Source organism: Novipirellula aureliae (assembly GCF_007860185.1).
Lineage (GTDB): Bacteria > Planctomycetota > Planctomycetia > Pirellulales > Pirellulaceae > Novipirellula_A > Novipirellula_A aureliae.
The window spans coordinates 302159-359829 of sequence record NZ_SJPY01000006.1; the positions used below are offsets into that span (position 1 = coordinate 302159).

The following is a 57671-nucleotide window of genomic DNA, read 5'->3' on the forward strand; positions in this document are numbered from 1 at the left end:
TCCATGGCAATTTACCTAAAATGTGTTCTCTAAAACTCCCAGCCTTCCGGGCTGCACGTCTCCTATTGTAAATCCCATGTCAATTTGAGCCCAGGCCAATCTTCCCCACAAACCCGGTCATGCACCCTCTCGGATAGAGAAAACACTTTGACTCTTGACATCCTGCACCCAAGTGGAGAGAATGGCCACTGCTGAGACTCATTCTCAATAAAGGGGATTTTGTTTGTGACCACACTTGACCAGCTAATGCCGGGACAATTCGGCCAAATTGTGCGTGTTGACGGGTTTGATTCCATCGCTTCGCGACTTCGAGAGATGGGTTTTATCCCTGGGCAAGCAGTGCAATTCGTACAAACCGCTCCGCTTGGAGACCCGATGAGATGTTCGGTTCAGGGTAGTCGGATCGCGGTTCGCTCGGGTGAAGCGCGTCGTGTTTACATCGAGCCAATTGTTAAGCCGTGTGTTGCGTCTCAATCTTAGAAAGCACATTTAGGCGACATTTTTAGCAGGCCTTAAATACATGGCGAATTCCGCCGAACTGACTCGCTCCGACGCGACCGCAAAGCGTACCTTGCGTGTCGCTCTGGTAGGAAACCCTAATACGGGTAAGAGCACTCTGTTCAACGCCCTTGCTGGCATGAACGTCCGTACCGGCAATTATCCTGGCGTCACGATCGAAAAGAAGATTGGTCGCTGCAACGTTGGTTCCTATGATGTTGACTTAGTTGATTTGCCGGGCACCTATTCGATGGCACCGCGTTCGCCGGATGAATTGGTTGCCATCGAAGTTCTAACGGGTGACGCCAAACACGAGCCCGATGTTGATGTGATTGTTTGCGTGGTCAATGCGACGCTTCTTCAGCGAAATTTGTTCCTGTTCAGTCAAATTGTCGAGCTCGGAAAGCCGACTATCTTAGCACTGAACATGAGTGATGCGGCGGAAGCGCGTGGGATCGCGATCGATGCCGATCAGCTATCGAAAAATTTAGGCGTCCGCGTTGTCGCAACGAGTGCATCGAAACGAAACGGAATCTCCGAGCTCAAAGAAGCGATTCAATGCGAATTAGATCACCGAGACGACAATCAATCGGTAGTGGCTGGACGCAAACGTCCTTTGCCTGCGGAGTTCTATGTTGTTTGCGATGAGCTTCGCAAAGAGCTGATGGAGCGGGCATGTACGACTGGCCAAAATCCGATTGGCAATTCGAAGAACGATCAAAATTTGGTACCCGATCAATACTTGATCGAGCGGATGCTGCTCGACCGTGGTGGAGAAGCGGAACGCCGTTCGGTGCGCCGACTTGGCGCTGCGGTTTTGCCAGCGATCTCAGCGGCGCGAGAAAAATTGGCGACGCTACTTGGGGATTCAACGGAACTGGAGTGCAGTGCTCGTTATGCTTGGGCAGCGAATCACTTGGATGGCGTCGTCACACAGACCCGCGCGAAACCTCACAGTGCGACCGATTGGCTCGATGCAATTTTGACGCACCGTCTCGTTGGCATGGTTTGCTTCTTCGCAATCATGTTCATTATCTTTCAATGCATCTATTCGTTCTCATCGTTGCCGATGGATTTGATTGATGCGTCGACGGGGGCGGTATCGGATCTTGTCACGTCCTCTGTCGGGCCTGGGATGCTACGTAGTTTGTTGGTCGATGGCGTGATTGCTGGTGTCGGTGGTGTGTTGATCTTTTTGCCCCAAATCGTGTTGCTCTTCTTCTTCTTAGCGATTCTAGAAGATTGCGGTTACATGTCGCGTGCGGCATTCTTGGTTGACCGAGTGATGGTCACGTTTGGGCTCAGCGGCAAATCATTTTTACCATTGATGAGTTCGTTTGCCTGTGCGGTCCCTGGGATCATGGCCACGCGAGTGATTGAGAACCGCCGCGACCGCTTTGCGACGATTATGGTCGCACCCTTGATGAGTTGTAGTGCTCGTCTACCTGTCTACCTGTTGCTGATCGGTGCCTTTGTCCCCGCGACAAGCATGGCAGGAGGCTGGGTATCGACACAGCCACTGGTATTGATGGCCATGTATTTCGTTGGAGTCGTTGTTGCGATTCCCATTGCATGGTTACTGAAGAAAACGCTTTTAAGAGGCGAGGTGGCTCCCTTTGTATTGGAGCTTCCCGATTACAAAGTGCCATCGGTGCGGGTTGTTTTTTCACGTGTCTGGGAAGCGGGCCGCGAATTTGTTGTCCGTGCAGGCACTTTGATTTTCGCAGCATCGATCTTGATCTGGTTCGCAGGCTATTGGCCGGGCGATCATTCCCGGCAATTCGAAGTTCAACGAGAAATCGAATCGATCGCAGCATTGGACGGTTCCAATTCAGAAGGTTCTGATGCCGAACGGCAAGCTACGACACTTGAAGAGCTTGAAGAGGAGCATCGTCGGCTGAGTTCTTCCCTTTTAGAGAACAGCGCACTCGGCATGATTGGACGCGGGATCGAGCCGGTCGTTGAACCGCTTGGTTGGGACTGGCGAATCGGGGTCGGTGCGGTCGCAAGCTTTCCCGCCCGCGAAGTGATCATCGCAACGCTTGGGACGATCTACTCACTTGGGGGCGAGGTCGATGAACAGGACGACGGATTGATCGCTGCGATGCGAGCGTCGAAGTGGCCCGATGGACGCCCCGTTTTCACGGTCCCCGTCGCGTTGTCAATCATGGTGTTCTTTGCGCTTTGCGCACAATGTGTCAGCACCCTTTTCGTGATCAAGCGAGAAACGAATTCCTGGTTTTGGCCCGTCCTAAGTTTTTCCTACATGACAGTACTCGCATACGTGGGCGCATTCGTAACGTATCAAGTCGGAACGCGATTCTTTTAGGGGAGTATTTCAGACATGGATCATTGGCAACCCATTATCGCGATCCTGATCGTATCACTTGCTGCATTTTGGATTTCCCGGCATCTCGTTCGAACGGTTCGCCGTGGGCTGAAGGGACAACCGACCGGCTGCGGAACGTGTTCCATGAACCAAGCGAATAAGAAAGAAAACAAATTGGTTCAGTTGGGCTCGAAGGCGAAGTCTGACACGTAGCCCTACCGGCGAGCCTGCTGGATGAAGAGTGTCGTGGTTAAAGCGATGGCAGCAACTGCGCTTTGAGGTGTCCAGCATAAAAAGATTCCCATCATGACTTTGTCGAATTCCATCCCCAAACGAATTCCAACCGCAATCGCAACCGCGATCAGCATCAATGCCGACGGCGTGATGATGGCAACTCGCCGCTGCCACGATAGACGGCGTGGCAACATCGCGATGGCGACTAAACAAATCGGACCAAGTGAGTAGATCGCCAGCAGTGTCTCGGGACGGGCGGCCACCTTCACTGCAATCGCTACGAAGACGGCACATAGCGTCGTGACAATCAATAACCCCAATAAACTGAACTGGATCGGCCGTTTCGATTCCTCTGCGGCTTCAATTTCAAAGTCTTCAACCAACCGGTTGAGCCTATCGCGATGACGAGCGACAACGACTCCTAAAATCGAGCCAAGCGAAACGGCTACCAGAACGTTTAAAAATAGCATCGGATAGTCGGCGTAGAATCCATTGTATGTGTTGCCTGCTTCCCAGACAACAAATGGAAATCCGATTGCTTCGTCATTCGATTCCGCTTCCCCAATCAAGTTGCCCCAATCACTTGAACGAACAAAATAGGATAGCGCATTGACGACGGCGACGAGCAACATGCCCACGGCGGTGCCACGAGCGAACCAGCGAAATCGTGTGCCGCCAAACGTTCTCTGGGAAGCTTGATCGGTTGCCATGTTTGTTATCGGTGGATGATGGTTGGCTTTGGGGGTAATCGGTAAGAGTGCTTCGTTATCGACACTGAGGCTGCGAGCACGGCAAAAATTTGATCCGGAGAGCATCTCAAAAGGTAGCCTTGTTGTACCTCCCCCGACGCAGCCGGGGGAGGTCGAGCGATGCCATTTAGACATTCGCGAGGGAGGGGGGCCTGCAGGATTCACATCGTGTAGGCCCCCTCCCGAACGGCGGCTCGGACGCCGCGTTCGAACTCCCCCAAGCTCCGCTCGGGAGAGGTTGGAAAGTTAGTGCGAACGTGGCGAGCCCGTCGGGGCATTATGCCTCGTTGAGGCGTCCTGCCACAAGAGATAGCAGGCTGCGACGTCGGAAACACCGGAAAAACCGAGTGAATCAGCGTTTTTTCCTGTTTGGCATTCTGTGTGCTTAAGGCTTGGTGTCATTGCGATTCTGCAATGACCTTTAGGAACAATCACTCAAAATGGGAAATCGAATCCATGGAAACCAAGAATGCTAATACGAACGGCTCTTCGAAGCAGCCAAAACCTCGATGGTATCGGGCCACGTTGGGAATCGCTGCGTCGGCAGCATTGATTGCCGGTGTTGCGATTTCCGGTGCCACGTTTGTCAGCGCCGACCAAGCGGTGAAGAATCCTTTGGCGGATCTGTCGCCACAGCAAGCGGCGGCGATTGAATCGGCTCAATCGCTGTCGAGTGCTTTTCGCACCGTTTCCAGCCGAGTGTTGCCAGCGGTGGTCGCTATCGAAAACCGACCGGCAGTCGCTGCTATGACAAAGCAAAAAGTACAACCTTCGAGCGAACCGTTTGGCGGGCAGAATCCGTTCAAAGGGACACCATTTGAAGATATGTTTAACGACGGAACGTTCAATGGTCGACGCTTCCAAATGCCGCCAAACATGGAGCCACCGAGCGGCTCTCGGCCAAGTGCCGGTATCGGTTCTGGCGTCATCATCGATCCGTCTGGGATTATCTTGACGAACAATCATGTCGTTGCGGGTGGCGGCGAAGTGATCGTGCGGACTCAAGATGGACGCGAGTTCGTGGCGACGGATGTATGGACGGATCCAAAGACGGATGTGGCCGTTGTCAAAATCGAAAATGCAACGGACTTGGTGGCTGCCGTGATGGGCGATAGTGATCAAGTCGAAATCGGTGATTGGGTACTCGCCCTGGGGCAACCGTTTGGTTTGGAAAGCACCGTTACAGCCGGAATCATCAGTGCCAAGCATCGTGGCATTGGCATTGCTGACCGCGAAAACTTTCTGCAAACCGATGCTGCAATCAATCCGGGCAACAGTGGTGGACCGCTTGTCAATCTTCGTGGCGAGATTGTCGGGATCAACACCGCGATTCACTCGCGAAGCGGTGGCAATGAAGGGATTGGCTTTGCCGTTCCAAGTAACTTGGCCAATTGGGTGAGCGATCAACTGCTCAATAGTGGCACCGTGAAGCGTGCTTATTTGGGCGTTGGCATCCAACCGGTTACACAAGATATTGCCAAGCAGCTTAGCGTGAAGCCTCGCGGTGGCGTCGTCGTTACCGATGTCTTCGAGGGTACGCCAGCCGAAAAGGCAGGTCTCAAGTCGGGTGATGTGATCGTGCGTTTTAATGACCAAGCGGTTTCGAGTCCACAGGCTCTACAACTGATTGTCGAACGTGGTGCGATTGGACGTGAACAGACGATCGAAGTCATGCGAGACGGTAAATCGGTGATGTTGAAATTTGTGGCTGAAGAACAAACCTCCGATTTCGCATCCGCTGATGCGAAGGATTCACAACGCGAAGGGAAGCGTCTCGAAAATCTCGGTTTGGAGATCGCACCGGTTGACGCGGAGGTTGCCAAGCAACTCGGCGTGGAAGGGAACAGCGGAGTCGTTATCACGATGGTTGCCGATGGCAGCCCAGCGGATGATGCAGGGTTGAAACCCGGGATGTTGATCACCCAAGTGGATCGTCAGTCAGTCGAATCGGTGGCCGATTTTGAGGCTGCGATCAAGCAGAACCGTGAGCAGAAAAAGGGAGGCGTTTTGCTGCTTGTCCGCACGGAAGCCGGTTCTAAATTTGTGGTCATTAAGTCATAATTGACAGGTGTGACGTTGTTTCGAAATGCCACAGCCTCCTTTGAGGCTGTGGTTTTTTCCGCTCAGAAGCCACTTAAAACAAAACAGTAGACATAGAAACCATGCGATTGGCTGCGAAACTGATCCTACTTTTCCTTGGCGGATTGCTACTCATTGTTGGCTTGTTTGCATATTTGACGATCCAACAAGACCGGCGCCTCGCCTTGGCCGAACACGAACGTTACGCTGCCGATATCGCAGCAACACTCCGTCCATCATTGCATGATGCATCGCAGTCGGGAAATCCGAATGATCTGCAACAAATGATGATTCAATCTACAGCCCGAGTGCGGCATACGCGAATCCGCTTGGTCGAAATTGATGGAAACGGCCAAATGGATCAATCGAGCTATCGGCAGCCATCGGTTCCTCGCAGCATGATTGTGACGACTTCCGAAGTGACGACCATTCGCATGCCCAATCCGAGCGGCGACAATATGCTTTACACCTACGTGCCTCTCGACCCAAGCGATGCCAACGTTGGCAAAAAGGAGAGCCTTGAAATCGCTGCTCCCGATACGCAAGAGAGCGAACGAATTCGGCGATCGATGTATTCATCGATACTCGCTTTGCTCGGCGTTGCATCATTGGCGGGTGGCGTTGTTTGGATTGGAGGAGTTGCGATGGTCGGGCGTCCACTAAGCCGGCTGGTCGCAAAGGTCGACCGGGCGGGCCAAGGCGACTTTGGTGATCCGATCGAAGTGAAGTCAAAGGATGAACTTGGCGGTTTGGCCATTGCCGTCAATCGGATGTGCGAGCAGCTCGAGTCTCAGAGAACTCGCATCGCTACCGAAATGGAATCACGGCTTGAGACGGTTGAACAGCTTCGCCATTCCGATCGACTCAGCAGTGTAGGCCGTTTGGCGGCAGGCATCGCTCATGAAATCGGGACCCCCCTTAACGTGATCGGCGGTCGTGCTGAACTAATCGGATCGGGGCAATTGTCCGAGCAAGCGATTGCGGAGAGCGCGAAAGCGATTCAATCGGAGACAAAGCGGATCACAAAAACAATTCGAGAACTACTCGATTTCGCCAGACAAAGCGTTCCCAATCGAAAAATTCAATCAATTGTAGATCTCGCGAAACAAACCGTCGACCTAGCTCGTCCATTGGCAGCGAAGGAGAGAATCGAGCTTTCGCTTCATTCGCCGCAACAAGAGCTAACGGTAGAAATTGATGAGAGTCAAATTCAACAAGTCGTTATGAATTTAATCGTCAACGCGATCCACAGTATCAAAGATAACCCGGCGGCCAACGAGGGCGCCATTGACGTCTATGTTGGCAACGCCCCAAGCTCCGGGAAAATCCCCGAATGTCGGACCATTGCCGTTTCCGACAATGGGATCGGAATGAATGAGGAGACGAAAACCCATATCTTTGAGCCGTTCTTTACGACGAAAGAGCAAGGCCGTGGGACAGGACTTGGATTGTCGATCTCACACGGGATTGTAAAAGAGCATGGTGGTTGGATCGATGTGGAAAGCACCCCGAATCGCGGCAGTCGCTTTACTGTATACTTACCAGTTGGAAACGAGGTTTCCTAGTGGATCGTGTTGAGGATCCCCATGCAAAGTATTCCGACGAGGATCTTGTTAAAGATTCTCTTGCACCCGGATCTTTAACAGGATCCACTACAAAAGCAGATGCGAACAAGTGATGAACGAAGGGCGAATTCTAGTCGTTGACGACGAAAAGAGTATGTGCGAACTAATCGAAGCGGCGCTGCAAATGCGAGGTTTCGAAACGGTATCGTCTCAATCGGCCAGCGACGCGATGGGGAGATTTCGCGAATCCGAGTTCGACGTGGTCTTAACCGATGTGCGAATGCCAGGCGAATCGGGATTACAGCTCTGTCAACAGTTGTGTTCGCTTCGTCCCGATGTCCCGGTTGTCGTGATGACAGCGTTTGGAAGTATGGAAACGGCGGTGGCTGCCATTCGTAGCGGCGCCTACGACTTTATCACCAAACCTGTCGAGATGGAGGTGCTTGCCATTGCGCTCGCCCGGGCGGTAGAAAAACGGCGGTTGTCAAACCAAATTCGTCTGTTGAAGCAAGCTGCCGAGGGACGCAATACGGCAGACGAATTGCTTGGTGAAAGCGAGCCGATGAAGCGATTGACCGATCAGTTGATCCGTGTTTCACCAACCGGCACGTCGATTTTGATCACGGGTGAAAGTGGGACCGGCAAAGAATTGGTCGCTCGATCAATCCATCAACGCAGCCCTCGAGCAAAGCGTCCGTTCGTGGCTGTCAATTGTGCGGCATTGTCGGAATCACTGCTGGAAAGCGAGTTGTTCGGTCACGCCAAAGGGGCATTCACCGATGCTCGAAGTGAGCGGCGTGGTTTATTTCTCGAAGCAGAAGGAGGGACGCTATTGCTCGATGAGATTGGTGACATGCCGATGGCGATGCAGGTAAAACTGCTAAGAACGCTAGAGGAAAATCGATTGCGTCCGGTTGGCGGTGATCGCGAGATCGAGTTCGATGTGCGCGTACTCGCCGCAACCCATCGTGATTTAGAATTGGCCGTCGAAGAGGGGCGTTTTCGTCAAGACTTGTTCTACCGAATCAACGTCATTCAATTGCATTTGCCAGCCCTGCGTGCTCGCGGAGTCGATATTTTGAAGTTGGCGATTCACTTCGTTGATCGGTTTGCCAAACATGCGAACAAGCCGATCTCGGGAATCGCCGAACCAGCCGCCGAAAAACTGCTCAGCTATGCTTGGCCAGGCAACGTGCGCGAGCTGCGAAATGTTATCGAACGAGCGGTCGCATTGACTCGCTACAATACAATCACGCTCGAAGATTTGCCTGAGAAAATACGCGACTACAAGAGTAAGACCGTTTTTATCGGCGGTGATGATCCGACGGAACTCGTTTCCTTAGAACAGGTGGAATCGCGTTACGTCGAACACGTTCTTGATGCGGTGAATCAAAACCGAACTCTGGCAGCTCAGGTGCTAGGGATTGATCGCAAAACGCTATACCGAAAACTGAAAGATTAGTGCAGCCAATTTTGCCAAGGAAAAAACAGCTCTTTCAAAACGGTCACATGCTTTTCACCAAATGGAATGAGGACGATCAAGGTCTACTCCCGTTCGCGATGAACGAAAACACCTTGCCGCCCTTAGAAATCGAGCGAGGAAAAATCCGCTCGCTGCTCGACGATCGCCTTGAGAAAGACTCTACGAATCGCATCGTATCCACGATCGTTGGGGTCTTCGATATTGGTGAAGAACCAATAATGGGGATCGTCTGACCGATAGGTCGAACGCCAAAATTGGCGGCAATGCGAACCGTGACCGAGGAATGTCTCGTACAGAGGAACGACATGAACGTGGTCGTGGTTTGCCGCCGCATCGCGAATCGCCTCGTTGTACTTTTTGTGAATCGCTAGGCCATCCGGCCAATCGGGCAAAAAGATGCTGAGCGCATCTCCCACTCCATCCGTCGGATCGTAAATATCAGCAATGAAAATTTGACATCCCGATGGAAATTTATCGCTAATCCCGTTTAGCATCGTGTCGAGACGTTTGCGGAAATTCTCGATCCAAGGTGTTGCTTCAGCGAGCGTCGCGGAATACATCGCACACTCACGCGGTTTGCTACGCCCGTAGCTGTGAATCAGATCATTGCCGCCTGTTGTCAACAAGACGATTCCATAAGCGTCTTCGTAGCGAGGAATCGACTCATTGATCAAGTCGGCGTGTAGACAAGATTCCGAGCCTGAGATCGCAAAGTTCTCATGCGCTAGATTGGAAAAAACAGCTTCCAAGCATACGCCTTGTAGTTCAGCAAACTCGTCATCAGGATTTTTGATCAGGCGATTGAAATAGCTGTGGCTCGCTGTTTTTGCTCCTAGTCCAGCCGTGATACTGTCGCCAATCCCTACCACTTGAACCGGCTTGTCCGTCCAGATGTTCGCGAATGCCGCTCGATCAACGCCCGGTCCGGCCGGGCCTTCACCTACCGGACGAGCCAGGAAAAACTCGATATACCCAAGTACCGAACCGACGGTCAACAGAAAAACAACGACGAGCAAGATCAGTCGTTTTCTTTTCTGGGGACGTTTCACCTGTTCCGAGTTGGACTGTTCAAGAGGAGATGGCGAGGTACTAGGATTTGTCATCGTTCGCCTATCAAAAATGGCAGGATAAATTCGTACTGCATCGCAAGTATATCAAATCCAATTCGCATTGGCGTTAATCCCTTTTTGCTTTTCGGGTCCATTCATTCGGGTCCATTCAAACGATGAGGTATGTCATTAATAAGAGCAGCGATGGAGCAAGTGCATTCTTTATTGTTGCTTAGTCGCGAATGCGACGACAGGCAATCGACCTGGACGCGAGTCCGGGGATGGGATGGTTGGATCGTGCTTGGGAGGCCTGCGAGGCAGTATAGCTTCGCTAAAATCACGATAAGTTTGCAAAATGGGTGCGGAATAATAGACAAATTCGACGACCTGGCGCATTCTAATGGGTAATGGCTACCTTTGACAATTTTTCCGAGCACGTTCGGCTGTGTGCTTTGCGGATCGCCGAGAGCGGTGCCCCTGCACTGGCGGGATTGTACGATTTGACCTCCCAGCGACTGGTTCGCTACGCGACGACGATCACATCGAACCAGCATGACGCGGAAGACGCCGTCTCCGCAGCTCTGGTGCGTGTCAGCGGCGATCCGAACCTGTTGTACCGTTCGGCACGACCTTGGCCCTATCTGCTTCACATGGTCCGCAATGAGTCGCTCGTGATTCTCAGACGTCGCAAGCGGTGGTCCTTGATCAGCGATTTATCCGACCTGCTCACTCGAAGATCGGTCGACCAAATCGAAGTCGAAGAGCAACACCGCGCCGTTTGGGTGGCGTTGCGGTCGTTGCCCACCGAGCAAAGTGAAGTGGTCGTGCTGAAGATTTGGGAAGCGATGACGTTTTCTCAGATTGCCGAAATCCTTGAAATCTCACCGTCGACGGTCGCCAGTCGATATCGTTATGGGCTCGAAAAATTAGCGGCCATTCTGCACACCACCAACGCGGAGGTGATTTATGAGTGAACATCAGCGTTCGTTTGCGGACCTCGAAGCACGAATCCGCTCCGCTGGCCGTCTGATTACTCCGAGTGAAGACCACCGACCACGGACATTGGAATTGGCCCGTGATTGCGATTGTGATGCAAAGACACGTCGGAAGCTGGGCGGGTACTTTGTGTGTGCGTTGTTTTTGTTTGTCATCCTTTCGCCGGTGTTCAGTTATCTAAGCCGCTACCGAACACACTTCCAAGGGCCAACGGCAACGGAGATGCAACAGCGAGCGGCGGAGCTAGAAACGCAAGCCAATGTGGGCCCTTCGTGGAGCATGTTCGAAGCGTTCGACCGATGGCGAAAAGACCAAGCCAACGTTTTCCAAAAAACGCGATAGGCTTTGCGTTTCGTTAGATAAATTTGGTTGCGCTGCGCATGGTTGATGTAGGACAAGGCAAGCCAGCACGCTTGTCAAATCACTCGCGTCCATGCGGCCTGTCCGAGACACGTATATTCAGCGTCTCGGGGGACGTCGATTTTATTACTGACTTTTCAACCACGGCAGACGATAAACATCCCGAAGGGATTTCGGAACACGAAAAGACAAACGACACCTTTTGTTAGGCCGGAGGCCGATACATCTCTGCCGGTGGCGTGAGCCACCGGAATGGATGGACAACGGAACCACTAGCCCGGAGGGCGACACATTGTGATGATGTGTCGGCCTCCGGCCTCGCGGCGACCTAAAGCCATTGATCTGGTGACTCACGTCACCGGCAAGGATTTGTCGGCCTCCGGCCTGAAAAGAATGCGACTAATTCAGCAGTCTTCTTTGGGGTCGAATGTTGATTCGCTTCCTCAGGCCCCTAATTGCTAGAATGCCTTCAACACAAATCGCTCAGTAATTCAATCGACGTCTCGGAGAGACGCGGCTACGTTGCGTTATTGACCCATTTCCAACACGAAACATGAATACCGAACTCGACCGTATCCTGGCCTTCAACGAACAGCTGCTCTCGCTGTCGCGTGCTGGTTTGCCGGTCGATATTGGTGGTGCAACGGATACGGAATCGATCGAAGCATCCATCACCAAAATCAATGCCAGCCTTGCACTCGCAATCGCTCGCGGACAGATGCTTCAGCAGGCAATCGGTGACACCGACGCCATGCCTTCGCGGTATCGTTTGGCGATCCTTTCACTTCTACACCGCGACCACTCGACCGTTGCGTTTGATTATTTGACGACGCAAGCACGTGCACAGCGTGAACTTGTTTTCGATGTTTCGCGTTGGTTCTACCAACTTGGTGTTCTGTGTTTGATTGCACTACTCGGGTTCACCTATTTGATCTTCCGCGTTATTCCAAAGATTGCCATGGTGTTTGACGACCTTGGACTTGGTTTTGATAGCTCGATCCGTTTTTCAATTTTTGCTCGCGAAACCTATTGGACTTGGTTACCACTTCTACTTGGGTTTGTTTTGGTCGGTACTTGGGTTTGGCGTAGATATTCCGCTCGCTTGCCTTGGTCGTCCTTACCCGGTGGCAAGCGGTACCAAACCGCACAGTCGAACGCAGAGGTCGCCGATCGACTTGCAACTCTCGTCGAGCAAGGTGTCTCCGTTGATGAAGCAATGACGCTTTCGCACACCAATCTGGCTGCCTTGTCGCCACTGTTGAAGTGGGCTGCGGTGGGTGATTTGGAAGGCGAATCGCGTGGTGATGCTTTGCAAATGGTTGCGGAGTCGTATCGGGCTAAGGCCACAAGTCTAGCCAGGATTTGGCGAGTCATTGTGCCGACCGTCATGACGGCTCTTGTCGGCGGTGTGATTGTTTTTGCTTACGCACTAACGGTGTTTTTACCATGGCTTTCATTCCTAGCAGGGCTATCATGAAAGCAACCATCCCCTCTTCATCGGCGATCGAAACTCGCATCACCAAGGTACTTGAGCATCGCGATACGCTCGTTCCCGCACTCTCGGCGTTGGCGGACGATAGGGCGTCGGGCAGCAATCGCCGAAAACTAAAGCGAGTAATCGCTCGAATCGAATCCGGTGCAACCGCTCGCGAGTTGCTGATCGATCCGGCTACTGCGGTGTGGATGCCACACTTGGCTAGCTGTACGAGCGGTGACGATGGTCGGATGAGATTGACCGACGCGGTGCGTCGGTCGGCTGCGGAGAATCAACTGGGGACTCAGCGGCGACGAAGATGGATTTATCCGATCATTGTGCTCGCGATCGCGTTCTTGATCGTCGTGGTGAGCTGCGTCACGATTGTGCCGAAGTTTGATGAAATGTTCAACGAGTTCGGTTTGCATTTGCCACTACCAACCTTAATCTTAGTTTGGTTATCAAGGTGTTTCACCGATCAAACATTTGCTTCCCTGATTGGCGTCGGTGTGGCTGCGGCAGCCACTTATGGGCTCGTGCGGCTGTGGAACCATTTTGCACTTTCGAGTAGCTTGCTCGGCTATTTTGTGGTCGGTAATTCGGCCAGCGTGATCGCAATGGCGAATCTAACAAGCCAATTGGCGGAGATGTACGAACTTGGTGCGTCGACCGACGAGGCGTTCTGGTTCGCAGGCAACCAATGTCGTCATCGCTATTATCGCAACATCGCTCATCGGATCGCCGGGCATGCTCAACATCAAACGACGCCGATCGGCGAGTCTCCTTGGGCAAAACCGTTGCCGAAGAACTTGGTTTATGCGGTCGATGCGGGGACGGATGGCGGAGTAAATGTGACACTGATTCGAGAACTGGCCGAGATGTACCGCGAACGGCTCTCTCACCGTAGCGAATGGCTCGGTGGCGCAGCGTCGTATCTAGCCACGATCGTGATCGGAGTGATTGTCCTGTTCGTCGTCGTTGCTCTGTTTATGCCCCTGGTCAGCCTCGTCACGGGGTTATCGTAATGAGTTCATTCTTCGCGACCTATCTGCCCAGCTTCGGGAAACTGGATCATCTGCTGCTCTCGCGTTGGCGTATCTCAGCATGGTTTTCCGGCGATACCGTGGACGATCGGCAACGTTCACTGCTGCGGATGCTGGCGGCCGCACATCAACAGCGACTCGACCCTACGGTTTTGGTCGACAATTTGGCAAGCGAACATCGCGGTGCCTACCGCCGGCGATTGAAACGACTCGTTCGGCGACTTCACGAGGGTCTGTCACTTGTCGATGCACTCGAACAGACACCTGACGTCCTGAGTGATGAAACCGTGTTAGCCATTCGCTTTGCAACTCAGTGCGGGACGCTTGACTCAACCTATTCCCGTTTGATTGCCGGGCGTGACGAGACCGATAACCGAGTTCAGCATGCGGCCGGACATTCCACCATCTATGCATCAATCATTGGCCTGTTTGCCGTGTTGGTCGTGATCTTTCAGATGACGTTCATTTTGCCAATCTTCTTGAAAATCTCGGAGGAACTTACGGAGGGGGCGACATTCAGATCTGCCGGCCCCCTGCGATCATTGGCGGCGACGATCGAAGCAATCACCGATTACTTCCCACTGATTTTGATTGCTTCGTTTCTCCTATTTCTGCTGTTGAAGCTGACTCGAGTTCGCCGCTTTCTACGCCGAGCCGTTGCCGGTCGCTGGATTGATACGATTGCCAAGCGACGATCCGCAAACCTATTGAACCTGATTGCGGATAGTCTCGAAGCCGGCCGTCCATTGACATCATCCTTATCGACGTTGGCTCGCTATCACTACGACCGCGGCATTCGGCAAAAGTTGCTGCTCGCTCGCAACGAGGTCGAGCAAGGAAGTGTGGCTTGGGACAGTCTTGCCGAGGTGAAGTTGATCTCGGCAGCGGAGTCCGATGCGATTCAAAAGATGAACGGTACAACCGACCGCGTTTGGACCATTCGGCGATTCGCCGATTGGAATCGGGACAAAGTCAGCCGCAAACGGGAAAATCGATCTTCGTTGCGACAGCCCCTCATTGTTTTGTGTTTGGGAGCAATCGTACTTTGGATCGGCTATGCCTATTTCCAATTCCTTACCAACCTTGTTGAGAATTTGGCGAGACCCTAATGCCAAGCATGAAACCCAACGAAAAACGAAGACGAGGCGTGGCGATGGCCGAATTGCTAATCGCCGCCACCTTGGTGATGACTGGCATGGCCATGGTCACGCCCTTGGCGATGCGTAGCGGACGGATGTGGATGCAAACCCGTGAACATCATTTGGCACTCGACGAATTGGCCAACCAATTGGAACGATTGACCCATTTACCCGCTGCGGAATTGCCTGGCGAAATCGAGAACTTGACGGCGTCGGATTGGGTCCTTCAACGATTACCCGCCGTCAAGCTTGACGCGGAAATCTTAGATCAAAATGCGATTCGCATTTCAATCGATTGGAAACGAACCGGAGACCCCGCTCCGCTGCAATTGGTCGGATGGCCAAAAAACGCCGATGCGGAGCCCAGCGAATGACTCAAAAACGCAAAGCATACACTTTGATTGAAGTGATCACGTCGATGTCGCTGGGGATGTCGCTAATGGGATTGGCGATTGGATTGGTCCATCAATCGATGACGATCAAGTCGATCTCGGATCAACGAGCAAGACATGATCGAAACTCACAACGCTTACTCGATGAATTTCGCAAAGATGTTCACGCCGCCGTGTCGTGTGTCATGATCGAGGACGGAATCGAAATCTCGCTACCAGCCGGAAAGCGTATCGAATACGTCTCCCAGGATGATCGCATAACGCGGATGGAACCGCTGACAGAAGATCGAATTCGCCGAGAAGCGTATGAACTGAGTGAACCCTTTTTCGCACAATTTTCGATTGCGGGCGATCCGAGTCAAGCCATATTAACGATCAAATGCCGCTGCGGTAACGACGGAGAAAGGGTCGATCGGCAAGCGATCGTACGGGTGGGACGATGAAAGTAGCACGACAGGCAAAGAAGCACGGTGTGTTCCTGATCGCAGCGTTGGTCAGCTTGATGGTTTCGACCAGTCTTGTTGTCGCTGCAGTCCGTTCGGCGGTGATAGCACAACGCGAACTTCGCACTCAGCATCAGGTACTGCAAACCGAATTCCTAACCCAAGCGGCCTTGGATTACGCGGCCGCGAAGCTAGCGGATTCACCCGATTATCGTGGTGAGATTTGGGAACCGGACGCTCTAAACGACAAATGGGCATTGGCCGCAGCAGAAATCATCGTCACGGAATCCGCGAATGCAAATCAATCGAATATTCGTATCATTGCTCGGCTGGCCGCTACGTTGAACCAGCCTCGTTCACAAATCGAGCGTACTACTGAGTATACATTTACCAATCTCGCATCCCCAAACTTGGAGTCTCCCGATGATGCAATGTCCAAATAGAAAGGTTTCACGGCCAACGGCATCCGCGTTTACGCTGGTTGAATTGTTGGTCGTTATCGCGATTATTGGAGTACTGGTGGGGCTGTTGTTGCCCGCAGTCCAAGCGGCTCGCGAGGCGGCTCGTCGATCGAGCTGCCAAAACAACAGTATGCAGCTCGGTTTGGCAGTGCATAGCCACGAGTTTACCTATGAGCGACTTCCGATGGGGGTCATCAATCCAAGCGGCCCCATTCGAAATGAGCCGATTGGACAACACGTAAGTTGGATGGTAGAAATCTTGCCGTTTATCGAACAACTCAATGCGTTCGAGCATTTCGATCAAGAAGCAGGCGCTTACGCCCCCGAGAACGCTCCCGTGCGTACGTTAAGTATTGGAACCTTCCGATGCCCGTCTTGCCCGATCGCTTCCTCGGATGTGACCGTATCCCTCGAGGACGAGTTTCGATCGGTTGGATTGAGTGATTATGCAGGCTGTCATCACGCCAGCGAAGCTCCGATTGCGGAAGAGAACAACGGAGTGTTGTTCTTGAATAGCCGTATCCGCTACTCTGATATTCTCGACGGCAGTTCGCAAACCATCTTGATCGGTGAAGCGATTCCTGACGCCGGGTCGTTGGGATGGACGTCGGGAACACGATCGACACTCCGCAATACCGGCTCAAGAATCAATAGCGAACGGCCAATGAATGCTATGGCAGCACGTGTCGACCGCGGTTCATTGACGGTCGGCGGTTTCAGTAGTTTTCATTCTGGCGGTGCGAACTTTGTATTCGCTGATGGCTCGATTCATTTCTTGTCCAACAGTATCGATGAAGAACTCTATGTCCAACTCGGAAACCGAGCCGACGGTGAGCTATTGAAGGGACGGGGTTTTTGAGGCTCGCTTTTGAGGCTCGCCAGAGAGTGGATCTTGTTAAAGATCCTGACGCACTGGGATCTTTAACAAGACCCACTACGACAAGATTCTATGCCGACATCGCACAAAATGCGCAACGCTAGCTGGCCCGCCAGTTGTAACATTCTAGCAACGCGCTGCTAACGATTTCGCACAAAGCCGCCAAGCGAATCGGCTTACTGAGCACTCGGTAGGCTTTCATCATTTCAGCCTCACGACGAATCGTGTCGTCCAATTGGGCGGACATCAGTACACAGGCGGGGCGGTCGGGGGTAGCGGGCAATCGACGCAGTAATTCAAGCCCAGTGACACGGGGCATATGGACATCGACCAAAGCCAAATGAAAACGCTTGTTTTGGATGGCTTCAAGCGCTTCTTGGCCATCGCGCGCCTGTTCGACCTCAAAGCCACGGCGCGACAATCCCTCGCAAACAGCACTTCGAAATGCCGTATCGTCATCGATGACTAACAAATTGGGCACAATCATGACAATATTCTCCGCATTAACTGCCACCGTGGCAGCCGACCTCTCCCGTCTAGTATACACCAAGCAAGTCCAGTACCAGAGATGTGTTTTTTCGTTTCCGCTGATTCGATCCGCGACCACCGGACTCGAATGCGTACAGCTGAACCGATTATTTGGGCTACCACGGCAACCATCTAAACGCATGTAGGGCCGACGGGGCTGTGGGCTAACAAGGACCATTGCTCCACAGCATGACCTAAGGAGAGGAAAACCCGCTTGGATCTTAGCCGAGATACATTACGATACACTCCAATCGTTCATCGCATCCTTCCCATTCGGGCCCCAACCAATATGATTCCTAGCCAACCCTTTCCATCCCCGAAGCTCGAATCGTCCACTTCATCGTTGGAATCAAGCTCAGATGTTTTGATCCTTGGAGTCTGCGAGGATGACGATGGGAATGCTTATTTGGATTCCAACGGCGACCTACCCAAGAGGTTGGTAGAGCATTTAACGCAGCGAAAATTGATATCGGCAAAACTTGGTGAAGTCAATAAACTCGTTTTTCCGAACACCGATGGGCCATCGCTGATTGTTTGCATCGGCGTAGGCAAAACGTCTGATCGAACGCGTGACCATGCTTTTGATTCGGCCGCAACCGCCGTTCGATCGATTAATGCCGAAGCACAAGGTGTTGTTGATATTGCACTAGCCAATTGCTTTGCTGAAGAGACGCACGATAGCATTGTCGCTGGAATTTTGAATGCGTGCGAGAATCAATCGATCTATCAAACGACTCCGAAGGAGTTTGTGCCTGAAACCCTTCGTTTCATTGGCGTGGGGCATCAAGCGATCGAACGAGGACGAATTATCGGTGAAGCGATGATTCATCTTCGTCGACTTGTCAATGAACCACCGTCGGAAGTTTACCCCGAGAGCTTTGCAGTCAAAGCAACCGAAATCGCAAAAGCGTCGGGTTTAGCGATCGAAGTTTGGGACGAAAACCGTTTAGAAACGGAAGGATGTCGTGCAATCCTGGCGGTCGGTGCGGGCTCATCCAAACCGCCGAGGCTGGTGATCATGCGGCACCAAGGCGGTGGAGCAGAGCCGCCGCTGGCGTTTGTCGGAAAAGGGGTTACTTTTGACAGTGGCGGTTTGTCGCTCAAACCAAGCGATTCGATGGCTGATATGAAATGCGATATGGCCGGGGCGGCTACTGTCGTGGGATTGATGCACGCAATTTCGCGACTTGGTATCAAACGCAATGTCATCGGAATTTGTGGATTGGCGGAGAATATGGTTAGCGGAACCAGTTACAAGCTTGGCGATGTGATCGAAACACGAAGCGGCAAAACGATCGAGATTTTGAATACCGATGCGGAAGGTCGTGTTGTGTTGGCCGATACGCTGAATGTTGCTAACGATTCAAAACCATCAGCGATAATCGATCTTGCCACCTTGACGGGAGCGTGCATGGTGGCGTTGGGCACGGAGGTTGCGGGTTTGATGACCAACAACCAAACGCTTTGCGATTCCGTGCGCGATGCGGCTGGCAAAGAAGGCGAGCCGGTTTGGCAACTTCCGATGTTCGAATTGTACGACGAAAAAGTGAAAAGCAAAGTTGCCGACATTAAGAATGTTGGCGAAGGACGCTGGGGCGGAGCAATCACTGCCGCGAAATTCTTAGAGAACTTTGTCGACGCGACACCTTGGCTGCATATCGATATCGCTGGACCCTCGTTCGTCGATTCCGCTCGGCCGCACCGCGATGCGGGGGCAACCGGCGTGATGCTGCGTTCGCTTTTGAGATGGGTCGAAACGTAGCATAGGCTTCTAGCCTGTGTCTACGAAGAACCACAGATTGGAAGCCTGACGCCAATGTGAAATCACAGGCTGGACGCCTGTGCTACTGCGGCTATTTTTTTGCGACGCCTGGCCAGAACTTCTTCCATTTGCTCGTCGTGACACTATCGTCCGCCTGCGGTTCTTCTTCGTGAGTGTGGCGGTCTTCAAGCTTCGCTGCTAAATCAGCGATCGCATGGGTAATGGCCGCCTTGGGAGCTTGCGTGATAAGCGGAACCCCATTGTTTCGGACTTCAACCATCGTTCGATAATCGTTCGGTAACAATGCAAAGATATCTCGCCCGAGTGTCTCTTTTGCTTTCTTCAGGCTAATCTGTCCTGAATCCAATCCTGCTCGGTTGACGACGATTTCAACTCTCTCGTGTAAGTCACCAATCTCTTCAAAGCTCATCATGAGACGAACGACATTTCGTAGGCAGGGTAGATCGAGTTGGGTGACGAGCAGAACTCGCGTTGCACTCTCCATTGCCGCCATGTCCACGCTGCTATAAGTCTTCGACAGGTCGATGACCAGATGCGTGAATGAGGCTTTGAGCAGACCGATCACCTTGCGGATACTCTCGGCATTGATTGTCTCGGCATCATGAAGCTCGACAGGGCGAGGTAGCAAATACAATCCACTACCATGTTTTGTCAGTGATCGCTTCAAAAGTTGGATATCCAATCTCGACACGTTCTGAACCACATCAGCGAGTGTATATTCGGGAATGGAATCGAGAAACACGTCGGCGTCCCCGAGGGCTAAGTCGAGATCGACGAGGGCGACGCTGTTGGTCGGGTCCGCGGCCAAAACGCAACCTAGGTTGACGGCGGTGCTTGTTGAACCGACGCCCCCGGTTGCTCCGGCAACGGCAATCACCTCGCATGCTCGCGATCCCCCTTCGCTGGCCCCAAACTTTTGTTGGCTAATTCGGTCCAACGTGCTCGCCAACTCTTCAGCGGTCAGCGGCAACGTCAAAAACTCTTTTGCTCCCGCCCGAATGGTACGCAAAATCTGATGGCCGTCGGTGTTTTCACTCACGGCCAATAGGGAAGTTTGTGGCGATGCGACGGATAACCGTTGGATCAACTCGATGGCTTTGTCGGGATCCGAGTCGAGGGCGACCACGCCTACGTCAGGAACCGTTTGATCAATGATATCTGGGAAGAACTCGTAGCGGGAACAGTCCGCTTCAAGCCAAACCGTGTCGATCCCTAACAGCATCCCCTTCAAAGAGTCTCTTGTTGCATCGTTGGGATCGACAAGGGCAATTCTCAGTACGTTACTCATAGCGACTTTCTACCGAAACGGCATTTCTTGTTGAATGATTCGATTCTGTTCTGCTTCTCGTAAGGCGGCGAATACCGCAATGTCGCTCAGCTCTTCGAGCTGACAGCGTTTTTTCGCTCCCCAGGCCGAAGACGCCTTCCGCTCGGAGAGCAGAGCGACAATCGTCGCGAAACGGCATTCATCGAGGCGACATCGGGTGGTGGGGCCATCGTTAGTTCTGCGGTTCCATGAGCGTGACTCCGTCTCCGACAACCACGGGGTGATTCCCAGGCACGATCGCTCCAGGCGGATAGATTGGAGCTTGTTGCATGGCAGGGTCAAATCCAGGCCCATAAACGCCCGGCCCGTTCATAGGCGGCCCATTCATAGGGGGCCCGTTCATAGGGGGACCATTCATAGGGGGACCATAATTGGCAGGCCCGTAGTTGATCGCAGGCCCGCCCGGACCGAATCCCTGCTCGCCAGCGTTTCCGCTCGGACAGGGTGGACCACAATCTCCACCCTTCAAGTTCGGGACTTCGAGGAATCCCTTCCCGTAGAACTCGCAATCATTCGGTGAATCGGAATTGAGTCCTGGTCCACCCGACGGCGTTTCGAATGGGTCCATCGCTCCAACGATCTCCGGTGTAACGGTAACCAACAACTCAATATCATTTCGTCGTTCTTCGACTCGTCGAAACATCGCCCCGATATATGGCAACTCACCAAAGAACGGCGTGGCTCGCCTGCGTGATTCGGTGCGTGATTGAAGCAAACCCGCGATTGCAAAGGTTTGGCCCGCCTGCATCTCGACGGCCGTTTCCACGTAGCGATGTGTGAACGCGTAAACCTGAGTCCCTGAGGTTATGATCGATCGAGCTGTATCGACCTCGCTGACTTCCGGCCGAACCTCTAGCCGAATTCGGCCAGGCCCCACCACGAATGGCAGGAAGTCAACCGACGTTCCATACTCTTCGTAGTTAACCGATACACTGCCATTTCCTGCCGGCACGATGTAAGGAACTTTACCACCAACGATGAAGCGAGACGGTCGGCCGTGGGTTGCGACCACAGTCGGTTCCGCCAATAGTTTTAGCAAGTCATCTTGGCGCAGAGCCTTGATCAATGCGTCAAAGTTGCCAGTGAAGATTCGGGCATTGGCGCCGTCTGCTGATTGCGCCAGCGAAAATATCCCATCCGCATCGATTGACGATGCGGACACACTCAATAGGTCCGCCGGAGCGTTCAAGAAGAGATTGCCATTGCTCAACACACTTAAATCGACACCTAGATCGCGTAGTTTTGTTCGCGATACCTCCATGATCTTCGTGTGAAGCAATACTTGTTGCACCCCAACCACTCGGATGTTGTTGACCACGGTGGGGTAGTACTGTTCGACGATCGCGATGGCTCGATCCACATCATCAATACTGGTAACGACCCCCGAAACAATCGCACTGGTGTTGACTGGCATTACCTTCAAAGCCGCGTAGGGCAATTGAATCGCCAAGATTCCTTCCACCTCGCGAGCATCTGCCAAAACGGTGACATCCACGGTGTAGAGTTTATTGTTGGTGTCCCAAAGATTGAGCTGAGTCGTCCCAGGAACCTTTGCAAAGATTTGCACCTGGTTCTGAGAAACGGGCGTCGCACCAATGACATCTTCATTGTGGACTTGGAATTTAGGAATTCGATCTTCCAAGGTTAGGATACGACTACTTTTCACCAGCATCTCGAGTCGTTCGATTGACTGAGAAATACTATGATTCGCTGCCGAGTCGTTCGACGCCAAGCGAACGGGTTCGTCACCTTGAACGAATCCAAAGGAACCCGATACCAATAAACCTACCATCATCATCAAAGATGCGGCCGATTTAGCGTTAAGTCGATTCGTTTGCATCGTGGAGCATCCTTGCGAGGCCTGTGGTGAAAGCAACCATGCTTTCGCCAATTTAGTCAGACCGTATGAGTAACTAGCTAAAAGTAAAAATCAAATCTAACGTCATGTTGAAGCCGAAAACCTATTGAGCAGGCTCTTCTTCAGTCGTCGGTTGGAAAAAAGGACTGTTCTCACCATTGAGATAGCTGTAGTCCTCTCCTCCGGTTGACGTATTCGGTTTTGTGGGTGGCACGGATGTGTCGACCGATGCATCGGTCGTGGCTTCACCGGATCCTGTATCGTTAACGATTACTGGCAATTCATTATCGGCGATCCAGTATTCGATCATCCGGCCTTGGACCATCTTGATCATTTTGAAACCGTTCTTTTTCTTTTTCTCGGGCTCGGGGGGTGCTGCTGCTGGTAAACCAATCGTTCGCACCTGCGGTTCGTTCTTTTTGTTGCGTAGCGATTCTTGAGCTGCTTGGTAGTCGGCGATCCAGCTTACGAATTCTTCCGCCGCTTTACTGGGCCCGTCTTTCTGGACCGCTTCGTCGTAATCGCCCGGGTTGCCGAGCGTCAAGCGGATCTTGCCCAGTTCATTCGCATACGTCCATGCGTCGACATCGCCTGCGTGAATCAGTAGTTGTATGGTCCGTGCGTTCTGGACGCGGTCCTCGGAATCGGTAACTCGTTCAGTCTTTCCGTCGATCGCGAAAATGCGAACCCCGTTGATGACGGTCTTGGTCATTGTTTGGGGGATCACTTCGCTTTTCGTGAAGTAAGCCATCACGTTGACCCGGTCACCCGGTTGGACCAAGTTCGAGATACTATTTTCGGCATCCGCTCGCATCGATACCACTTGGAACCCCATCGGGATCGTGGCCATGTTGTTATCCATCAACTTGACTGGCATGACCGGTTCGCCGACGTAGAATTTTTGTTTCGCGTACTTGCCTTCGAGCAAGGCCAGATCTCCGACAGAGCCTTCGGGAATGCGGTCAGCCGGCCAAGGTTCAAGCCTGATTTTTTCTGGTGTTACCTGTTCGCCCAAATCGATTGCCTTGGCAGCCACAAAAATTTCGACGGTCGCGGTCGTTCCTCCAACCGTTGAGCGAGCTTGCATCCATTGGCTAATGCCAATCGCTGCAACTGTTCCACAGACAATGGCAAGCAGCAGAATAAGTGATTTGTTTCGCATGGCTTCAATTCGGTCCCAACAGGGAAACAGTTTGCGGAGGAAGTCGGTCGAGTAAAACGAAAATTCGAATCGTCGGACCGATCCTATTCATAGGGGTATTCGGAGGAAAGCAATGTATCACTGCAACCGGTAAATTCGGCAGCTCACGAACTACGTGACTCGCCGACCTGTCCTATGCTTTCTGTCTCGCCTAACCGGCAGATCTTGACCCCCGTGCGTGCGGTGCTTAGGTAGACTGGGGCGACCAGCGGCAGCCCCGGCATCCAACGAATGAATGATGGCAAACTCGTTCCTCGTTTCTTGCTGGGTCGGCGCCGTTTTCGAAATTTGCTCCTTGACCGAGCCTCCGACGGGCGACCGCAGTATCGACTACACCAATAGGCCGGCGATGGCGAAGTAGGCGATGGAGCCGATTGCCATGGGAATGCCGTAGGGCAGTAATTTCATCGTCGGTTTTCGTTCGCGGGCAATTTCCGCCAATTTGGACGGTTTTCGGACCGTTTTCCATTCGTTCAGGATTTGGTGAGCCATGGCGTAATGCTTTTGCCATTGTCCGCTAGCCATAATCATGAAGACTGCCATCACGCCACCGACAATTGCCGTCGCTGCGAAGGCCCACAAAGTCGTAATCGTTCCAAGCCAAGCACCGACTCCGGCGAGCAGTTTCACGTCACCGGCTCCCATGCCGCCGACATTACGAAGGACCAGCAGCAGCATCATGCCGACCATCGTTCCGAGTAGGCTGTAACCGAGTCCGGCAAAACCCGAATCGAGTGTCCAGTGAACCCAGCCGCAGATGATGAAGGGGAACGTCAACCAATTTGGGACCTTCAAAATGGCTCCGTCGATGACAGCAGCCACGATTAGAACCGCCGTAACGAACCAAACGGTCCAATGCTCGACCATGCCTTGAAGTAAAGTATCCATTGTTTTGTAATCCCGTGCGAAATATCTGTTAGGTGAGCCAATGAACGATCCAGCGGATGGTTCAAACGAATTTGGTTGTGGAGGTGGAAGCTTACGCCACTCCTATGGTTAGCGTGGGCCGATCATCCAACTAAACATTGCGAATAACAACGTTACGAAGCAGCAAGAGATTTGCCATGCGTAGGCGGCCGCATCAGCGGGTAGTAGTGGGTAGTTCATGGTTGGGGTCTCGATCAAATAGGTTCGAGCGATCGATGGAAATTCTTATCGAATGCAAGGAAATTCGCGCAAGCCCGCCACAGATCGATCGATCTGCGACGGGCATTGCGACGAATTGAGTGGGTCAATGGATGCATAAACGCAAACATTGAGCAATCGGAACTTAAGATCCGGCTGCCATCGAGTCAGCAACGTCTTTGAAACGAGCTTCAGCGTTCGTTCCAAGCGTACCAACGGTACCGATACAAACAACAACGATCAACGCAAGCATGACGGCATACTCAACAGCAGTTGGGCCATCTTCTTCTTGCAAAAACTTGACGATACCTTCAGCGAAATTCTTCATGTCTCTCTCCTCGCGAGTGAGATGTGGGGCGACTAATTTTAACGGTTAGTCACACTCCACGACGGTGGACTAAGTGAAGACCAATTCGAAAATGAATCAATCCTTCACGAAGTGCAGGTTCGTCTCCGACTTTCGTCTAACGCGCCTTGGCGTTTGAACTGCGAACTTATCGAAAAGAACTTATCGAAAAGCCCTTAGCGCAAACGTTTCCCTCGGCAACCCGGCTTTCCTGAAGCAACCGTTTGAAACTCAAGCGAACCCGAGTCAAACGATCCCTTGCGGATCCGTAGCTTTGCGTCCCGTCCTCTCGAACGGTTTGCCTTTGTCAGGGAGCAAATCTGACCGACCGACCAGAACAAACACACGCATGTTTGTCTATCGACCGGCAGCGGATCGAACTCCGATCCGCACACTCTTTCTACTTTGAAAGTACGACACGAATCGAGGCAGTCAAAAAAATAGGGGCTGCGAACCGTTAACGATTAGGTAAAAAGCCCGCTCGTAGCGGTTGTAGCGATTGTGCAGTCGATTACGGCTTGTCGCTCGTTCACATCCGCGTTCATGTCAACCGACTCATGAAAACAGGTACACTGATGGAGTGACAATCCCTCAAACGACGAGATTTCTCCATGCATGATGAAACCGACTGGCGGCAAAAACTTAGCGGATTTGCAGGCAATGACCCACCGACGCTGATTGCCATTTGCGATGCTTTTCTCGAAGAAGTCCCGATCCTAATTCGCCAAATTCGTAGCGGTTGGGAAGACCCTAAGGACGAGAAAACGCTTCAAGTCGCCGCCCATACGCTCAAGTCCTGTTTCCGCTACGTCGCCCCCGATTCGGATATCGAACGGGCGGCGGAGTTTGAACGAGGCGCCGCCAATCCTCAAGCAATCGAGCCAGAGCGACTGGAGCAACTTGAAGCGATTGCAGCTCGTTGGTGCGAACTTGTTGGAGAACTGAGAGCAGAAACCATTGCGGCCCGAGAGTAGTCGATTGTCTCTTGTCGCCGCATTGCTGGCGGTCTCCGATCGGGTGACGCAGACGTATACCAACCGCGGCGCCCGGTCCGAATCGTGCTGTGCCCTTCGCTCGAATTCGACTGCCGCTACCTGTAGCATTCTCCGCGAACAGCATCTATCATTGATGGGTGAGTTTGGCGTACTTGACGCCGTTTCAATATCAAAGAGAGAGATAAGATGATGCTTCGAGTGTTCTGTGTCGCCATAGCGATGATCACGTTTTCAAACGTTGCGGATGCGAAACTGCGTGCCCTGATTGTGGACGGCCAAAATAACCATGCGGTTTGGCCGAAATCAACCATCATGATGAAACAGTATCTCGAGGAGACGGGACTGTTCGAAGTTGACATCAATCGCACCGTGTACACCTGGAAAGGTGACCGTGAGGCCGCGTTTTTGCCGCTTGCTGGTGTCGGCGAAACGGAAGACTTGAAGCAGCCCAAGCCGGATCCAAACTTCACGCCAGCGTTTGAAAAATACGATGTCGTGATTTCGAACTTTGGTTACAAAGCAGCCAATTGGCCCGAGTCCACCCAGCGCGCTTTGGAAGAGTATATGGAAAATGGTGGTGGTTTCGTTTCGGTCCATGCCGCAGACAACTGCTTCGGCCAATGGGATGAGTACAACCGAATGATTGGCCTCGGCGGATGGGGGGGACGAAATTCAGAAAACGGCCCGTATGTCTATTTCACAAATGAAGGGGAATTGGTTCGCGATGATTCCCCCGGAGGCTGCGGTAACCATGGTCCGCAACATCAAATTCCGATTACGGTTCGCGTCAAAGATCATCCGATCACCAACGGATTACCTGACCAATGGTTGACGGCGAAGGACGAATGCTATGCCATGCTTCGTGGTCCAGCGGAAAAGATGACGATTCTAGCTACCGGAAAAGATAATTCTGGCAGAGCACCGACCGATCGGCATGAACCGATTTTGATGGTCATCGACTATGGCAAGGGCCGGACCTTCCATACGACGCTCGGCCATGACGACTACTCATGCGAGGGTGTTGATTTCATTGTCACATTCACTCGAGGTGTCGAGTGGGCAGCGACAGGCAAAGTGACGCAGTCCGTCCCAGAGGACTTCCCAACAAAGGACAAAGGTTCAAGCCGCAAATTCACCGTGAAGTAGCCTTGCCCGCATGGGGGTGTTTGCCGCTTGGCATTTGCCCACTTGTCGATTTCGAATTTAAAATGATTTCGGAAGTCCCGGAAATTCATTCTCCATGAATGGTAATGACCAGAGTACGGCCACGCGCTCGGTCGCGGTGTTCGCAGAGGTAGATTCCCTGCCAAGTCCCCAGCGATAAACGTCCATTTGCTATCGGAATCGTTACGCTCGATCCCATCATAGAAGCTTTGACATGGGCGGGCATGTCGTCGCTTCCCTCGAGGGTGTGCACGTAAGGAAGCGATTCGGGGACAGCGTGATTCATCGCGGTTTCGAAGTCGATTCGGACATCGGGATCCGCGTTCTCGTTAATCGTCAGCGAGGCACTGGTGTGTTGAATAAACACGTGCACCAATCCGACACGAATCGAGGCCAATTCGGGCACTGCATTGACGACGTGTTGAGTCACCAGATGGAAGCCACGGCTAAACGCTGGAAGCCGCAGTGTTTGCTGGATCCACATAACCCGTTAACTCCTTCGGGGGATAGAATGTCGAGTTCAGAGAAATTTTTTTTTCATCTCTTACAAGTGTTTCATTTTGACACGGCTTTTATATCTTCCAAGTTGGCTTGTCACCCCCAATAACGGCCAGTCGTCTACCTATTTTAACAAATCGCTGGATAGGCAGCCCTCTGGGCCAAACACGGTAAGTCTTGGCCCCCTTGACAACCGGCCAAGCACCTTGCCTGAAAGTACCTTTATTTCGCATGATTGACGATAACTTCGCGGATGAGCGGGTTTTGCTCTCCTGGAAAATAGAAAACGGGGCATGGGGCGAGCGAATCTTCGCACAATTTTCTTGACTCTTTTGTGAATACGTCAATAATCAACCCGTAGCAGCACAACGTCGTCCTTTGGATTTGGACATTTGACAATAAGATACTGGCAGGTGAACAGGATCGGCAGGATCGATTAGAACACCATTGGGAGCAGAGAAAAAAAGCATGAGTCATTGCAAGAACGTATTCGAGGCAATTCTGCGTTATGGTCACGATGAGGATTTCGTTCCTCACGAGGACGAGCAGTTCGAGGCGACGGACGCCCCAGCGGGCAGTCGTGAAAAGATTGAAGTATTGCGACGTCGCGTTGAACTTGGACAGCCTCTATGGCACACAACTGACCGTGTTGACTACAGCGGTCTAACGGGAGCGATTCGACCTCGCGAGTAAGGTCGATTGCCGAAGTGATGAAAGAAACGGTCTGCTGAGTTTGTTCAGCAGGCCGATTTTTTTTTGGGGGGGGCGCGTTTCGTCTTCGGATATTCCGAAAACTTAAAGTGGAAGTCCAGGCTTTAGCCGATTCACACCTCTTAAATCGCCTAAAGGACATCGATTGTATTACTGACGTAGTGGGTCTTGTTAAAGATCCATCGCGCCCGGGATCTTTGACAAGTTCCACTACCAAGTTGCGACAAATCCGTCAGCAATACAATCGACGTCCTCAAGGCTAGACTACAACCATTGCGGCGATGGCGGCCGCAATCACTCTGTCTGCGGCTTCGTGTTGTCTGTCGACGCGATCCACACTACTCAGTTGAAACCTCGTCGAGACGACATCCTGTACGGAATCATCCCGGCGACGAACCGCGATAAAGATGACGCCGTCTTGAATTGACGGTGCATTCGGGCCAAGGTGTCCAGTGACCGCGACGGCTAACTTCGCTTCCGGCGTTCGGTTAAGTACGCCGACTGCAAGTTCCGTGGTCACCTCGGCACTCACCGCTGAATGGCGTTTCAGTTGCTCTTCGTCGACGCCGAGCCAGCCAACTTTGGTTGCTTCGCGGTAGACAACAGCCGATCCGCATAGCCATTTCGAAATCCCTGGAACAGCCGCAAGGGTTGCGGAGACAAGTCCTGCGGTACAGCTTTCCGCAAACACGATCGTTGTCTTCGTCGCTTCGAGCAACTCAGCAAGTTGTGTGGCAGGTTGCAAATTGCGTTGTTCTATTTCCATTGCGTAATTCTTCCATCCTAGCTGCGTGACGGTGGTTTCCTGCGATTGATTTTGGCATCTTGCGTCGGACTTGGAAAGGCAACGAAGTGACGCGAAACGCTAGCGAACAGCACCCCCAGAGCCAGCCTACTTGATCGAACAAGAAGATGGTGACAAAGTACTCAATAGTGAATGCGAAATCCCCGGATCCTTTATGTCCGATAATCAATCCTCGGTGGATGCTGATGAAGTGGCTATTGTTTCTAACGATTCTCGTCGGTTTCCTGCTTCGAGCCCGAGCGATCGAGTCGGCGGTTGACTTGCTCGACCAAGAGAACGCTCGTTCGCTCACGCCGCTCGATCGAGAGAACTGTTTCTTCGATCCCGATGCGGAAGTTTTACTTTTCGCTGGCAAAGATCGCCTGCCAGGCCGTGCGGGCATCGATGACGACTTCAATGGCATCGTTGACGATCTGTCAGAACTCGGGGCGATTTACGGTGATGACATCTGTTTGACGCCAGCGGATGCGAACTACAAATCGATCCGAGAGGGCAGCCTGCCGTGGCGAGTGATCAGCGTCGGGGCATGGGTCAAATCCTGAGCCGATTTTGAGCAAACGAACCTGTGCTCCTGAGTCCCAACCGCCGTTTGGGGTTTGGTCTATGAAGGTGGTTTTCCAAAAGGCAACCTCCAAGTTATTCTCATTGCAAGCGACGCAGGCCTGGCCTACTAACCCGCAAAAGGCCCCCAGGTGTCCTATCTGTCGCAGCCCACTTGTCTTGCCTCGTGCTTTGAGCCACGATTGACGCTTTCCGAGTTTGATTTCTCTCGATAAGCGACTGCATCATGATGACTCCCAAGCAATTCTTTCAGAGTTCTTCTCCTCGTTCCTTCTTCTCCTCAATGGCGAGGTCGCCAGAGCCAACGTCCCGTGCGAAGACCGCTTCACGACTTAGCCGTCGGCGGCGGTTGCTGGTTGAGCAACTGGAGGATCGCCGAGTGCTCGCTGCGGCAATCGATTTGGCATCGATACAAGGACAAGTCTTCAAGGATATCACTGGCAACGGCTACAACGCTGGCGAAGAGGTTTCCGGTGCCAACGTTTCCCTCTACCGCGACAACGGAGACGGTGTCTTTGACAGCGGCACGGATACCTTAGCGACCGATGTCAGCAGCGGCACCGATGGCCGGTACCAGTTTTCTCGGCTAGACGCTGGTTCCTACTTTGTGGTTCAACCGGCGCAATCGGTCGACGGACGGACCTTGCTAGAAGCGGTTTCAAATCGGATCGATATTAGCACGGATGCTGTCCAGGGGATCATCGTTGATAAAATCGATAGCTTTGATGAAACCGAACAAGTCGTTCGCGATACGACCAACGACGGCATCCCGGTCACATCGTCCGTTGTGACAGCGGCGGGCGAAACGATTGGCGGCGAGCGAGATCTGTTTGTCAACAAGACGAGCGTAAACGGAAGCGTTCAATTAAGCGTCGATAATCCGCTTTTACCTGACCGGCTAACCTTTGACTCCGATCTCAATGGTGACGGCGAACGCCGTGTCAGTTGGGATGGGCTGGACGGTGATGCGACGGTCATCGACGATACTGGCTTGGAGGGGATCGACTTGACTCGCGGCGGAACCGCCTTGGGCGTCCGTTTACAAGTTGGTGCGTTCTTTGGTGGTGGAACGGCAACGATACGATTTTATAGTGACGACGGCGATGACACGACCGCGTCTCGCTTTAGTACCGCAACGTTAGCGATTCCAGAGACGGGCGGCGAACCGACTGCGGCTGAATTCATCGAATTTAGCACCCTGCAAGCGGGCGACGGAGGTGGTGGTGCTGCTGACATGACAAGTATCGGTGCGATCGAACTCGACATCAGCGGTACGATCAACGCCAATGGTAGCGCTGAACTGGTTGGCTCGATCGGGCCAACGGTGTTCACTCAAGATTTCGTCAATTTCCAATCAGCCAACTTGTCATTGAGCAAGACGGTGTCGGTAGCAAACCCAACCGTGGGCCAGAATGTCACGTTCAATCTAACCGTCGATAACGCGGGCCCCGATTCAGCCACCGGCGTTCAAGTGACCGATCTCTTGCCTCCTGAGTTTGCTTTCGTCAGTAGCAATCCAACAGCCGCCTACAACTCGACCACGGGCGTATGGACGGTTCCGTCGATCCCATCGACGGGGTCTCAGTCTCTATCGATCGTCGCGACCGTTGTATCCGCCGATGCCAATGGCAATGCAGCCGAAATCACGGCGTCCGATCAATTCGATCCGAATAGTACTCCCAATAACGGAGCCAATGACGAAGACGACTATGCCACGATCACCGTATCTCCCCAAACGGTCGATATCGTCTTGACCAAGACGATTGATAATGCCGCACCCAACGTTGGCGATACCGTTACCTTTGTCGTGACGGTCGTAAACCTGGGCCCTTCGGCGGCGACTGGCGTTTCGGTTCACGATCTCTTGCCCGCTGGTTTGTCGTTTGACACGAATGCGCCGTCACAAGGCGTTGTGACGTCACAGGGAATGTATGACCGCGCCAGCGGGATTTGGGAGGTGGGAACCGTCGAAGTGGGGGAGGCGAATGCAGAAACCTTGACGATGGTGGCCACGGTGACCGCAGCGGGCGAGCGATCGAATGTTGCCGAAGTGATCACGATCGATCAAACCGATACGACAAGCACTCCTGGAAATGGCGACCCGGATGAAGATGATCAAGCGTCGGTCGTGTTCAACACGCCTGTCGTCGACCTGTCGATCACCAAAACGGTGACCAACCCCACGCCGAATGTGGGTGAGAACTTCAGTTTTGTTATCCGACTCGATAACCAGAACGCTTCGACAGCGACGGGCGTACGGGTGACGGACATCATTCAGACGCCGATCGAAGTCATCTCGTCGAGCACCAATGACGGCACGGTTTACGATCCTTCGACCGGAGTTTGGGAGGTCGGCAACGTTGCAGTCGATGAGAATCCAGAGCTAACCATTATCGCTCGCATTAACTCACCCACCCCTGTCACCAATACGGCTAGGATTTCAGCGGTTGACCAAGCCGATGCCGATACGGCGGACGATTCGGCAACGGTGAGCGTGACACCAAAATCGATCGATTTGTCGCTGACAAAGAGTGTCGACAATGCACGTCCCGTTGCAGGCGAAACGGTCGTGTTCACGGTGGACGTTGCCAATGCCGGACCGAGTGACGCCACGGGGGTTGTCGTCGCAGATACGTTGCCTGCAGGCTTGACCTTGGTCTCCGCCGACACCACGACCGCGTCCGGTGCCGCTACGACGGCGGAGTATATCCCCGCAAGCGGACGATGGATGGTTGGCACCGTGACGCCGACGGAAATCCAACGTTTGATTTTGACAGCGACCTACAACGCTACTTCACAAGTAACCAACACCGCCGAAGTGATCGCCGCGAACGAGTTCGACGTTGACAGCCAACCGAATAACGATATTCCTGGTCAAGATGACCAAGACTCGGTGGTTTTGTCCCCCGCAACCGCCGATTTGTCACTTACCAAAACGGTCGACAACGGTGTCCCCAATGTCAACCAAAGCGTCGTCTTTACGATTGTGGTGTCCAATGGAAATAATGATCCGGCATCCGGTGTGGTCGTCCGTGATCTGCTGCCGAGCGGTTTGGAGTTTGTCGGCATCACGCCTGACACGGCCGACTATGACGCGTTGAGTGGTGTTTGGACGATCGGTGATTTGGATGCCAATTCATCGGCCACGTTACAAATCGAAGCGATCCCACGGTCGAATCAATTGTTTAATAACGTCGCGGAAATCATTGAGGCGGACCAATTCGATCCCGATTCGCAAGTCAACAACGGCGACCTCGATGAAGACGATCAAGATGAAGTGCAAATCCAGCCTCAGCAAATTGATTTGTCGTTAACGAAAACGATTGACAAAGAACGACCCAATGTTGGCGAAGAGGTTGAGTTTCTTTTGACCGTGTCCAATGCAGGACCAAGCGATGCGACGGGTGTGTTTGTCACCGATTCGTTTCCTGCAGGCGTCGAGCTTGTCAGCGCAACACCAGGCCAAGGGGGCAGTTTTAACACAACGAGCGGCCAGTGGAACGTTGGCGTCGTCCGAGCCAATCAATCCGCCACGTTGACCTTGATCGGTCGCATTACCGACGTCGGTTCGTATACCAATTCAGCGGAGGTCACCGCTGCGAACCAATTCGATATCAACTCGACCCCTAGCAACAATGATCCAGATGAAAACGATCAAGCGAGTGTCGACTTTCGTGTTCCTGTCGCCGATCTATCAATCTTGAAGACCGTGTCGAACGCAAATGCAAATGTCGGCGAAACGGTTGTCTTTCGCGTCGAGCTGACGAACGATGGCCCTGATGCAGCGACCGATGTGGTTGTGACTGACATCTTGCCCTTGGGAACATCGTTTGATGGGGTCAGTTTTGGTGCGGGTGAGTATGATGCAACGACCGGAATTTGGGATGTCGGTACGGTCCCAGCCGATTCGATGGTGACGCTCAATATCTCGGCCATTGTCGATTCGATCGGCGAAAAAGTTAACGTGGCCCGAGTGACTCGGGTGAACGAGTTCGACCCCGATTCCATTCCTGGGAACAACGACCTGAGTGAAGATGACCAGGATCAAGCGATCGTAACGCCTCCAATGATCGATCTGTCGCTTGAAAAAACAGTCGATGTCACCCGCCCCACTCTCGGACAACACGTTGAGTTCGAGCTGACGATTCATAACGCTGATCGCAGCAACGCCACTGGAGTCATCGTTACGGATGCTCTACCCGATGGTTTGCGTTTTGTTTCGAGTGTTCCTGCGGGGCCCGCGTACGATCCAGTCACCGGACAATGGCAGGTGGGTGAACTCGACGCGAACGCATCGAAAACACTCCAAATTGTCGCCGAGGTCACGTCGGTCGTTGCAGCGACGAACCTAGCCGAGGTGACGGCGGCGGATCAGACCGATTTCGATAGCACACCCGATAACGCAAACACAGCGCCAAATGAAGACGATACCGCTTCGGCAACCATAACGCCCGCCAGTGCCGATTTGTCTCTGACAAAGTCCGTTGACAACCCGATTCCCAATCGAGGATCGGACGTGACGTTTACATTGAATGTGGCGAATGCGGGTCCCGATACAGCGAGCGATATCGTGGTCGCGGACCCGCTACCAGGCAACTTGTCCTTCGTCCGCATTACCCCTGACACCGCGCTTTATGATGAATCGACTGGTCGCTGGACCATTCCGACGATTGCCTCCGGGCAGAGTGCTTCGTTGCAAATCACGGCGACCGTGAATGCGGCTGTCGAGATAACCAATACGGCCGAGATTGTTCAATCGAACCAATTCGACCCCGATAGCACGCCAAACAATCAAGATGCTGATGAAGATGACCAAGCATCGGTCACATTGTCGCCACAGTTGGTCGATTTGGCTTTATCAAAAATTATCGACGAGCCACGGCCAAATGTGGGCGACGCGATCGAGTATACCCTAACGGTTTCCAATTCCGGGCCATCTCCTGCGACCGGTGTCGAGGTGACCGATCGATTGCCGTCGAATGTTCTTTTCGATTCGTCTCGTCCAAGTCAAGGTGCCTACAATTCAGCGACCGGGCTATGGACGGTGGGAAATATCCCACTCGATGTCACTCCTACCTTGGTCATTCGAGGGTTTGTTCAATCGACGAGCGGTGAAACGAACACGGCGGAAATCAGCGCGTCCGATCAACCCGATAGCGATAGCACACCGGGGAATGATATTGCAGGCGAAGACGATCAAGCGTCCGTCGCCTTTGTCACCCGCAGTGCCGATCTGTCGCTAAGCCAAACCGTTGAACCTCAAACGCCTGATCAAGGCGATCAGGTCACCTTCACGATTCGAGTCGACAACTCGGGCCCCGATACAGCGACGGGCGTCGTCGTCACCGATCGATTACCGACGGGACTCAATTTCATTTCCGCATCACCAAGTGACGATTACGATGCGGTGTCGGGGAGATGGAATGTTGGCGAGATCCGCAAAGATGGGCAAGCCGTTTTAACGATCGTTGCTGAATTGACAAGTATGAATGCGGCGACCAACCAAGCGTCAATCACGGCCAGTGATGTCTTCGATCCCGACAGCACGCCAGGGGTCGATCATCCGACCGATGATGATATGGCATCGGTCACGGTTACGCCCAACCTGGTGGATGTGTCGGTTAGCACGACGGTCGACAACGACGCGCCGCTTGAAGGCGATTCGATCGAGATCGCGATCACGGTAGCAAATGCTGGGCCTGCGACAGCAACAGGCGTCGATGTACGTGCCTTCATCCCCGATGGCCTGACAATCCAAAATGTCGAATTGGATCAAGGTAGCTATGATCCAGTCACCGGGATTTGGAGTGTGGGGACGATAGCAAAGGACGCGATGCCAAGATTGCTAGTTACAGCGATCGTCGACACACAAGGCGTCAAGCAGATCAACGTGGAAGTGATTGCAACCGATCAATTCGACGTCGATAGCGATCCCGACAACAACGTCGAGGATGAAGATGACCAAGAGGAACTTGTCATCCGCGCACCAAGAATTTTAGGGAAACGATTGTTCTTGGCGCGTTAGTGTTAGAAACCGTAAGTTCTGTCCGTTTTGTGAGCCGACGGCGCTAGCCGCGGGTATCAATTGGGCATTTCCGGGATACCCGCGGCTAGCGCCATCGGCTCACTTTACGGTCGCATGCGACCGAGCGATCGGCTATGGCTGTCGCCCCCTACCGAGCAACGCTACGATGCGTTTTCGTGTTTAACCGCGTGGGCAACGCCCCGCGTGTTTTTTGAGTGCCGAGCGCGCGACCCGATGGGCACGCGGTTTAACGTTACCCGGCCATTCGCGAGATGCGATTGTGAGGCTGGGCTAATTCGTCGGCGGTTGGCGTGTAGCGGTACTGCATCAAGTACGCGTCTTCAATGGTATCCTCATAGAAGTCACGGAGCACCGAGATAGCACGGAAGCCAATCTTCTTGAAAAACAATTGCGCTTCGAGATTCGTTTCGCGGACTTCTAGCATGATCCGGTTTCGCCGTTCCTGAGACAGTTTGCCCAGCAGCTTGTGAACCATCGAATCAGCAACCCCTCGGCGGCGAGCGTCGGGATGAACAGCGAAGTTTAAAATGTGTAGCCGATTCTTGTGCAGTTCGTAAATCATGAACCCGACCACTTTGTCGTCAAGCTCAGCAACCATGCCAATGCAATTGCGTTGGCGAAGACAACGAATAAAATCTTCTTCTGTCCAAGCGTATTCGAAACTACGATTCTCGATCGCCAATACCGCTGGCATATCACGACGAATCATCCAACGAATGTGAACGCTGACAGATGCTTGTTTGGTATCCACGCTGGACTCCTTTCCACCGAAATGAACCATTTTAACTGCGAATCACTGCCATCGTGGCAATGATTGCTTGATTAAAATGCGCCGCAACCAACGACGAATCCGGAGAATAACAGAACATCCAAAATGGACCAATACAGAACGCTGCAGGTTCTGAAAGTTTTTTTGGGAAAGTGGCCCGGGCTTCTTGCATGGGGTTGGTTGCCTTCCCAGGCTGGAAGCCTAGGCCACGTTCCCAGGCTGGAAGCCTAGGCCACGTTCTCAGGCTGGAAGCCTTGGTTGCCTTCCCAGGCTGGAAGCCTGGGCCACATTCCTGGGCGGGAAGCCCAGGGCAGGGTTAAAAGAAAAGAAAAGAAAAGAAACCGCGTGATGTGCGCACCATCACGCGGGCAAGCAAATCGGTTGACTGGTCTCTGCCCTCGGCGGTTACCGGCGGCGACGGTCCTTTGCGGTTGTCCTTTTCAGGTCGCCAAAGACTTTCGCGTTCGGTTTTTCGCTCCCGACGTTTGACACGGGTCGTTGCTTTGCTACAACAAACATGCTGCATGCTTGCTCGATCGTCAAGCAAAAACGATTGCAAAACAAAGCTCCGCCTGCAAGGAGGATCATGCCACCGCTAGGGACGGCAAAGCTTAACATGCAGAGGAGCGTTGTTGGTTTTCTTAGCCATTATGGCGATGGTCAAAACGCCCAATCCGCTCTAGCCCCAATCCGCTCTAGCCCCAATCCGCTCTAGCCCCAATCCGCTCTAGCCCCAATCCGCTCTAGCCCCAATCCGCTCTAGCGATGTCCAGCGAGACTCCAACCCGAGACACTCATGCTTTCTGTATCAAGCACTGACGCACAACTTCCTTCGCCGATACCGAGCGGGTTGGATCGCTATCGTGATTACAAAGAGATTGCGCGCGGTGGCAACGGGGTATTGTACTCTGCGTTTGATCAAGTCATCGGCCGTGCCGTCGTCATTAAGGCTCTGTTGCCCTCCTATCGCCCCGACCGATCCTTCCGTCGACGTTTGCTGCGAGAAGCCCGAGTCACCGCGCTTCTACAACATCCCGGGACCGTCGCGGTGTATGACATCGGTGAAGACGAGGAACTAGGGATTTACTACATCATGCAGCGGATTTCGGGCGAGAGTTTCTTCGATGTGCTGCGCAGTATCGCACGACGCGAGCCGGATGCCGAAGAGGCTTACCCGCTAAGACGAAGGATCGAGATTGTCCACAATGTTTGTCAAACATTAGCATCTGCACATGCTCGCGGCGTGATCCATCGCGACGTCAAGCCTGGCAATATCTGGGTCGGTAATTTCGGTGAAGTCCTGCTGCTCGACTGGGGGGCAGCCAAGGTATGGGGGGAAGCCTCTTTCCCGAGCGATTCGAAGTTGCCACCCGCTCGCCGCCGACATGTAATCGAAGATTCCTTGTCGACCGAATTGGTCAAGCACCAATCGACGAATTATGACCTGCCGCCATTGACACCCGCCCAGCAATTGATTGGAACGCCAACCTACATGTCGCCCGAGCAAATCGGCAATCGGGACATCGACGACCGCAGCGATATTTTTTCAGCCGGAGTGTGTCTCTACGAAGCGATGGCGATTGCCGAGCCCTTTCGAGGCAAAGACGAAGAGGACACGTTTGACAATATCTGTTCACGCCAACCAACACCGCCGAGTCAGCGTTCACCCGATCGCGGTATCCCCCCACAAGGCGATCTTGTCTTTGCCAAGGCGACTAGCAAGCAGGCTTCCAATCGCTACCAAACGATGCATGAATTCATTGCAGATCTTGAATCACTTCGCGACCATTGCGAGTTGCCATCGCACGCCAAATCGGCAAATCAATCGAATCGGTAACCGACGCGACACTGCCGTCGACTTTGGCGGTGTTTACGAGCCCGACGTGATGACTTCGCGATGTGATGATCGCGTAAGTCGGGTTGCCAACCGAACCATTCTTGCCCTCTTGCCAAGAATTGAAGTCGGTTTGCTCATACGTTTGATTGCCATTGGTAAACGATACGTTGCTGTTGGGCGGCATCGCCGCAGTGAACCCCGTGTGATGAACGCGTCCATCAGGCCATTCGGTGTGCCCGGTATCCTTGAACTGGTCACCACTGGCGACGATCGCTTCGGCTTCGCTTTGGTTCGCAGGGATGGTTGTCGATGCGGGGCCCCCATTGCGTTGATAGGGTGTCCACGCTTTGACCTCGGCAATCAACAACGTGTGGCTGGTTCCGTCAAGGCAATCCCGGAAATCGAGAAACCGATTGGGGAAAAACATGCCGTCGCCCCCCTTCTGCGTCGATGGGTCATAAACAAACCAACGTCCAAAGTTGAATCCGTAGTTCGTTGGATAGAGGGCCGGTCGATTGTCCGAAAAAGTACGCACTTGGTCGCTGAGGGGATCGCTGGGGCAAGCAAAGACCGGGATCTTTACCCCGTCGATGGCGGACTGGTTATCCCACGCGATCGACAAATCGACCCTGTCGAAAACGTTTTCCTGTTCAAGGAATGGCAAGATCCGACCATGGACGCCCCAGGATCCGTTGTTACCCGTTGTCGTCGTGTCAAGATCAACAATCGCGGAAGGTGGAAAACTCTTGAAGGCGCTTTGATAGTTGTGGCAAGCCAATGCGATTTGTTTGAGATGGTTGCTGCACTGCATCCGTCGAGCGGCCTCGCGGGCGGCTTGCACCGCAGGCAAAAGCAGACCGACGAGAACGCCGATAATGGCGATCACGACAAGGAGTTCGACGAGTGTAAATGCAGTACGCTTGGTTGACATTGAAATCTCTTCTTCTCGTTTTTGTGTGAGACTGGTTGGAACGTGGGCTTTCGCCGATTCACGCTTCTTACGGAATCGCCTAAAGGCTGGACTCCAACGTTGCAATCGAATGCGGATGCGGACAACCGTAGTCCCCTTGGTTTTAAACTGCAATTGGCGACGTCATTTTCGTCTCAAGTGGCGGATTTTCCGCCGTCGAAGATTCGTTAGAATCAGTGTGTGAACATGCAACTCTCCTATCGATCGCTTCGTCTACGGCTACTCGTTCCGATTCTTGCAACCGCGATGTTGGCCGCTCTGCTCGTTTCGGCGGCATCCTACTTTCTCGGTAACCGCTGGGCCGACGAGCAATTGCGAGATCGCTTCACGGGTATCCAGAAAACGATCGCGGATTCTCGCTTCCCACTGAACGGTCGGGTGCTCGACTTGCTGGCCGAATTGACTCGAACGGAGCTAATCGCTTTTGATGAAAACGAAAAGATTCGCTATTCGACGGTTGGAATGGGGAGCGAGCAAGAACAGGTTGTTGAGGCCCGAAAGACGAGTGGTGCAAAACAGATTTCCCTCGCCATCGACATGACAAACGGTGACGCTGAAAAGAAATACCGTCTCTTGACTTTTTCGACGGTCGGGGGGGCGTCGCGGCCTGATCGCGTCGCCAGTATCGCAGTGCTTTTTGACGAAGCCCATTTCGAGGCGACTCGCCGTCGTGCTTCGGTCCTAGCCCTCGCAACGGGTTTGTCGACCATTTTTGCGCTCAGCTCCATCACATTGTTTTTGACTTCGCGTTTGGTAGGACGTATCCGCAAACTGCAACGACGGGTCGAAAAGGTTGCGGATGGTGACTTCACCTCAACGGTGTCGGACCACATCGGCGATGAGATCGGACAACTCGGCCAAGCGGTCGATTCAATGGCGGGCCAACTTGATACCCTATGGAAGCGAATCCACAGCCAACATCGAGAAAAGCTGCTCCACAAGATTGCAAGTGGAATGGCACACCAACTTCGCAACAGTCTAACCGGGGCGCGAATGGCAGTGGAGCTGCATGCTGCGGATTGCAATTCTTCCGACGACGAAGGGATCCGCGTCGCCATTCGTCAAATTGAATTGTCCGAAGACTATGTCCGCCGATTGCTACTCGCGCAATCGGGAAAACAGGACAAAGACCGACCCGCAAGGGTGATGATTTGTTTTGAAGATATCCGGATGAGTCTTTCGCCAATTGTTCAGCATCTTCGAGTCGAAATGGATTGGCATATCGGTGATTCTGTAGAAGACGTGGTGATCTCCGATGGCCCCTCATGGACCGCCGCGGTCACCAATCTGATTGACAATGCGATTCATGCAAGTCGAGAGGTATCGGTTTTGCTGGAAAAAATCGAAGGCGACCCCACGACCGGTGCGGTTCCGCTGTTGCGCGTGGTCGTCAGCGATCGTGGACCAGGGATTGACCAATCGATTGCGGCGGAGTTGTTCGAGCCCTTCGTGACGTCAAAACCCGAAGGGATGGGGCTAGGATTGTCGGTTGTCCATCGCACCGCGGAACGGTTTGGTGGGCAAGTACGTTTTCGACGCAAAGGTGAGCGAACGATCTTTGAATTGGACGTTCCAATCGTGGACGAAGCAGGGGAGAAAACAGAATGAACGCTACGGTACTTGTTGTTGACGATGAACCCTCTATTTGCTGGGCTTTCGAGCGTATGCTGCAAGGCGAGGGGCACCACGTGCTCACCGCGTCGTCGGCGGAAGAAGGGCTCCGCTTGGCAAACAAACACCCGGTCGACCTGGTCATCCTCGACGTTCGATTGCCGAACGAGGACGGCATTTCTGCATTGCCAAAGTTCTTAGCCGCTACCGACAATGCCCCGGTCGTGATCATCACCGCTTTTGGTGATTTGGAAACCGCCGTGGCGGCGGTCAAAAATGGTGCAACCGATTATTTGACCAAGCCGTTCAAACTCGAAGATGCACTGCGGATTTGCCGTACCTGTTTGCGAACGTCGTTTCGTTCAACAGCCCCTGTTGCGACTCAGTCGATGAATAGGGATGGTTCCGTCCTGATTGGCAAGTCGCAGGCGATGCAGTTTGTGTTTCGCCAGATTGCTTTGGTTGCCGATAGCGATTTGTCGGTCCTGTTGACTGGCGAAACAGGGACAGGCAAAGAGTTGGTCTCCGAAGCCATTCATCGGCACAGTCGCCGATCGAGTAAACCGTACATCGCGATCGCACCGGTTGCTTTAAACCCTGACTTAATCGAGAGCGAACTTTTTGGCCATGTCAAAGGAGCGTTTACGGGGGCGGCAGAGGATCGTGCTGGTTTGTTCGAGCAAGCGGATGGTGGCACCGTATTGTTGGATGAAATTGGCGATTTGCCTCCTGCAATTCAGGTCAAACTGTTGCGGGTTTTAGAACAAGGTGAGTATTGCCGAGTCGGTGAGTTCAAGCCGCGACGTGCGAATGTCCGCATTTTGGCAGCGACTCATCGCGATTTACAAAACGCGTGTCGAATGGGCCGTTTTCGTGAGGATTTGTTTCATCGACTTGCGGGCGTGCAAATTCATCTGCCACCGCTGAGGCAAAGAATCGAAGACATCGGCCCGCTCTGCCTACATTTCCTCACGGCGATGGACTATGCTGCTGCGGATGCCGCGATCGATGATGAGTTGCTCGCGGAACTTCAACAACTTGATTGGTACGGTAACATTCGTGAGCTGAAGAATGCGGTTGCTCATGCAGCCGTCGTCGCCCGGGGACGCCCGTTATCGATCGACGATTTTCCTTCGCAAATGGGACTTGTTGCAAAGCCTCGGCAGGCAACCGATCAGCCAACGGCTTCCATTGAGGAGGTGATTCGGGAGTGGGCGGAGCAGCAGCTTGAGGCGGAGGAATCGGCATCCGCACCCCTGCATCCAGAACTGTTAAGTCTCATTGAACCAGTGCTTTTTCAGGCGGTTCTCGATCATACCGGTGGCAACCGGGCAAAGGCGGCCCAGCGACTTGGCATTCATCGTGGAACACTGCGCGATCGATTGAAACTGTATCGGATGGATTAGGCTATGCAACGGTTAAGATCCAGCGGTGTTCGATAGTGGATCGGTTAAAGATCCCCGGGCCGCAAGATCTTTAACAAGATCCACCACCTTAATTCGTCAGTTTACGAACGGAATCGCAACAGGGCATACTTTCGTTTCCCGCGTCTCAGTACCATCACCGTCTCGCTCGCCAAATCGGCCTCGCTCAACCGATGGTTCATGTCGGAAACCCGTCGATTGTTCAGATAGACGCTTCCCTCTTTGATCGATCGTCTCGCTTCGCTGCCGCTGCTGACGAGTCCCGCGGTTTGCAACGCGTCGATGATCCAAAGCCCTTCGCCTGATAGGGATTTTCGATCCGCTTCACTGCTGGGCACATCGGCAAAGATTTGGCTCAACTGGGCATCGGTCGCTTTTTCAATTTCACCACCAAACAGAATACGCGTTGCTCGCTCGGCGGATGTTATCCCTTCTTCACCGTGAACGAGCCGTGTCATGTAGCTGGCCAAACGTTTCTGAGCGGCTCGGCGGCCTGGGTCCGCTGCCGTTTGCTCGCCGAGCGAATCGTATTCGTCTCGCTCGATCTCGGTCAGGTAGGCGATGCACCGCATCACGTCCGCATCTTCGACATTGATCCAGTACTGGTAGAACTCGTAGGGACTGGTTCGGTCGGGATCGAGCCAGACCGCTCCTTTTTCGGTTTTGCCCATTTTGCGTCCGTCGCTGGTGGTCAAAAGCGGAGCGGTCAAACCGAACAATGGTTTGCCCAGCATGCGGCGACCAAGATCAATGCCGGCGGTAATGTTGCCCCATTGGTCGCTGCCGCCTGCCTGAATGCGGCAATCGTGCTCGCGGCACAGGTGGACAAAGTCGTAGGCCTGCAAAAGCATGTAGCTAAATTCGGTATAGCTCAGGCCTGCTTCACTCTCTAGCCGCGACCGAACCGACTCCTTGCCCATCATCGCACCAACGGGAAAGTTTTTGCCGACATCACGCAAAAATTCGAGGTAGGAGTATCCCTTCATCCAATCGAAGTTGTTGAGTAGCTTTGCTCCACTATCGCCATCAAAGTCGAGGAACTGCTGCATTTGTTTACCGACTCCCTCCACGTTGGCCTGCAACTGTTCAGCGGATAACAGGTTCCGTTCTTCGCTCTTTCCGCTGGGGTCTCCGATCATTCCAGTGGCCCCTCCGACCAATGCGATCGGGCGATGTCCGGCGCGTTGGAACCGCCTGAGCATCATCACTTGCATGAGATGTCCGACGTGTAGACTCGACGCCGTCGGATCGAAGCCGATATAGATCGTTTGAGGCTCTTTCGCTAGCAGTTTTCCAAGTTCGGCTTCGTCGGTCGTTTGGTGGATCAATCCTCGCCAACGGAGGTCTTCGATTAAGTTCATTGTATTACTTGTTCGTGGGGGACAATCGGGCCATGATCGCTTCTGCGATGCGTAGATCCTCGGGATGTGTGATTTTGATGTTGTCGCTACTTCCGGAGACGATTGCAACCGGATGACCGATTCGCTCAACCAATTGGGCATCATCGGTTGCTGGATAGCCTCGATGCCGGTCGTAAGCTAACCGCAGCAAATCGAGCCGAAACACTTGTGGGGTTTGGGCAACCCAAAGCTCGCTTCGGTCGACGGTTACGCAACGATCGTTCGCGATAAGATCTCCTGCGGCGTTCGGCGTCGCGCGAACCGCTCGCTTGAGCGTACCGGTGACGGGCGTAGCCAAAATTGCGGCTCCCGTGGCGGTCAGCGCCGCAAAAATAGAGGATAGATCGGGGTCACCTATGAGCGGGCGTGCCGCATCGTGAATTGCCACGTACTCGATCGCCGCATCGTCGCCGATTGCTTCAAGCCCGCTGCGGACACTATCGGTTCGCTCTTGACCGCCTAAAACCCATTCAATTTTCTTCGCATCAAGAAAAGCGGTGTAGTCGTTTTGGAAAATCGTTCGGTCGGATTCGGAGACCGCGACAATGAGTCGCCCGATTTCAGGCCGACCGAGCAAAGCCATGGCGGAATGTACCCAGATCGGTACTCCTCGAATCGTCGCAAACAGTTTATTTTGGTGGCTTCCGAATCGACGACCGCTGCCCGCCGCCGGCAAAATCGCCGCAATCGTGCCATTTTTCGGCATGCTGGGGGCTGAGCGTGTCATCGATCACAGGATTCCTAGTAAATGAGATTTGAATGCGACCGTTAAATTATCGCTTCCGAGTCATCAAGGCAATCGTAAAGTTGAACGCAACTGCCTACAATTGTCGTTACCCTTTGCCCTCACCCTTTCTTAACGAACCTATTGTGGAGCTTAGCGACGATGTCAAAAACACACATTTCAAACACTCAAAAGCACGACGATTCAATGGAAATGAACACGAAGAGCCATTTTGCCAACGTCTGTTTGGCGATTACCGCCTTGGCGAGTGTGGCGGTTGCGGCCTATCTATTTGGCCAATCGACGTCGCAACCTCGCGTCATGTTTTCGCCCATTGAGGCGACCGCAGCAGAAACGAGCGAAAGATTCTCGATGGCAACCGGTCCCGTTAGCGATGACGCCGAGGGCTTGTTTTTACTCGACCACAACTCGGGGTTATTGCAATGCAATGTCATCTACCCGCGAGCCGGACGGTTTATGGCCAGCTTTTCGGCTCAGGTCGGCGAAGCACTTGGGGCTGGCGGCAAAGGTGGCCAATACTTGATGATGACGGGACTCGCCGAGTTTCGGCAATCGAGTGCCACACCGGCGGCTCCATCGGTAGTCTACGTCCTCGATACCGCGACCGGGAACTACGCCTGTTACGGCATCCCATTTAATCGCGTCCTCGTGAATTCCAATCGACCGCAGCAAGGTGTGATGCAACTCATTGCAACCGGGACCGCTAATCCAGTGATTACACGTGATCCGTCTCGGTAGTCGACTCCCCTATTCGCCACCTCTTCTCAAAGGATTGATTTGTGAGCCACGGACTCAACAAGGCTCAAGCCGAGGCTGTTAACACGTTGTCTGGACCCATGCTAGTGCTCGCCGGTGCTGGGACGGGCAAGACGCGGGTCGTGACGTTTCGCATCGCCAACTTAATCCGTCATGGTACGCCGCCCGACCGCATTTTGGCAATGACGTTTACCAACAAAGCGGCCGGGGAGATGCAAGAACGGATCGGCGAACTGATCGGTACGAAAAAGAAGCGTAAACCTCGTCGTGGTGAAGCGGACGATCCCAAACCGACAATCAGCACGTTCCACTCATTGTGCGTCCGGATTTTACGCCAGCACGCCAAGGCGTTGGGGTATCCAAAAAAATTCTCGATCTACGACCGCAGCGATCAGGAATCACTCGCCCGAGCGATTCTGCGTGAACTTCGGCTGCCCGGCACCGCTTTGAAACCGAGCGACATGCTGTCGATTATCGGCGGTTGGAAAAATCAATCGGTATTGCCCGATGAAGCGGCGATGATCGCTTCAACGGATAAGGAACACTTTGCCGCATCCGGGTATCGCCGCTATCAAAACGGATTGCGTGCGAGAGCGGCGATGGATTTCGACGATCTCTTGCTGAACACCGAACTGTTGTTCAAAGAACATCATGACATTCGCGATCAAGTCGCATCGCTTTACGATCATGTTCTCGTTGATGAATATCAAGATACCAATGGCAGCCAATATCGGATCACTCGCGATTTGACGTTCAAACATCGTAATTTTTGTGTTGTTGGTGATGATGACCAATCGATCTATGCTTGGCGCGGAGCCGATGTGACGCACATCTTGAACTTCAGCAAAGATTGGCCCGATGCCAAAGTGATCTGCTTGGAAGACAATTATCGCAGCACCGGTGCGATTTTGACGATGGCCAACACACTGATCCAATACAACACCGAACGACATGACAAGGTGTTGATCCCCAGTCGTCCCGATGGACGACGGCCAAGGATTTTGCAGCATAAAGACGAAACCGTCGAAGCAAAGCTGGTCGTGACCGAGATCACCGAGCTGATCGACAAAAAACATGTTCAGCCGCGTGACATTGCAATATTGTTTCGTACCAATGAACAACCACGTCTGTTTGAAACGGAACTACGAAAAGCGAACGTGCCCTATGTGATGATGGGGAGTCAATCTTTCTTCGATCGCCGAGAAATCCGTGACTTGTTGGCGTATTTGAAATGGATTGACCAACCCGACGATGAAATGTCACTGCTTCGCGTCATCAATACCCCGGCGCGAGGGCTAAGCAACAAAACGGTTCAATTGCTAATCAAGCGAGCGGTCGAGCGGGGGGTGCCGGTGTGGCAAGTGATGCAAAACAACTCAGCGATCGCCGACTTGTCACCAAGCGCCCGCCGAGGGATCGCCGAACTCGGGGCGCTCGCCGAAGATGTCCGCCGTCGGGCCGAAAACGATTCATTGACCGAAGCATTGCAAACGATGCTAGCCCGGACCGCCTACGCTGATGAGATCGCTCGTATCTACGACCAACCCGAAGAACGCGACGCACGAATGGCGTCGATCGGTGACTTAACCAATGCGATCGGAGCGTATCAAGACAATAGTAACGACCCGTCATTGACTGGATTTATCTCCGATATCGCCCTCTCCGGACGAGAAATGGGGAACGAGAAGGACAAGATGGCGGCCAAGAATTCGGTCTGGCTGCTGACGTTGCATGCAGCCAAGGGACTTGAATTTCCCTATGTGTACATGGTCGGAATGGAAGAGGGCATCCTTCCTCATAGCCGGAGCCTGAAGAGCGGTCGTGAAGAGGATATCGCCGAGGAAAGGCGTTTGTGTTATGTCGGAATCACACGAGCCCAAGAGATCCTGACGATGTCGATGGCGCTGACAAGAAGGAAATGGGGAAAGCCACGACCGACGATACCAAGTCCTTTTCTGTATGAAATCACGGGCAAAGCGGCCAACCCGAACCAGTATCGAAAAAAACGTAGCGTTCCACGGCGGTAATGCAGTGTCGGCTTGGTCGTCTTGTTCGCCATGATTTTCTTCAATGTCTACCGCGAACGCATCGTTAAGCAGCACGATTGACAGGCTGATCGACGATGTTGCTCGGTGCGGCGACTCGAGTGCGCCTGAGGTCTCGGATCTTCTCGGCGTGTTCGTGCAATTGGTTTTCTAGATCGCGGATGCGGTTGCCCGCTTTCACGTTGGCTTCTAGGCTATCCTCGAGTTCATTGTTGATGACTTCAATGTGCTTCATTAATTCTGCAACGCGAGCTTCAAGCGATTCGGTTACTGGTCCAAGTTTCTCTGCGACCTTCAGTTGGTTTTGTAGTTGCTGAATCGTTCGCTTTTGGTCGTCCACTCGCAACTCGATTTCCGCCTTCTGCCGCTTCGCAATTTCCAAGTCGTGGGTGATCGTTGCGGTTTCCTTCTGACGACTTTCAATCTCTTTTCGCAGACTGACAATCGTCGCTTGATCTTGCTCGATCGTCTTGTTCGCTTTGCTTAAATTGAGTTTGAATTGATCGCGAGTCTCAATGAGCAACTGGCGTTCTTCACCAGACGTCTTGACCTGCTGTTTGAGTTCTCGATTCGTCGTCTCAAGCTGCTGGCTTGAAACCTGAAGCTGCTTTTTGTCCGTTTCGAGCTGTTGGGTCAACAATTCGATCTTCTCGTTGTCGGTTTTGAGTTTTTGGTTGATCGTTTCAAGTTGCTGGTTCGATTCGGCAAGCTGGTTTTTGTCCGTTTCGAGCTGTTGGGTCAACGCTTCGATCTTTTGGTTGTCGGTTTTGAGTTTTTGGTTGATCGTTTCAAGTTGCTGGTTCGATTCGGTAAGTTGCTTTTTGTCCGTTTCGAGCTGTTGGGTTAACGCTTCGATCTTCTCGTTGTCGGTTTTGAGTTTTTGGTTGATCGTTTCAAGTTGTTGGTTCGATTCGGTGAGTTGCTTTTTGTCCGTTTCGAGCTGTTGGGTCAACGCTTCGATCTTCTGGTTGTCGGTTTTGAGTTTTTGGTTGATCGTTTCAAGTTGCTGGTTCGATTCGGTGAGTTGCTTTTTGTCCGTTTCGAGCTGTTGAGTCAACGCTTCGATCTTCTGGTTGTCGGTTTTGAGTTTTTGGTTGATCGTTTCAAGTTGCTGGTTCGATTCGGTGAGTTGCTTTTTGTCCGTTTCGAGCTGTTGGGTTAACGCTTCGATCTTCTGGTTGTCGGTTTTGAGTTTTTGGTTGATCGTTTCAAGTTGTTGGTTCGATTCGGTGAGTTGCTTTTTGTCCGTTTCTAGCTGTTGGGTCAACAACTCGATCTTCTCGATATCCGATTTCAGTTTTTCATTTGCCGTTTCGAGTTGGCCACGATTGGTTTCATGCTCATCGCGTTTAGCCGTCAGCTGATCCATCTGTTTTGCTTGTGATTCGATGGAGTGCTGCTGCTCGAGAATCGTTTGTTTGGCTTTTTGCAGTTCTTGTTCAAACCTCTCTGTCTGTTTCGAATGGACCTCTTGCTTCGACAAACGTTCTTGGGTCTTGCGGAGGTTGTCTTTCAGAAGTGCGGTTTCGCTTGCTAGTTCGTTGCATTGCGAATCGGATGTTGCCAGACGTTGCTGCAATTGAACAAGTTCTGTTTGTTTGACCGTGACAACTTCTTGTAGCGTAGCAAGTTCGCTCAGTTGTTCCTGGGACTGGCGGTTCTTGTTAGAGAGCGTTTCAATCTCTGCGAGATGTCGGTGGTTGACCTGCAGAAGTTGTTCGATTTTCTCTTTGGCCATCGCGAGGGCTTCCTCTTTCTCAGCGATCTGTTCTTGCAGTGGCAAGAGACTCTCGATTTGTTTTCCGAGTTCCTCCAATCGTGATTGCTTTTCAATGATATCGTTTGAAAGGTTATCAAACCGTGATTGTTGGTCGGCAATTTGCTTCGTTGACTCAGCGAGCTGGCTTTCTAACTCCACGATTTGTGAATCACGCTGTTTCACTTGAGCGCTGTATTGTTCGACTCGTTCGTTCCGTTTCGCCAGTTCGGCATCCCGCTGTGACAGATCCTTGATCCGCGCTGCGAGGGCTTCTTGAGCTTGTTTGTTAGCGACTTGAAGCTGGTCACGTTCGATGCATCGTTGCTTGTTGGATTCGCTTAGCCGAGCGATTTCTTGGTCCTGCTTATTTTGGCTATCGGTTTCTGTCGAGAGTCGGTTTTCGAGTTCCGTGTTTTTCTTAAGGACTTCCTGTAATTGATTCTTCAGCAGTTCTGATCGCTTACGTTCTTCGCGATGTTTCAATGCGGTCGCTTCGCGATCGTTTTCAAAGTCGGCGGAAACCACACGGAATTCTTCGATCGTTGCTTGTAATTGTCGGTTGCGATCGACCAATTGCTGCTGCTCCGCCTCCAGGGTTGCAAATTCTGCTTCCTTGGTCTTGAGCAGGGCCTGCAGTTGAGTGAATTGCTGTTTGCGTTGGCGAACAGCACCACGCGTTTTTACGTAGCGATCTTCACTTTCACGAAGTTTTTTTCGGTCAGTTGACGTATCGCGATACCACAACAGATGTCCAATTAGCAATCCGATAATCACGAATAGAAGAATCGAAAAAGCAGGTAATCCAAATAAGTCGGTCATCGCTAAAATCCAAAGGATTGGGGGCCAAATTCGCTTGGCGCTACAATTTGAGAGGAATGAGAGTTGCACGCTCTGGTTTTGTCACTTGCCCCCTCCAACGCTTCGGAATTGAATTGCGTTCCTACATTTGATGGGGCTTGATTGAACAGGCACACAGTGCTTCACTAGCCTTTAGCAAGAAATAAGTCTCGGCGTCGACCTTGATTTTGGTTGGAGCTTAGCCTTTGGGCGATTTTGAGAGGCTTGTGAACCGGATAAAGCCTGGATTCCTACTTGGATCGGCTAAAGCCCGGACTCCAACGATAGAAAGAAATACGATGTCTCTAAGCCAGATTACGATGACGGACCCCGTTTGCGGAATGCAGGTTTCACCTTCGTCCAATGCGATAACAAGTCAGTACGACGGGCGCACCTACTACTTTTGTCATGCAGGTTGTCGGGAGAAATTTGACGCGGATCCAGAAGGTATTTTGGCCCGCCGAAATAATCGACAAGCCGGGGAGGGAGCGGGTGACGTCGCGGGCGGCTCTTGTTGCGGAGGCGATCACGGTAAAGCAGATTGGGATCCTGCTGATGTGGCTGATGACGCAATCTTTACCTGCCCGATGCATCCCGAGATTGAGCAGGTCGGATTCGGTGCATGCCCTATCTGTGGCATGGATTTGGAGCCGAAGTTCCTAAACGCCGACGACACGGGCGAGGATCCCCAGCTGGTCGATATGAAGCGGCGGTTTTGGATTGGTTTGTTTTTGTCGCTGCCGCTATTGGTGATCGCAATGGGGCCGATGATTGGGTTGCGGTTGACCGATCTTCTGTCGAGTTCGACGATGGGTTGGATTCAATTGGCATTGGCTTCGCCTGTCGTGTTCTATTGCGGATGGCCATTGCTGGTTCGCGGGGTGAGTTCTTTTCGGACAATGAACTTGAACATGTTCTCGTTGATTGTCGTCGGTTCACTCGCTGCCTATTTCTTCAGTGTCGTCGTCGTGCTGATGCCGGGGGTGATTCCAGAAGCATTTTTCGACAACGGCTCGCCACCTCTCTATTTCGAAGCCGCAGCCGTGATCATTACGCTCGTCTTGATGGGGCAAGTATTGGAACTTCGAGCACGCCAACAAACGGGGGGTGCCATCCGTGAATTGATGAAGTTGTCGCCTGATACGGCCCATCGAATTGAGAGCGACCCGGCGAACGATGAGCTTTCATCCAAGGTCGAAACCGATGTTGAGATCCCGCTCAAGGAAGTCGCCAAGGGTGACATTTTGCGAGTTCGTCCTGGCGAGAAAATACCGGTGGATGGCCGTGTTTTACGAGGTGAAAGCAGCGTGGATGAATCGATGCTGACCGGCGAGCCGATACCGGTAGGAAAACAAGCCGATGACGAAGTCACGGGTGGCACGATCAATCAATCGGGCTCATTGGTGATTGAAGCCGTCGGGGTGGGGGACGATACGGTGCTTAGCCGAATCGTGCAAATGGTCTTCGAAGCGCAGCGTAGTCGTGCTCCAATTCAAAGGCTGGCCGACACCGTTGCCCAGTACTTTGTGCCGACGGTGATCACATGCGCGATTCTCGCCTTTGTTGGCTGGGCCGTTTGGGGGCCGGAGCCTCGATTGGCTCATGCCTTCGTCGTGGCGGTTGCCGTCCTGATCATTGCTTGCCCGTGTGCCCTCGGCTTGGCGACACCGATGTCTGTCATGGTTGGCGTCGGTCGCGGAGCCAAAGAGGGGGTGCTGGTTAAGAACGCCGAGGTGCTTGAACGGCTTGAGAAAGTCGACACGATTGTTATTGACAAAACGGGTACGCTAACCGAAGGACGGCCCGTGGTCACACACGTTGAAACCATTGGCGAGTGGACTGAACCCGATATATTGGCAATCGCCGCTGCGGTAGAGCAATCGAGCGAACACCCGCTTGGTGAAGCGATCGTACGGCGTGCGAAGCAGGATGGTATCTCGTTTAACGAGTCATCAAAACTTGATAATGTCTCCGGCTTTCAAAGCGTGACCGGCGAAGGGGTCACTGCGAAGGTCGATGACCATAAGGTTCACATCGGGAAGGCTGGCTTTTTCGATTCGCAAAACATCCATGTGGGTAAGCGGGAAAACGAACTTGCTCAGCAGCACCAATCGAAAGGTCGTACAACGATCTTTATGGCGGTCGATGGGAAGTTGGCTGCAATGTTTGCGATTTCAGATCCGATCAAATCGACGACGCAATCCGCGTTAAAGACGCTTCATCAAATGGGACTTGAAGTCGTGATGTTGACCGGTGATGCGGAAAAGACAGCCAAGGCGGTTGCCGCAAGACTTGGGATCGACCACTACTACGCAGGGGTTTCTCCTGACGAAAAGCGTCGTCATGTGGCGGACCTCATGAAGCAGGGCCGCGTCGTCGCGATGGCGGGTGATGGGATCAATGATGCCCCGGCGCTGGCCGCAGCAGACGTGGGGATCGCGATGGGAACCGGAGCGGGAGTAGCGATCGAGTCGGCTGGGGTGACCTTGGTGGGTGGTGACCTGCGAGGGATTGTCGCTGCGGAGAAGCTGAGCCGAAAAACGATGAGAAATATCCGCCAAAATTTGTTTTTCGCATTTCTCTACAATTCACTCGGAATTCCCATCGCTGCAGGCTTATTGTACCCCTTCTTCGGGATACTGCTGAGCCCAATGATAGCGGCAGCGGCGATGAGTTTGAGTAGTGTATCCGTTATCAGTAACTCGCTTCGGCTGCGCCATTTGAAGCTCCATTAGAGCGTGAAACTCACTTTTTTTCAGGCTTCTGCCAATTCCATCCAGAATCAACGTTGACAGTCCTGCCGCTGGATTGCTAATCCCCGTTTTCGCCAGTCGCATTACCGGTGCGACATGAATCATCCATTTCGGAGTTTCATCGTTGGTGGGCGCATTTGCGGGAATCGTCCCACTGATCTTTTTGAAGATCGGAGCAATTGTGGTTGAGTGCGACGGTTTCTGGGTCAATCGTCTCGCTCGACCGCTCCACGATGAAGCTCTTTTTTAGCATCGGGGCACGACGTAACCACGTCGTCGCCTCGATGCTATGATACAACTCGTTGCAAGACACCTGCCTTGCGACGAGATGCTTCCTAGCCCGGCTAATACGCAGACTGTTTTTCGAGCAATGAGCGTAAACGCTTTAAGGCGTAGACGTTAGCAAAACAATTTGCAAGCCCATGAATCATCCGGGCTAGGCAGTGTGTTCCCAGACGCGAGCACGGGAACAACAATCACAACGGAACCAGCCAGAATACCAACTTCAAAAGCCACACCATCGCATCCTATGATGGAAACTGAATCTTCCTTGGATCAAGCCGCGTCCAACCCGCTTTTCGATAAATCGTTAGTTAACGATTCGACTACCGAGACGCGGCGTAAAGTACGCCTTCGACGTCGGGATCTGGTCGTCCTCGTCGTCCTCAGTTTGCTAGCCCTCATTTGGCTAGCTCAGCGAGTCTTGAGGGAGGAAGCTCCCGAGCCGACGGTCGATTTGTTGCCATCGATCCAATTTGAGCAAGTCTTGATTCAATTGAAACAGCAAGACAGCGACAAGCTGCACGTTGAAGACTTTGCTGTCGACGACCGCATGATTCAGCAGTTGGAGAACTACCCCAATCTCGAAACGATTATCTTGGATCAAGGTGAGGTAACGGATCCAAGTCTCGTGGTTTTGGAATCGATGCCCAAACTGAAGCACCTTCGTCTACGGTTGTCGCCGATCAGTGACGAAGGCTTCAAGACGCTTGGAAAGTGTCGGTCGTTGTGGTTCATCAACTTGCCTCATGCGACTTGTACTGCAAAAGGGGTCGCCGAGCTATCGACCATTCCGGAACTTCGCCAACTTCGTCTTGGTTCGCCCAACTTGGGCAACGAAGTCACTCGCCAAATTGCGACGCTCAAGACGCTTCGGGGCGTCCATTTGGTCGATGTACCGGTAACCGATGAAGGATTAAAAACGTTAGCGACCCTGCCTTACCTTGAATCGCTTTATCTCGACAATAGTGCGGTAACCGAGGTTGGTTGGCGATGGCTGTATGCCAACCATCCCGAACTTCACGTTCATGTGAACCAAAAACACAACGACTACGACCCCAAATATCACAAACACCATGACAAATGATGCGACAAACCAACGGGCTACTCATCTGCAGAAGTTACCCATCGGAGGCGAGCATGACCTAACCAACCCGGCGAACGCCAATTCACGCATCGCGACTCTTCGTGACTCCTTGGAGTCGCTTGAGATCGATGCAATTTTGGTAACCGATCCGACCAACGTCCGGTACTTAAGTGGTTTTACAGGCGACAGTTCGTATTTATTTGTCGGCCGTGAGCGGGCGGAAATGCTCAGTGACGGCCGGTATGAAATCCAGCTATCGGAGCAATGCCCAAACTTACGCACGGTGATACGTCCTCCGAGCCAATTGATCATGGATTTGGTCAAAACGGTCATCAATGAATCGGGCGACAGGCGGATTGGAATCGAAGCGAGCGATGTAACGCTCGGGCAATACCAAGAGCTTTGCGAAAAATGTCCTGACGTCCATTTCGTCGCCACCGAGTCGGTCATCCAGAGGCAGCGGATGGTGAAGGATGCCCATGAAATCGCGATCGTTCGCCAGTCGGTGCAAATCGCCCAGCGCAGTTTTCAGTCGCTTTTGCCAATGTTGTCCACCAAGTGGAGCGAGCGGGCAATCGCCCACGAATTGGAAGCGAAGATGAGGTTCTTGGGTGCTGAGGGGGCTAGTTTTAAGCCGATTGTTGCTTTCAATGCCGCCGGCGCGTTGCCGCACTATGAGCCCGCTGATCTTTTTTTGCCATCTCAAGGAACCGTCCTGATCGATTGGGGGGCTCGCTTCAAGGGATACGCCAGCGACTTGACTCGGACGATGACAATCGGCACGATCTCTGACAAATTTGAGCATGCCTATCAATCGGTTTTGGAAGCTCAGTTGGCGGCCATTGAAGCGATTCGGCCGGGGGCTGAGGGGAAGGACATCGACCGGATCGTTCGTGAAAAACTGGAAAAAGCTGGTTATGGCAAAGAATTTAACCACGGACTCGGGCACGGATTTGGGCTGGAAATCCACGAATCGCCCCGAATGTCGCCCAATTGCGAGCATACCCTGCTGCCCGGCATGATTATTACGGTCGAACCGGGCGTGTATTTGAGCGGACAATTCGGTATACGTATCGAAGACGACGTGCTGGTAACCGAAAATGGCTGCGAACGGCTCAGCGATTTACCAAAGGGTCTCGATGATTGTCGCTTGGTGCTGTAAAAAGTAGTGCGACGTTATCACACTTTTCAAATTAACTAAAAACGTCAAACCTAGATGACGGTGAATGAGATATGAGTAAAGGCGGCAAGGCAAACCTAAACGTGCCCAATCCGAGCGAAACAGACCCCAAATCGGCGAGCGTGAATGTTTTCGATATCGATCGGCTGAGGACGATTATCGAATTGATGGAAGAAAAGGATTTGTCGGAGGTCGATCTCCAGCAAGGGGACGAAAAAATCAAACTCAACCGTGGCTCGGTCGCACCGGTCATGGCGACCGCTCCGGTTCCGGCTCAACCTGCGGCGGCAACTCCATCGGCAACTGCGGCCGATCAGCATGCGGGTACGGTCACCATCAATTCGCCAATGGTCGGAACCTTCTATACCAAAGCGACCCCTGAATCGGAACCGTTTGTGAAAGTTGGACAACGCGTCACCGAAGAAACGATCGTCTGCATTGTCGAAGCGATGAAAGTTTTCAACGAAATCCCTGCGGAATGCAGCGGCACGATTGTTGAAGTCTTGGTTTCCGATCAACAGCCAGTCGATTTTGGAAAGCCGATGTTCCGTGTCGAGCCCAACGCCTAATTGACTGTATCTACAACGTAATTCCAAAACATTTGTCGGCTTGAATACACCCGTGATCAAAAAAATCTTGATCGCCAATCGTGGCGAAATCGCTCTTCGAATCATCCGTGCGTGCCGGGAAATGGGCATCGCATCGGTCGCTGTCTACAGCCAAGCGGACGCCGAATCGATGCACGTCAAATTGGCGGACGAAGCCTACTGTGTCGGTAAACCGCGAAGTAATGAAAGCTACTTAAAGATCGACCAAATCATCGCCGCTGCGGAAGTCGCTGGGGTTGACGCGATCCATCCCGGCTATGGATTCTTGGCCGAGAACGCTCATTTTAACGAGGTGTGTCGGTCGAGCGGTTTCGAATTTATCGGCCCTAGCCCTCAAGCGATGGAGAAATTAGGCGATAAAAATACGGCTCGGAAAATGGCGATCGCAAACGACGTGCCCGTCGTTCCCGGCAGTGCCGGATTGATCGACGACGATGCGGACGCGATCAAAACGGCCGCCGAAATCGGCTATCCGGTCCTGATTAAAGCGACGGCGGGCGGTGGCGGCAAAGGGATGCGAGTGGCCGAAAATGAAGCGGCTCTGCTCACCGCATTGACGCAGGCCCGCACCGAAGCTGAAGCGGCTTTCGGCAATGGCGGTTGTTACCTCGAACGTTACATCGGCTCACCAAGACACATCGAAGTCCAAGTCATCGCTGACACGCATGGCAACGTTTGCCATTTGTTCGAGCGAGATTGTAGCGTCCAACGCCGGCACCAAAAACTGATCGAAGAAGCTCCCAGCCCGAGTTTGCCCGCAGACCGCCGTGAAGCGATTTGCGAGGCAGCCGTGCGAATGATCCGGGGGGCCGACTACAGCAACGCGGCGACGGTCGAGTTCATTGTCGATGCGGACAACAACTTCTATTTCATCGAGGTTAACGCCCGCATCCAAGTCGAGCATCCCGTTAGCGAGATGATCACCGGCATCGACTTAATCAAAGAACAAATCCGCGTCGCTGCGGGAGAAAAACTGTCTTTCACCCAGAGCGAAGTGCACTGCGCGGGCGTGTCCATTGAATGCCGAATCAACGCAGAGAATCCGGAAAAAAACTTCCAGCCAAACCCTGGGAAAATCGAAAAAATCTTTGCTCCAGGTGGTCTTGGTGTCCGTTTTGATTCGCACGTTTACGCGGGTTACACCGTTCCAGCCTATTACGATTCGATGGTTGGTAAATTGATCGTTCACCGCCCCACCCGTGAGGAAGCGATCGCAACGATGCGGCGGGCGCTAAAAGAATTGCAAGTCGAAGGCATTTCGACGACCGTCTCGTTTCACGACCAGGTGCTCCAGCATCGTGAGTTTGTCGAAGGCCGCCACGACACGAAGTTCGTAGAACGCGAATTCATGCCCTAGTGGGCGAGTCTTTCCGAGGCTCGTCGTCAGCGATTATTGGTAGCGAAACGCTTGTCGCCGTTTCACTAGAAATTGCTTTTAGTGGTTCTCCGTCTCGGAGAGACGGAGCTACGTGACGGAGCTACGTGACGGAGC

General features: G+C 52.9%; 46 protein-coding genes and 1 riboswitch. Of the genes, 31 read left to right on the forward strand and 15 right to left on the reverse strand.

Going from position 1 to position 57671, the window contains the following annotated elements; all coding sequences use genetic code 11:
- Nucleotides 1–225 precede the first annotated feature (225 nt).
- Genes Q31b_RS18840 through Q31b_RS18850 form a run of 3 tightly spaced genes read left to right on the forward strand, consistent with a single transcriptional unit; the run spans nucleotide 226 to nucleotide 3040 of the window.
- A complete protein-coding gene (locus Q31b_RS18840) occupies nucleotides 226–480 on the forward strand; it encodes a FeoA family protein (protein WP_197171825.1) in 255 nt (84 codons plus the stop codon).
- 40 nt (nucleotides 481–520) lie between these two features.
- Nucleotides 521–2827, forward strand: coding sequence for a ferrous iron transport protein B (feoB, locus tag Q31b_RS18845; RefSeq protein ID WP_146601199.1), 2307 nt, complete (start codon nucleotides 521–523; stop codon nucleotides 2825–2827).
- 15 nt (nucleotides 2828–2842) lie between these two features.
- The gene (locus tag Q31b_RS18850) at nucleotides 2843–3040 is read left to right on the forward strand and encodes a hypothetical protein (protein ID WP_146601200.1); all 198 of its coding nucleotides are present in this window, start codon (nucleotides 2843–2845) and stop codon (nucleotides 3038–3040) included.
- Nucleotides 3041–3042: 2 nt separating this feature from the next.
- Here the strand turns inward: Q31b_RS18850 and Q31b_RS18855 are convergent, their stop codons facing one another.
- Nucleotides 3043–3771, reverse strand: a complete 729-nt coding sequence (locus Q31b_RS18855; RefSeq protein WP_146601201.1) for a hypothetical protein — start codon at nucleotides 3769–3771, stop codon at nucleotides 3043–3045.
- A 495-nt stretch (nucleotides 3772–4266) separates the two neighbouring features.
- Here Q31b_RS18855 and Q31b_RS18860 point away from each other — a divergent pair, with 495 nt between their 5' ends.
- The 3 genes from Q31b_RS18860 (at nucleotide 4267) to Q31b_RS18870 (ending at nucleotide 8916) form a co-directional block, all read left to right on the forward strand.
- The gene (locus tag Q31b_RS18860; protein ID WP_197171827.1) at nucleotides 4267–5871 is read left to right on the forward strand and encodes a Do family serine endopeptidase; all 1605 of its coding nucleotides are present in this window, start codon (nucleotides 4267–4269) and stop codon (nucleotides 5869–5871) included.
- A 107-nt stretch (nucleotides 5872–5978) separates the two neighbouring features.
- Nucleotides 5979–7454 (forward strand): sensor histidine kinase, encoded by a 1476-nt coding sequence (locus tag Q31b_RS18865; protein WP_197171830.1) that lies wholly within the window; start codon nucleotides 5979–5981, stop codon nucleotides 7452–7454.
- A 112-nt stretch (nucleotides 7455–7566) separates the two neighbouring features.
- Nucleotides 7567–8916, forward strand: a complete 1350-nt coding sequence (locus Q31b_RS18870; RefSeq protein WP_146601204.1) for a sigma-54-dependent transcriptional regulator — start codon at nucleotides 7567–7569, stop codon at nucleotides 8914–8916.
- A 122-nt stretch (nucleotides 8917–9038) separates the two neighbouring features.
- Here the strand turns inward: Q31b_RS18870 and Q31b_RS18875 are convergent, their stop codons facing one another.
- Entirely contained in the window at nucleotides 9039–10040 is a 1002-nt protein-coding gene (locus Q31b_RS18875; RefSeq protein ID WP_146601205.1) for an SGNH/GDSL hydrolase family protein, read from the reverse strand.
- A gap of 353 nt (nucleotides 10041–10393) precedes the next feature.
- Here Q31b_RS18875 and Q31b_RS18880 point away from each other — a divergent pair, with 353 nt between their 5' ends.
- From Q31b_RS18880 to Q31b_RS18920, 9 genes are all read left to right on the forward strand, one after another.
- Entirely contained in the window at nucleotides 10394–10960 is a 567-nt protein-coding gene (locus Q31b_RS18880; protein WP_146601206.1) for an RNA polymerase sigma factor, read from the forward strand.
- Complete coding sequence (locus Q31b_RS18885) at nucleotides 10953–11324, forward strand: hypothetical protein (protein WP_146601207.1); 372 nt, start codon at nucleotides 10953–10955, stop codon at nucleotides 11322–11324. Before Q31b_RS18880 ends, Q31b_RS18885 begins: the two co-directional genes overlap by 8 nt.
- Nucleotides 11325–11895: 571 nt before the next feature.
- Complete coding sequence (locus Q31b_RS18890; RefSeq protein WP_146601208.1) at nucleotides 11896–12819, forward strand: hypothetical protein; 924 nt, start codon at nucleotides 11896–11898, stop codon at nucleotides 12817–12819.
- Nucleotides 12816–13841 (forward strand): type II secretion system F family protein, encoded by a 1026-nt coding sequence (locus tag Q31b_RS18895; RefSeq protein WP_197171832.1) that lies wholly within the window; start codon nucleotides 12816–12818, stop codon nucleotides 13839–13841. Before Q31b_RS18890 ends, Q31b_RS18895 begins: the two co-directional genes overlap by 4 nt.
- The gene (locus Q31b_RS18900; RefSeq protein ID WP_197171834.1) at nucleotides 13841–14968 is read left to right on the forward strand and encodes a type II secretion system F family protein; all 1128 of its coding nucleotides are present in this window, start codon (nucleotides 13841–13843) and stop codon (nucleotides 14966–14968) included. The genes Q31b_RS18895 and Q31b_RS18900 overlap by 1 nt, the downstream gene beginning before the upstream one ends.
- 8 nt (nucleotides 14969–14976) lie before the next feature.
- Nucleotides 14977–15372 carry a hypothetical protein gene (locus Q31b_RS18905; protein WP_146601211.1) on the forward strand — a complete coding sequence of 132 codons (396 nt, stop codon included), beginning with the start codon at nucleotides 14977–14979 and terminating at the stop codon, nucleotides 15370–15372.
- Nucleotides 15369–15833: a PulJ/GspJ family protein gene (locus Q31b_RS18910; RefSeq protein WP_146601212.1), complete on the forward strand. Its 465-nt coding sequence runs from the start codon at nucleotides 15369–15371 to the stop codon at nucleotides 15831–15833. Before Q31b_RS18905 ends, Q31b_RS18910 begins: the two co-directional genes overlap by 4 nt.
- Nucleotides 15830–16276: a hypothetical protein gene (locus Q31b_RS18915; protein WP_146601213.1), complete on the forward strand. Its 447-nt coding sequence runs from the start codon at nucleotides 15830–15832 to the stop codon at nucleotides 16274–16276. The genes Q31b_RS18910 and Q31b_RS18915 overlap by 4 nt, the downstream gene beginning before the upstream one ends.
- Entirely contained in the window at nucleotides 16257–17153 is an 897-nt protein-coding gene (locus tag Q31b_RS18920; protein ID WP_231617690.1) for a DUF1559 domain-containing protein, read from the forward strand. Before Q31b_RS18915 ends, Q31b_RS18920 begins: the two co-directional genes overlap by 20 nt.
- Before the next feature lie 118 nt (nucleotides 17154–17271).
- Here Q31b_RS18920 and Q31b_RS18925 read toward each other — a convergent pair whose 3' ends face one another.
- Complete coding sequence (locus Q31b_RS18925; protein ID WP_197171836.1) at nucleotides 17272–17658, reverse strand: response regulator; 387 nt, start codon at nucleotides 17656–17658, stop codon at nucleotides 17272–17274.
- A gap of 330 nt (nucleotides 17659–17988) precedes the next feature.
- On the opposite strand from Q31b_RS18925, the gene Q31b_RS18930 reads away from it, so the two are divergent.
- Nucleotides 17989–19461 carry a leucyl aminopeptidase gene (locus Q31b_RS18930; protein WP_146601214.1) on the forward strand — a complete coding sequence of 491 codons (1473 nt, stop codon included), beginning with the start codon at nucleotides 17989–17991 and terminating at the stop codon, nucleotides 19459–19461.
- 91 nt (nucleotides 19462–19552) lie between these two features.
- On the opposite strand, the gene Q31b_RS18935 is transcribed toward Q31b_RS18930, so the two are convergent.
- The 5 genes from Q31b_RS18935 to Q31b_RS18955 all read right to left on the reverse strand — a co-directional run bounded on the left by Q31b_RS18935 (nucleotide 19553) and on the right by Q31b_RS18955 (nucleotide 25321).
- Nucleotides 19553–20770, reverse strand: coding sequence for an AAA family ATPase (locus Q31b_RS18935; RefSeq protein ID WP_146601215.1), 1218 nt, complete (start codon nucleotides 20768–20770; stop codon nucleotides 19553–19555).
- Between the two features lie 211 nt (nucleotides 20771–20981).
- Nucleotides 20982–22649 (reverse strand): pilus assembly protein N-terminal domain-containing protein, encoded by a 1668-nt coding sequence (locus Q31b_RS18940; RefSeq protein ID WP_146601216.1) that lies wholly within the window; start codon nucleotides 22647–22649, stop codon nucleotides 20982–20984.
- Between the two features lie 121 nt (nucleotides 22650–22770).
- Nucleotides 22771–23829, reverse strand: coding sequence for a Flp pilus assembly protein CpaB (gene cpaB, locus Q31b_RS18945; RefSeq protein WP_146601217.1), 1059 nt, complete (start codon nucleotides 23827–23829; stop codon nucleotides 22771–22773).
- A 369-nt stretch (nucleotides 23830–24198) separates the two neighbouring features.
- On the reverse strand, nucleotides 24199–24756 hold the full coding sequence (locus Q31b_RS18950; protein ID WP_146601218.1) for an A24 family peptidase: 558 nt from the start codon (nucleotides 24754–24756) through the stop codon (nucleotides 24199–24201).
- A gap of 382 nt (nucleotides 24757–25138) precedes the next feature.
- Nucleotides 25139–25321 (reverse strand): Flp family type IVb pilin, encoded by a 183-nt coding sequence (locus Q31b_RS18955; RefSeq protein WP_146601219.1) that lies wholly within the window; start codon nucleotides 25319–25321, stop codon nucleotides 25139–25141.
- Nucleotides 25322–25532: 211 nt separating this feature from the next.
- Nucleotides 25533–25652: riboswitch (cyclic di-GMP riboswitch) on the reverse strand.
- A gap of 298 nt (nucleotides 25653–25950) precedes the next feature.
- Between Q31b_RS18955 and Q31b_RS18960 the strand changes: the two genes are divergently transcribed.
- Nucleotides 25951–26313 (forward strand): Hpt domain-containing protein, encoded by a 363-nt coding sequence (locus Q31b_RS18960; RefSeq protein WP_146601220.1) that lies wholly within the window; start codon nucleotides 25951–25953, stop codon nucleotides 26311–26313.
- A gap of 207 nt (nucleotides 26314–26520) precedes the next feature.
- Nucleotides 26521–27480, forward strand: a complete 960-nt coding sequence (locus Q31b_RS18965; protein ID WP_146601221.1) for a ThuA domain-containing protein — start codon at nucleotides 26521–26523, stop codon at nucleotides 27478–27480.
- An 85-nt stretch (nucleotides 27481–27565) separates the two neighbouring features.
- Here the strand turns inward: Q31b_RS18965 and Q31b_RS18970 are convergent, their stop codons facing one another.
- Nucleotides 27566–27982, reverse strand: a complete 417-nt coding sequence (locus Q31b_RS18970) for a secondary thiamine-phosphate synthase enzyme YjbQ (RefSeq protein ID WP_146601222.1) — start codon at nucleotides 27980–27982, stop codon at nucleotides 27566–27568.
- A 482-nt stretch (nucleotides 27983–28464) separates the two neighbouring features.
- Here Q31b_RS18970 and Q31b_RS18975 point away from each other — a divergent pair, with 482 nt between their 5' ends.
- Complete coding sequence (locus Q31b_RS18975; RefSeq protein ID WP_146601223.1) at nucleotides 28465–28689, forward strand: hypothetical protein; 225 nt, start codon at nucleotides 28465–28467, stop codon at nucleotides 28687–28689.
- 277 nt (nucleotides 28690–28966) lie between these two features.
- On the opposite strand, the gene Q31b_RS18980 is transcribed toward Q31b_RS18975, so the two are convergent.
- Nucleotides 28967–29473, reverse strand: a complete 507-nt coding sequence (locus Q31b_RS18980) for a CinA family protein (protein ID WP_146601224.1) — start codon at nucleotides 29471–29473, stop codon at nucleotides 28967–28969.
- A gap of 224 nt (nucleotides 29474–29697) precedes the next feature.
- Here Q31b_RS18980 and Q31b_RS18990 point away from each other — a divergent pair, with 224 nt between their 5' ends.
- Together Q31b_RS18990 and Q31b_RS18995 are read left to right on the forward strand one after the other, a co-directional pair.
- Entirely contained in the window at nucleotides 29698–30054 is a 357-nt protein-coding gene (locus tag Q31b_RS18990; RefSeq protein WP_146601225.1) for a hypothetical protein, read from the forward strand.
- Between the two features lie 245 nt (nucleotides 30055–30299).
- Complete coding sequence (locus Q31b_RS18995; RefSeq protein WP_146601226.1) at nucleotides 30300–36098, forward strand: DUF11 domain-containing protein; 5799 nt, start codon at nucleotides 30300–30302, stop codon at nucleotides 36096–36098.
- Between the two features lie 253 nt (nucleotides 36099–36351).
- Here the strand turns inward: Q31b_RS18995 and rimI are convergent, their stop codons facing one another.
- Nucleotides 36352–36870 carry a ribosomal protein S18-alanine N-acetyltransferase gene (gene rimI, locus Q31b_RS19000; protein ID WP_231617691.1) on the reverse strand — a complete coding sequence of 173 codons (519 nt, stop codon included), beginning with the start codon at nucleotides 36868–36870 and terminating at the stop codon, nucleotides 36352–36354.
- 814 nt (nucleotides 36871–37684) lie between these two features.
- Between rimI and Q31b_RS19005 the strand changes: the two genes are divergently transcribed.
- Nucleotides 37685–38725, forward strand: a complete 1041-nt coding sequence (locus Q31b_RS19005) for a serine/threonine-protein kinase (protein ID WP_146601228.1) — start codon at nucleotides 37685–37687, stop codon at nucleotides 38723–38725.
- Here the strand turns inward: Q31b_RS19005 and Q31b_RS19010 are convergent.
- Entirely contained in the window at nucleotides 38646–39656 is a 1011-nt protein-coding gene (locus tag Q31b_RS19010; protein ID WP_146601229.1) for a DUF1559 domain-containing protein, read from the reverse strand. The genes Q31b_RS19005 and Q31b_RS19010 overlap by 80 nt on opposite strands.
- A 225-nt stretch (nucleotides 39657–39881) precedes the next feature.
- On the opposite strand from Q31b_RS19010, the gene Q31b_RS19015 reads away from it, so the two are divergent.
- Together Q31b_RS19015 and Q31b_RS19020 are read left to right on the forward strand one after the other, a co-directional pair.
- A complete protein-coding gene (locus tag Q31b_RS19015) occupies nucleotides 39882–41303 on the forward strand; it encodes a sensor histidine kinase (protein ID WP_231617692.1) in 1422 nt (473 codons plus the stop codon).
- Nucleotides 41300–42712, forward strand: a complete 1413-nt coding sequence (locus Q31b_RS19020; RefSeq protein WP_146601230.1) for a sigma-54-dependent transcriptional regulator — start codon at nucleotides 41300–41302, stop codon at nucleotides 42710–42712. The genes Q31b_RS19015 and Q31b_RS19020 overlap by 4 nt, the downstream gene beginning before the upstream one ends.
- Nucleotides 42713–42813: 101 nt before the next feature.
- On the opposite strand, the gene tyrS is transcribed toward Q31b_RS19020, so the two are convergent.
- Entirely contained in the window at nucleotides 42814–44091 is a 1278-nt protein-coding gene (gene tyrS / locus Q31b_RS19025; protein ID WP_146601231.1) for a tyrosine--tRNA ligase, read from the reverse strand.
- 4 nt (nucleotides 44092–44095) lie between these two features.
- Nucleotides 44096–44857, reverse strand: coding sequence for a 2-C-methyl-D-erythritol 4-phosphate cytidylyltransferase (gene ispD / locus Q31b_RS19030; protein WP_231617693.1), 762 nt, complete (start codon nucleotides 44855–44857; stop codon nucleotides 44096–44098).
- A 159-nt stretch (nucleotides 44858–45016) separates the two neighbouring features.
- Here ispD and Q31b_RS19035 point away from each other — a divergent pair, with 159 nt between their 5' ends.
- Together Q31b_RS19035 and Q31b_RS19040 are read left to right on the forward strand one after the other, a co-directional pair.
- Nucleotides 45017–45613 (forward strand): hypothetical protein, encoded by a 597-nt coding sequence (locus tag Q31b_RS19035; RefSeq protein WP_146601232.1) that lies wholly within the window; start codon nucleotides 45017–45019, stop codon nucleotides 45611–45613.
- 41 nt (nucleotides 45614–45654) lie between these two features.
- Entirely contained in the window at nucleotides 45655–47658 is a 2004-nt protein-coding gene (locus tag Q31b_RS19040) for an ATP-dependent helicase (RefSeq protein WP_146601233.1), read from the forward strand.
- Nucleotides 47659–47722: 64 nt separating this feature from the next.
- Here the strand turns inward: Q31b_RS19040 and Q31b_RS19045 are convergent, their stop codons facing one another.
- A complete protein-coding gene (locus tag Q31b_RS19045; protein ID WP_146601234.1) occupies nucleotides 47723–50254 on the reverse strand; it encodes a hypothetical protein in 2532 nt (843 codons plus the stop codon).
- Between the two features lie 317 nt (nucleotides 50255–50571).
- Here Q31b_RS19045 and Q31b_RS19050 point away from each other — a divergent pair, with 317 nt between their 5' ends.
- The 5 genes from Q31b_RS19050 to accC all read left to right on the forward strand — a co-directional run bounded on the left by Q31b_RS19050 (nucleotide 50572) and on the right by accC (nucleotide 57536).
- Nucleotides 50572–53007 (forward strand): heavy metal translocating P-type ATPase, encoded by a 2436-nt coding sequence (locus Q31b_RS19050; protein ID WP_146601235.1) that lies wholly within the window; start codon nucleotides 50572–50574, stop codon nucleotides 53005–53007.
- Between the two features lie 547 nt (nucleotides 53008–53554).
- Entirely contained in the window at nucleotides 53555–54391 is an 837-nt protein-coding gene (locus Q31b_RS19055) for a hypothetical protein (RefSeq protein ID WP_146601236.1), read from the forward strand.
- Complete coding sequence (locus Q31b_RS19060; protein ID WP_146601237.1) at nucleotides 54381–55553, forward strand: M24 family metallopeptidase; 1173 nt, start codon at nucleotides 54381–54383, stop codon at nucleotides 55551–55553. The genes Q31b_RS19055 and Q31b_RS19060 overlap by 11 nt, the downstream gene beginning before the upstream one ends.
- A 71-nt stretch (nucleotides 55554–55624) precedes the next feature.
- Nucleotides 55625–56140, forward strand: a complete 516-nt coding sequence (gene accB / locus Q31b_RS19065) for an acetyl-CoA carboxylase biotin carboxyl carrier protein (protein WP_146601238.1) — start codon at nucleotides 55625–55627, stop codon at nucleotides 56138–56140.
- Nucleotides 56141–56192: 52 nt separating this feature from the next.
- Nucleotides 56193–57536, forward strand: a complete 1344-nt coding sequence (gene accC / locus Q31b_RS19070; protein WP_146601239.1) for an acetyl-CoA carboxylase biotin carboxylase subunit — start codon at nucleotides 56193–56195, stop codon at nucleotides 57534–57536.
- The last annotated feature ends 135 nt before the right edge of the window (nucleotides 57537–57671 follow it).

Excerpts from the sequence above, each read along its gene's own strand:
- feoB (WP_146601199.1), top strand. The coding sequence starts at position 521 with ATGGCGAATTCCGCCGAACTGACTCGCTCCGACGCGACCGCAAAGCGT.
- Q31b_RS18850 (WP_146601200.1), top strand. The coding sequence starts at position 2,843 with ATGGATCATTGGCAACCCATTATCGCGATCCTGATCGTATCACTTGCT.
- Q31b_RS18855 (WP_146601201.1), bottom strand. The coding sequence starts at position 3,771 with ATGGCAACCGATCAAGCTTCCCAGAGAACGTTTGGCGGCACACGATTT.
- Q31b_RS18860 (WP_197171827.1), top strand. The coding sequence starts at position 4,267 with ATGGAAACCAAGAATGCTAATACGAACGGCTCTTCGAAGCAGCCAAAA.
- Q31b_RS18870 (WP_146601204.1), top strand. The coding sequence starts at position 7,567 with ATGAACGAAGGGCGAATTCTAGTCGTTGACGACGAAAAGAGTATGTGC.
- Q31b_RS18875 (WP_146601205.1), bottom strand. The coding sequence starts at position 10,040 with ATGACAAATCCTAGTACCTCGCCATCTCCTCTTGAACAGTCCAACTCG.
- Q31b_RS18880 (WP_146601206.1), top strand. The coding sequence starts at position 10,394 with ATGGCTACCTTTGACAATTTTTCCGAGCACGTTCGGCTGTGTGCTTTG.
- Q31b_RS18885 (WP_146601207.1), top strand. The coding sequence starts at position 10,953 with ATGAGTGAACATCAGCGTTCGTTTGCGGACCTCGAAGCACGAATCCGC.
- Q31b_RS18890 (WP_146601208.1), top strand. The coding sequence starts at position 11,896 with ATGAATACCGAACTCGACCGTATCCTGGCCTTCAACGAACAGCTGCTC.
- Q31b_RS18895 (WP_197171832.1), top strand. The coding sequence starts at position 12,816 with ATGAAAGCAACCATCCCCTCTTCATCGGCGATCGAAACTCGCATCACC.
- Q31b_RS18900 (WP_197171834.1), top strand. The coding sequence starts at position 13,841 with ATGAGTTCATTCTTCGCGACCTATCTGCCCAGCTTCGGGAAACTGGAT.
- Q31b_RS18905 (WP_146601211.1), top strand. The coding sequence starts at position 14,977 with ATGAAACCCAACGAAAAACGAAGACGAGGCGTGGCGATGGCCGAATTG.
- Q31b_RS18910 (WP_146601212.1), top strand. The coding sequence starts at position 15,369 with ATGACTCAAAAACGCAAAGCATACACTTTGATTGAAGTGATCACGTCG.
- Q31b_RS18915 (WP_146601213.1), top strand. The coding sequence starts at position 15,830 with ATGAAAGTAGCACGACAGGCAAAGAAGCACGGTGTGTTCCTGATCGCA.
- Q31b_RS18920 (WP_231617690.1), top strand. The coding sequence starts at position 16,257 with ATGATGCAATGTCCAAATAGAAAGGTTTCACGGCCAACGGCATCCGCG.
- Q31b_RS18925 (WP_197171836.1), bottom strand. The coding sequence starts at position 17,658 with ATGATTGTGCCCAATTTGTTAGTCATCGATGACGATACGGCATTTCGA.
- Q31b_RS18930 (WP_146601214.1), top strand. The coding sequence starts at position 17,989 with ATGATTCCTAGCCAACCCTTTCCATCCCCGAAGCTCGAATCGTCCACT.
- Q31b_RS18935 (WP_146601215.1), bottom strand. The coding sequence starts at position 20,770 with ATGAGTAACGTACTGAGAATTGCCCTTGTCGATCCCAACGATGCAACA.
- Q31b_RS18940 (WP_146601216.1), bottom strand. The coding sequence starts at position 22,649 with ATGCAAACGAATCGACTTAACGCTAAATCGGCCGCATCTTTGATGATG.
- cpaB (WP_146601217.1), bottom strand. The coding sequence starts at position 23,829 with ATGCGAAACAAATCACTTATTCTGCTGCTTGCCATTGTCTGTGGAACA.
- Q31b_RS18950 (WP_146601218.1), bottom strand. The coding sequence starts at position 24,756 with ATGGATACTTTACTTCAAGGCATGGTCGAGCATTGGACCGTTTGGTTC.
- Q31b_RS18955 (WP_146601219.1), bottom strand. The coding sequence starts at position 25,321 with ATGAAGAATTTCGCTGAAGGTATCGTCAAGTTTTTGCAAGAAGAAGAT.
- Q31b_RS18960 (WP_146601220.1), top strand. The coding sequence starts at position 25,951 with ATGCATGATGAAACCGACTGGCGGCAAAAACTTAGCGGATTTGCAGGC.
- Q31b_RS18965 (WP_146601221.1), top strand. The coding sequence starts at position 26,521 with ATGATGCTTCGAGTGTTCTGTGTCGCCATAGCGATGATCACGTTTTCA.
- Q31b_RS18970 (WP_146601222.1), bottom strand. The coding sequence starts at position 27,982 with ATGTGGATCCAGCAAACACTGCGGCTTCCAGCGTTTAGCCGTGGCTTC.
- Q31b_RS18975 (WP_146601223.1), top strand. The coding sequence starts at position 28,465 with ATGAGTCATTGCAAGAACGTATTCGAGGCAATTCTGCGTTATGGTCAC.
- Q31b_RS18980 (WP_146601224.1), bottom strand. The coding sequence starts at position 29,473 with ATGGAAATAGAACAACGCAATTTGCAACCTGCCACACAACTTGCTGAG.
- Q31b_RS18990 (WP_146601225.1), top strand. The coding sequence starts at position 29,698 with ATGAAGTGGCTATTGTTTCTAACGATTCTCGTCGGTTTCCTGCTTCGA.
- Q31b_RS18995 (WP_146601226.1), top strand. The coding sequence starts at position 30,300 with ATGATGACTCCCAAGCAATTCTTTCAGAGTTCTTCTCCTCGTTCCTTC.
- Q31b_RS19005 (WP_146601228.1), top strand. The coding sequence starts at position 37,685 with ATGCTTTCTGTATCAAGCACTGACGCACAACTTCCTTCGCCGATACCG.
- Q31b_RS19010 (WP_146601229.1), bottom strand. The coding sequence starts at position 39,656 with ATGTCAACCAAGCGTACTGCATTTACACTCGTCGAACTCCTTGTCGTG.
- Q31b_RS19015 (WP_231617692.1), top strand. The coding sequence starts at position 39,882 with ATGCAACTCTCCTATCGATCGCTTCGTCTACGGCTACTCGTTCCGATT.
- Q31b_RS19020 (WP_146601230.1), top strand. The coding sequence starts at position 41,300 with ATGAACGCTACGGTACTTGTTGTTGACGATGAACCCTCTATTTGCTGG.
- tyrS (WP_146601231.1), bottom strand. The coding sequence starts at position 44,091 with ATGAACTTAATCGAAGACCTCCGTTGGCGAGGATTGATCCACCAAACG.
- ispD (WP_231617693.1), bottom strand. The coding sequence starts at position 44,857 with ATGACACGCTCAGCCCCCAGCATGCCGAAAAATGGCACGATTGCGGCG.
- Q31b_RS19035 (WP_146601232.1), top strand. The coding sequence starts at position 45,017 with ATGTCAAAAACACACATTTCAAACACTCAAAAGCACGACGATTCAATG.
- Q31b_RS19045 (WP_146601234.1), bottom strand. The coding sequence starts at position 50,254 with ATGACCGACTTATTTGGATTACCTGCTTTTTCGATTCTTCTATTCGTG.
- Q31b_RS19050 (WP_146601235.1), top strand. The coding sequence starts at position 50,572 with ATGTCTCTAAGCCAGATTACGATGACGGACCCCGTTTGCGGAATGCAG.
- Q31b_RS19055 (WP_146601236.1), top strand. The coding sequence starts at position 53,555 with ATGATGGAAACTGAATCTTCCTTGGATCAAGCCGCGTCCAACCCGCTT.
- Q31b_RS19060 (WP_146601237.1), top strand. The coding sequence starts at position 54,381 with ATGACAAATGATGCGACAAACCAACGGGCTACTCATCTGCAGAAGTTA.
- accB (WP_146601238.1), top strand. The coding sequence starts at position 55,625 with ATGAGTAAAGGCGGCAAGGCAAACCTAAACGTGCCCAATCCGAGCGAA.